Below are 57,671 nucleotides of genomic sequence, written 5' to 3'. Positions count from 1 at the left end.
GGGAGCGTGGATTGAAATTACCCTGGCAGAAATGAGCGATAGGGAGAAGGCATGTCGCTCCCCATGCGGGAGCGTGGATTGAAATGTTCGATTGACTGTCACATGACCGTCGGAATGAGGTCGCTCCCCATGCGGGAGCGTGGATTGAAATAATTTCTTGGGTGTGTCCGCAGCTCATGTGAAACGTCGCTCCCCATGCGGGAGCGTGGATTGAAATACAGAAAACGAAGTAGAGAAATTACAAACAATTCCAGTCGCTCCCCATGCGGGAGCGTGGATTGAAATCCGCGCCCCCCGCCGGAAAATTATATATAATACAGGTCGCTCCCCATGCGGGAGCGTGGATTGAAATTCTGACAGTCAGTCGCCCGTTATTATGTGCCGCGTCGCTCCCCATGCGGGAGCGTGGATTGAAATACAATTGGAACCAATCACTGATGGTATTGGATAGTCGCTCCCCATGCGGGAGCGTGGATTGAAATCTCGATGTAGCAAAGCAGTACGAAGATGGTGCTAAGTCGCTCCCCATGCGGGAGCGTGGATTGAAATGTGAGCAGAACAAATGATGTGGGTGTTCTTAGCGTCGCTCCCCATGCGGGAGCGTGGATTGAAATCTTACCACCATTACTGTATATTCAGTTTCATCCTGTCGCTCCCCATGCGGGAGCGTGGATTGAAATATAATGCTTGCTAGTGCGGAAGGGGATTATATTTGGTCGCTCCCCATGCGGGAGCGTGGATTGAAATTCTGACAGTCAGTCGCCCGTTATTATGTGCCGCGTCGCTCCCCATGCGGGAGCGTGGATTGAAAGTTGAGTTTGAGGGCGACAAAAACGCGATTCGGCACGTCGCTCCCCATGCGGGAGCGTGGATTGAAAGCCCTTTTGGGCATAAAAATTAGTTCAATCTGTTTTGTCGCTCCCCATGCGGGAGCGTGGATTGAAATGCTGACCGGCACATTTGGGACTAAATATAACGAGTCGCTCCCCATGCGGGAGCGTGGATTGAAATGCTGACCTGCGGGCAAACCGCTCGATTTGTTCCCGTCGCTCCCCATGCGGGAGCGTGGATTGAAATACAATTGGAACCAATCACTGATGGTATTGGATAGTCGCTCCCCATGCGGGAGCGTGGATTGAAATCTCGATGTAGCAAAGCAGTACGAAGATGGTGCTAAGTCGCTCCCCATGCGGGAGCGTGGATTGAAATGTGAGCAGAACAAATGATGTGGGTGTTCTTAGCGTCGCTCCCCATGCGGGAGCGTGGATTGAAATCTTACCACCATTACTGTATATTCAGTTTCATCCTGTCGCTCCCCATGCGGGAGCGTGGATTGAAATATAATGCTTGCTAGTGCGGAAGGGGATTATATTTGGTCGCTCCCCATGCGGGAGCGTGGATTGAAATTCTGACAGTCAGTCGCCCGTTATTATGTGCCGCGTCGCTCCCCATGCGGGAGCGTGGATTGAAAGTTGAGTTTGAGGGCGACAAAAACGCGATTCGGCACGTCGCTCCCCATGCGGGAGCGTGGATTGAAAGCCCTTTTGGGCATAAAAATTAGTTCAATCTGTTTTGTCGCTCCCCATGCGGGAGCGTGGATTGAAATGCTGACCGGCACATTTGGGACTAAATATAACGAGTCGCTCCCCATGCGGGAGCGTGGATTGAAATGCTGACCTGCGGGCAAACCGCTCGATTTGTTCCCGTCGCTCCCCATGCGGGAGCGTGGATTGAAATACAATTGGAACCAATCACTGATGGTATTGGATAGTCGCTCCCCATGCGGGAGCGTGGATTGAAATCTCGATGTAGCAAAGCAGTACGAAGATGGTGCTAAGTCGCTCCCCATGCGGGAGCGTGGATTGAAATGTGAGCAGAACAAATGATGTGGGTGTTCTTAGCGTCGCTCCCCATGCGGGAGCGTGGATTGAAATCTTACCACCATTACTGTATATTCAGTTTCATCCTGTCGCTCCCCATGCGGGAGCGTGGATTGAAATATAATGCTTGCTAGTGCGGAAGGGGATTATATTTGGTCGCTCCCCATGCGGGAGCGTGGATTGAAATTTAATAATTACTAATTTTTTATCTCAAAAAAAGTCGCTCCCCATGCGGGAGCGTGGATTGAAATGAGCCCTCTGAAACCGCCTATGCCATCCAGGTGAGCGTCGCTCCCCATGCGGGAGCGTGGATTGAAATATTTGTCTGCCAAAGATGAATGACAATTGCGACAAGTCGCTCCCCATGCGGGAGCGTGGATTGAAATATTTGTCTGCCAAAGATGAATGACAATTGCGACAAGTCGCTCCCCATGCGGGAGCGTGGATTGAAATACTGTTGGGGTTGAATCTTCAAACAGGAATCCGGGTCGCTCCCCATGCGGGAGCGTGGATTGAAATTGCCTTCAATAAGAAAGCATGGCATGTATGCAACCGTCGCTCCCCATGCGGGAGCGTGGATTGAAATTCTGTGGCCCATATCGGCTATAACGACCGCCGCGAAATGTCGCTCCCCATGCGGGAGCGTGGATTGAAATTACTGATGCTCTTAAAAAGAAAGTCAAGAACTGGGAGTCGCTCCCCATGCGGGAGCGTGGATTGAAATCTCTCTGATAACCGCCCGCTAAAAGAGCGGGCGGGTCGCTCCCCATGCGGGAGCGTGGATTGAAATAGAAAAAACAGAGAAAAAGACGCCGAGGAAGAAGGGTCGCTCCCCATGCGGGAGCGTGGATTGAAATTTGATTGTCAATTTTGTGGAAGCGGGCCGATGCCGAGTCGCTCCCCATGCGGGAGCGTGGATTGAAATTCATTAGTCAAGTCCGGGAAATTAAGACGAATTGTGAAAAATAAATTGGTTCCAACGGACAAGACTGGATTAAAGTAGTCTATTTCGATAATTTCAGGAGGTCAGTGGATTTATGATCCTCTGACCTCTTTACTATATATTTTTTAAGTAGTAAAATGAAACAAATAAGGAGAGGTCGGTATGATAAAAGTTCAGCATTCAAGGCCGCATTTAATTTTCTTTATACTGTATTCGCTATGCAATTTTGTACTATGGTATTTATCAGATAATGGCGGCCTTTTTATTATGTTAGTTTGGAATGCCTTTTTATCATTTTTACCTGTGCTTTTTTCACAATTTACTGTTTCTTCTTTAAGTAATCATAAGCGTTTTTGGATATTATGGGCATTACTTTGGATTATTTTCTGGCCCAATACGTTTTATATGGCAACAGATATTGTTCATTTTACAGGAGATGCTTTTTTTCAAGTAGTAAAAGGTATTCCCTATGTTGAACAGCCTCAGATCATATATTCAGATAATCTTCTATTATGGTCAAAAGGAGTCATAATTGTTTTAGGGATTTTATATGGAATTATGAATGGAATTAATTCAGAAATGATTTTTGAAAACATCCTCATAAATAAATATGGGAAAGGTAAAAATCTACTATTACGTTTTATATGCTCAATTTTGGGTGGAATAGCAATTTATATAGGACGATTTTTGCGATTCAACTCGTGGAATATTTTTAATCCGATCAGAATAGTGACCGGTTTCCAGCTTTCTGGGCATGAGTGGAGATTCGTCTGTGGCTTTGTAGGAATATTTGCTGCATTTATACTGTGCATATTGAGTTTTGCAAAAGCCTTTTACCGGCAAAAATACAAAATTGATACATTAAGTTGAGATATTTTCTCATCAAGTATATCTTGACTTTGATTTTTCAATCGTCCTGTTTCAACTCGTCAATAATTCCGCGCTGTTTCAGCAGCCAGCCGATGAAATCCCGTTCCGGTCGCTCCCCATGCGGGAGCGTGGATTGAAATACTTTCTACAAAGGCATTGTCTGCAATGTATAAGGTCGCTCCCCATGCGGGAGCGTGGATTGAAATTTGCTTGCTCTGGGCGTTTTACTTGTTTGTACTGGGGTTATGCTACCTCTTGGAATCGGAATGATAATTGCTGGCGGTGCAGGTCTTGTCTCAACGGTAGCCATCAATTGGAATGAGATTCAGAACAAGGTTGGCGGAGCACTAAAGGGCGTTCAGCAAAAATGGAATGAATTTCAATCTGGTTGGAATTCTTGGGGACCAGTAAAATGGTGGAATAACAACGTGAAACCGTGGTTCACTAAGGAAAAGTGGGATAAGTTAGCGAAAGATGCCATTGAAAGCTTAAAAGCCCCATTCAAAAATATTCAATGGCCTCAGATCAGCCTGCCAAAAATTAAACTGCCACATTTCTCAATTACATATGAAACTCCTAGCTGGGCTGCAGATGCGCTGAGCTGGCTTGGCCTTCCCGGAATTCCAACTCTAAGCGTATCGTGGCACGCAAAAGGTGCTTTGTTCAATTCTCCATCTATTATCGGTATAGGTGAAGCAGGCCCCGAAGCTGCACTTCCTCTAAACGACCAAGTGTTCTCACAGATCGCACAGGGAATTCTGCGTAATTCTAAAAGCAATAACAGCGGAACAGATTATACTGAGCAAATTCTTGCGCGAATAGATAGACTTGAAGAAGCAATCCGTAACATGAGAATTGCTCTCTATACCGATGACCGCATTATTGCCGAGTCTGCTGAGCGCGGAAACACTGAGATTGCAAGGCAATACCATTTAGCCAAATAAAGCAAATGCGGAGTGATCAATTTCACCCCGCATTTTGTTATTTCAGGCCGCCCTGTGACTTTGCTATCACCTTTTGGCTCTTTCCCGTGCAAGTAATAGATGCTGTACTGAATCCGTCTTTCCCATGCCACATATAATTAACTACATAATCATCCGTTCCTTTATCTCCAGACTCATAATATGCTTCTCCTTCGCTTCCCACGATTTTTACGACTTGTGCGTATGTCATTCCAGATTTTATTTTGTCGTATTCGTCTTTCGTAATATATTCTTCGTTTTTGCTCAAATCTTCCTGCTCTGTGTATGCTGTATAATCGTCATTATTTGTAAATTCTGTACTGCTTGATGATGCCATTCTATTCGATATTGCAATACTGCTTGACTGTGCTTTTGTATTTACTGTAACACTCTCTTTACTGGATGGAATGGAAAGTGCGACAATAAATAAAACAAAGCATACTCCAATTCCAATTAAACTGTATCTCTTGCTTCGCTTTTGAGCAACCATAACAATAAGCCAGATTAAGCAAGCAATAAATCCTAAAAACGAACAAATTCCAAGAACAAAACCTATATCCATGGAAATTCCTCCTTTCCTTTATTGTATATATATGGTTCAATTTGTCAACAAAAATATAAATTTACTGCACCATTATTGGTATTGTATTGGTCTTGAACTTTGAAAAAGTCATGCTATTATTTAATATGAACCAAAAAATTTTACATTAATGCTGCTTTTTTATGGAGGGTGATTATTATGAAGTATCCTATCACCATCGAACAACTGAAACAAGAATATCAAAAGATCAATGGTTGTGCTGTTTCTGATTCTCAACAAAAACTATTGATTGAGATAGCTGATCTTTTGAACTGGGCATATCTAGCTGGTTTGTCGGGTCGCTCCCCATGCGGGAGCGTGGATTGAAATCTTGAGACTGACAAGATGCACGCCCTTGCGCTGCATGTCGCTCCCCATGCGGGAGCGTGGATTTTCCCGTAAAGTCTTACAAAACCCCCTGATGCAGTCCTGTGATGCTGCATCAGGGGTGTTTTGTCGATTGCAGGCCTTTCCGTGGTTAGAACGTCCTTCACCTCTCGCTTGGCTACTTCGCTGCTACTTTTACATATAATGGATTACCTGAGTTTATCAGCGAGGTGTGATGAATTGACATCAAGCGAATTTGTTAAGCAGTCGCTTGCACTGCATTTGTTTTTTGGAAGAATCATGAAGGAGCACTCCTTTTTCCTGGAGGTCGCCTTTACGCCCAGAGACGCAAACTACACCAGAAAAGCGGATTCATTCCGCAAAGCATTTGATTCGTTGCTGGAGAAGGCAATTACCCTCTCCAACGGCATTGTGAGCGAGAAGGTGCTGCAATCCGGTGAGGTTGTGACCCCATATACCCTCCAGGCCGAGAAGCTGTCGTCTTTCTATACCGGTGTCCGCATTCCGACCAGACTGACACAAGCTGAGTTCGGATTGTGCGGCGACGACAGAAAAGCCGGTTCAAGGATTGTGGAAAAGGTGAAGGACCTGAATAATGAAGCAATCAAATTGACGAATTCCCTGATTGAGTTTAAGGCGAAAATCCTTTCGAATGTTTTGTCCTGCCGGATGTTTACCCTGAATTATCCGTTGTTAATCGACCATATTATGCGGGAAGCGAAGCTCTATGTCTCACTGCTGCAGAAATTGCAATGCATGGAAGATATGAATCTGGAGAAGGAAGCATATAAACAGGAATCCTTCTGGAACCGAATCATGGCAGAACACTCCAAGTTTATTCGCGGCCTTCTTGACCCGACCGAAAATGAACTCTTCAACGCGGCAAACGATTTCGGCAAAGAATTTGACCAGCTTACAAAAGATGCTCTGCAGGCGATGGACAAAACCATGCCAGCGGACGATGTCACAAATAGAAGTTTGGACGCGACAAAGAGAATTCGGGATTTCAACGCAGCAGGGACAAGAGGACTGCTTGGCTGCAAAGTGAAGTCGATTATTGTTCCGCTGCTGGGCGACCACGTTCTGCGTGAATCGAACCACTACCTGCGCCTTTTGAAGATGTTCAAAAAGGCTCAGTAAATTTCAAGGAAGTTTTCCGTATCATCTGAAAACCGTACAGCCTCGGTATTCACCTTCCCACAGCGATAAAATGCCCCCAGAACAGGATGCTCTGGGGGCTGTTTTTATGATTCCATTAGCTTCTCAAGGTATTCTCTGGATTGTTGCATATCCAGCCGAGGCGGTTCTTTATCCTGAAGGATGTCGGACAATGCCGTTCCGTAAAATTGGGCGACACCGCGGGAGTTTCTGCCGGACCAGTGACGAATCAGATGCGTCGCACGGAGCAGGCGGGCATCAAAAACAGAACACAGGCGGGCAGTGACGGAACCGTCGGGATTGATTCCGAGAAGATAAATTAGATAAACCGACTTCTCCGCTGCTAAGAATTCCAGCAACTTATCAATGTTATAGGCCTTCGGATTTCCGTCCAAAAAACGCACTTTGGTTTTTATATCGGTTTCCGTGTGGAAATTCGGATAGATTTTTTTGTAATCGCCGAGTTTATCTTCCGTCCGAAAGGGCGGGAGAGGAGTATTCTCTTGGAGCGCCTTGATGATTTGGTCTTTGAGGGAAGGGTCAGTCTCCGTAATCAGATATTCAATGATGCGGCCGCGGATGTTGACGTTGTCGATACCGGCGGCAAGTGCGATTTCTTTTTGTACGGAAGCGACGCGCCGGTTCAAATCCTCCTGCAAATCCCGGTATTCCGCGGACTCTAGAAATGCTTTGGCGCGTTCCGGAGCCTCCGCAATCCGTTTCTTTTCCAAATCGCCGATTACGAATTTTCTGGCTCTGCCGGCGATGCCGTTTGTCGCTTCCACCAAGCGCTCCAGATTCTCTTGAAAGGTAAAAGAACTGTGCATGGCGAATAATTCGGGAAAATTTTCGGGCGAATTCTCGATTCCGTCTACAAATTCCAGAATATCGCTGCCGTTGAAGCTGCCTCGGATATTGTCGACCCGCAGGTTCTGGGAAGAATGGCTTATCTTCTGCAAAAACGTCGTATTCGCAAGCATCAGATAATTCGTGGCTTTTGAAACGATGCATACGATTACCGGCCTGTCGTCATATTTTTGCAGCGCCGAGAGTGCCAAAACCGTATTGCTCATTCGTTTCTTTTCGGATTTGCTGAAACGGAGGGCGAAGTCATCGCAATAATACAATTTGCGGTCTTGTTCTAGCCCGAACTCCCGCTGAACAGCGTCGGCAAGCAATTCCTTGTCGCCGATGCCGTTTCGTTCCGTGATGAACGAAATGAGCCGGTCGATTTTCGACTTGTTATACACCTTACTCCTCCTCAATGAGAGAAAACGACGTCATTTCTTCTTTTTCTTTTGAAGTCCGCTTGTGTTTCTCTCCCAGAATACACCGTCAGCATAGCCCTGAATCGAGGAGTCTGTTTCCGCCATTTCAAGCCGCTTTTCCGCCCAGACACAGTATTGTTCGTTCTGCTCAATGCCGACGTAATGCCGCTTTAGTTTTTTTGCCGTCACCGACGTGCTTCCGGAGCCGAGGAACGGATCCAGCACGATATCGCCGGGGTTTGAGCTGGCTAAAATCAGCTTCGCCAGCAATTTCTCCGGCTTTTGCGTCGGATGTGCCGTATTTTCCGGCATGGACCAGTAAGGAATGGAAATGTCATCCCAGAAGTTTGACGGATATGTATTTCGGAAATTGCCTTCTTCTGTTTCTTCCCAATCCTTCGGCTTGCCGTCTACGCGGTACGGCGCGATTACCCTGCGCCGCATCTTCACATCTTCTACGTTGAAAACATAGGAGCGCGACATGGTCGCGAACCAGATGTCTTCCATGCCGTTTTTCCAGTTGTTCAGCGCGCCGCGGCCTTTTTCGCGCTGCCATGTGATGCGGTTCTGGATATGGAAGTATTTTTTCAAGGTCAATCCGATCACCGGCGAGGACTTCCAATCGCAGCAGACGTAAATGGAGGCAGTCTCCTTGAGCGTCGGGAGAACCGCCTGAATCCACTTTTCCGTAAATGCCGCGTAGTCTTCGTCGGTTGTCTTTTTGAACTTGTTTCCGTGAAAATCCTTATCAATATTATACGGCGGGTCGACAATCAGCAGGTCCACAAACTGCTTCGGAAAATGAGACAGCACCTCGAAAGAATCCCCGAGGATTGTTTTATCCGTGATGTCGCTGACGGTAACGTCCTGAGAAATTCTCAGGCATCTGTCCAGATATTGTCTGCCGTCTTCCACGGTAATATCAATTGTTTTGTTGCGTCCGGCTTTCATCGTCACACCACCGCTAAAGATTATCCTTAGAAAGGAATATACCTTTCAACATTATACCATGCGCAAAGTTACAGAGGCAATGCGAAACCTCCTACAAATCCGACTACGCCGATGACAAGCGAGCCGAGGACATAGACAAACGCATTGAGTTTTTTGTTTTCCTCAAAAAGATGGAAGCCTTCGTACATGAACGTGGAAAACGTGGTGTAGGCTCCGAGAAAACCATCTCCGAGCAGCAGGTAAACGCGGTTGTTCACGGGATGGCTGGAGAGAAGCCCGAGCAGAAACGCGCCGGAAATGTTGATGAGAAGGGTGCCCAACGGAAACGACGAGTGCGATTTTCGAGAAACTACTTTTCCAAGCTGAAACCGGCAGAACCCTCCAAGAATTCCGCCGAATCCGACAAGAAGAAAGTTCAATGCGCTTCCTCCTCCGCTTCAACCGGAATCATTTTCTGCTGTTTCTGAAGAAGCCGTGCGGCAAGTTCCCGGGCCAGAACCGTGCCGAAAGAGACGGCTCCGAGGCCGAGAACGGTGCTCACGGTGAGGTAGGAGAGGGCGGAAAAATATTCGCCGCCAAATAAAAGGCTTGAAGTTTCCTTGCACATGGTGGAGAAAGTGGTGTAGGCGCCGAGAAGACCCGTCGTGAGACCAAGGCGGAGGTCGGTGTCAAAATTCCGAAGCTCACCGAAGAGGGTGAGGAGAAATCCCATGAGAAAAGCGCCCGAAATATTAATCAACAGCGTGATGAGGGGAATATTTTCGCGATAACCAGGTATCTCCATTCCTTTGAGAAGATACCTTGCGATTGCGCCGACAAAGCAACCGCACCCAAGAAAAACATATTTGCGCAACGGATGACTGTTCGGGATTTTACTGCGGAACAGAACATCCATGTTGGTTCCCATCAGCGGAATGAAAAGCCAACCAAGCACAGTGCCGAGACACCAGAGCGGCGCACTTCTGCTGACGGCTAAGAAAAAATTCTCCGTACTCATGGAAAACAGCAGAGAGTTCAGAATTACCCGGACGCGGCTTTTCGGCTTGGGAAATGCGGTTGCCAGAATACTTCCCACTAATGTCGACACGCCGGTTGCCGTGTTGACCATGCCCAAGGCGACCGTGCCTCCTTCGGGGCGGGAAAGAACCATTGCAGGCAGCGCGGCTTCAAACATGGAAGCAGTGAAGTTAATGGCGGCCAAAAGCAGAATCAGGTCGAGAATACCGCGGTTGCTTTTCAGGTAGCGCAGGCCGCTTTTGGCAGATTGAAGCACCGTTTCCCGTTCCGTTTCCCCCTTTTTGACAACAGGCGGAATCCGGATAAAGACCAGCAGCGAAACAAAAGCAACGGCAAACGTCGTCAGGTCGAACAGAATGACGGCCTGAAGGCTGGTAAACGAAAGCAGTGCCGTCGCAAACACAGGCGTCAATATGGTTACGAGCGAGTTGGAAAGCGAGCGCAGCCCGCTGACCTTCTGGTAATACTTTTGCGGAGTCAACAGGCTGATTGCTACATCGGAGGCCGGCTGCTGAACCGTGTTCATCAACCCGTTCAGGGTGTTGACGACATACAGATGCCAAATTTGAAGGTTGCCCGTCATCAGCAGCACCAGCACCGAAACGGTACACAGCGCCGCAAGACAGTCGCTAACCAGCATCGTAATGCGTTTGCCCCACCGGTCGGTTAAGGCGCCGGCAAAGATGCTCAGCAACACATACGGTGCATAGGAACAAACGGTCAGAAGCGAGGTGCTGAGCGCGGAACCCTGCTGCTGGTATGACCAGATGACCAAAGCGAAATTGGTCATTGAACTGCCAAGCTGCGAGAACGATTGGGTAATCCATAAGAGCAGAAAGGTGTGAAGTTCGCTGACAAATGTTTTAATGTTTTGAAACATGACTTTGCTCCTCTTTCAATCAATCTTATATGGTTGAAAGTGCAAAGTCGAACGGACGTGTTTCATCCGCTCCATGCAGTCCCGTCCGATTCAGACCTTGCTCGGAGCATTGACAGCGCAGATGGACATGCGAATCTCCCCTTACTATCTTGGATTTATTAGTACCGAATATTCTGTCACAGCCGAAACAGAAAAGCCACTATTCGGGAAAAAATGAAATAAATGACTTGAGGAAACGCAAAAAAAAGGCGCAGATTCGTTGGAAACTGCGCCTAAAGGTTCTTTTGTTTGGATTACAGCTGTGCGTGGCAGGTTCTGGAGATAACGTCGAGCTGCTGCTCTCTCGTCAGGTCGATGAACTTCACCGCGTAGCCGGAAACACGAATCGTAAAGTTTGCGTATTCCGGTTTTTCGGGGTGTTCCATAGCGTCCTTAAGCTTTTCGATGCCGAACACGTTGACGTTCAGGTGATGTGCTCCGCGGTCAAAGTAACCGTCGAGAACATGAACGAGGTTTTCGCTTTGCTCCTCTTCGGTGTGGCCGAGAGCACCCGGGTTGATGGTCTGTGTGTTGGAAATACCGTCGAGTGCATACTCATAGGGCAGCTTGGCGACCGAGTTGAGCGATGCCAGCAGGCCGTTCTTTTCTGCGCCGTAGGACGGGTTCGCGCCCGGTGACAGAGGAGTCCAAGCCTTTCTTCCGTCCGGAAGCGCGCCGGTGTTCTTGCCGTACACGACGTTGGACGTAATGGTGAGGATGGACGTGGTGGGTTCGGAATTGCGGTACGTGTGGAACTTGCGGAGCTTCTTCATGAAGGTCTTGAGGAGCCACACGGCAATTTCGTCCGCACGGTCGTCATCGTTGCCGTAGCGCGGGAAGTCGCCCTCAATCTTGAAGTCGACAGCGATGCCGTTTTCATTGCGTACAGGCGTTACCTTTGCGTATTTGATAGCGGAAAGCGAATCGACTACATGCGAGAAACCTGCAATACCGGTTGCGAAGGTTCTTCTCACGTCGGTGTCAATGAGCGCCATTTCCGCTGCTTCGTAGTAGTACTTGTCGTGCATGTACTGAATGAGATTCAGCGTGTTGACATAGAGCCCTGCGAGCCAATCCATCATGGCGTCGTACTTGGCGATGACCTCGTCGTAGTCAAGCACTTCGGAGGTGATGGGCTTGTAGGCAGGGCCTACCTGCATGCCGTTCTTTTCGTCGACGCCGCCGTTGATGGCGTAGAGCAGGCACTTTGCAAGGTTTGCGCGGGCGCCGAAGAACTGCATTTCCTTGCCGGTCTGGGTTGCGGAAACGCAGCAGCAGATGCTGTAGTCGTCGCCCCAGATCGGACGCATGACGTCGTCGTTTTCATACTGGATGGAGCTGGTCTTTACGGAAATATAGGCCGCGTATTTCTTGAAAGTTTCCGGCAGGCGGGAAGAATACAGAACGGTGAGGTTCGGTTCCGGCGCAGGGCCCATGTTTTCGAGCGTGTGCAGGAAGCGGTAGTCGTTCTTCGTCACCATGTGGCGGCCGTCCATGCCGAGGCCTGCTACTTCGAGAGTTGCCCAGACCGGGTCTCCGGAGAACAGTTGGTTGTAGGAAGGAATACGGGCAAACTTAACCATGCGGAGCTTCAGAACGAACTGGTCAATCAGCTCCTGAGCCTCGGTTTCGGTCAAGGTGCCTTCCTTCAGGTCACGTTCTATGTAGATATCAAGGAACGTGGAAACGCGGCCGACGCTCATTGCGGCGCCGTTCTGACTCTTGATTGCCGCGAGGTAGCCGAAATACAGCCACTGGACAGCTTCTTTGGCATTGGATGCAGGCTTGGAAATATCAAAACCGTAATCCGCAGCCATTTCCTTCATCTGTCCCAGCGCGCGAATCTGGTCTGCGAGCTCTTCTCTCTGGCGGATGACATCGTCCGTCATGATGCCGCAGCCGCAGTTGTCGAAGTCTTCCTTTTTCTTTTCAATCAGGTAATCAATGCCGTAAAGGGCAACGCGGCGGTAGTCGCCGACAATGCGTCCGCGGCCGTAAGTATCCGGAAGACCGGTGATAATCTTGCTGTGACGCGCCAGTTTCATTTCCGGGGTATAGGCGTCAAAAACAGCCTGATTGTGGGTTTTGTGATATTCGGTGAAAATCTTGTGCAGTTCGGGGTCGGGGGTATAGCCGTAAGTTGTGCAGGCTTCCTCCGCCATCCGGATTCCGCCGAACGGCATGAAGGCTCTTTTCAGCGGCTTGTCGGTCTGCAGGCCGACGATTTTCTCGAGGTCCTTGTCGATATAAGCGGCTTTGTAGGCCGTAATTCCGGAGACAACGCGTGTCTCCATATCCAGAACGCCGTTCTTTGCGCGCTCTTCCTTTTGAAGTTCCTGAACCTTGCCCCAAAGCTTATCGGTCGCTTCGGTCGGGCCGGCGAGAAAGCTCTGGTCCCCGTCATACGGGGTGTAGTTATTCTGGATAAAGTCTCTCACGTTGACGTCGTCCGTCCAATGGGAGCCTTTGAATCCTCTCCATTCCTGTTTCATGACATTACTCCTTCTAGAATCTTTTTATGTGAAAATTTTAACGTATTTTCCCTTTTAACTCTTTGACTATAATCAAAAAGTAGAGGGATTTTTCTGTTTTTCCTGCGGATTTTTCAGATTAAGCTCGCCGCGGAGAATCCGCGCGGCTCGATCGACGCTTTCGGCTGAGGGGGACTTCACATCCTCCAGCGTGTAGGAAAGGCCGAGCTCCTTCCATTTGTACGCCCCCATGGAGTGGTAGGGAAGAACCTCGATTTTCTTCACGTTCTTCAGCGTTGCGATGAAGTCCCGCGTTCTCTGCAGGCGTGCGTCACCGTCCGTGAGGCCGGGGACAAGGACATAACGAATCCAAATCGGCTTCTGATGGTCGGAAAGCCAGCGGAACATTTCAAGGATGTTCTCGTTTGACCAGCCGGTAAGCCGGCGGTGTTCTTCCGGATCAATCTGCTTGATGTCCATCAGGAGCAGATCGGTGTACTGCATCAGTTCCTGAAATTTTGAGAAAAACGGCTCTTCTTTGGTAAAAGGCTGTCCGGCGGTATCAAGAACCGTGCTGATGCCGCGTTCCTTAGCTTTGCGGAACAGGTCGAGCAGAAAATCAATCTGCAGAAGCGGTTCGCCTCCGCTGACGGTGATTCCGCCCTCTTTGCCCCAGTAGCTGCGGTAGCGTTCCGCCTGGTCCAGCAGCTCGTCCGCCGTGCGCATATCCTCTGAGCGAGGATCCCATGTGTCTGCATTATGGCAGTAGCGGCAGCGCATTCTGCAGCCCTTTAGAAAAATAATGAAACGTATCCCCGGCCCGTCTACCGAGCCAAAGGATTCCGTGGAATGTATTGCTCCGCGAATCATTCGGATTCCTCCTTTCGGTACTGTTAGCATACTACCGAACGGAGTACTGTTCCTTGATTATAATCAAATTTTCTGCCCGGCGTTGTAAACTTTTTTCAGGCCGTTCCGGTCCGTGACCATGATTTTGCCTTGGCCGAGCCGGGTGATGAGGTGTTCTTTTTCAAATTTGCTCAGGTTTCTGCTCACCGTCTCCGGCCTTAGGCCGATGCTTGCGGCGATGTCTTCGAGCTTCAGCCGGATTTCCGGCCCCACACAGCGGATGTCTCGGTCGAGAAGGAATCCGGCGAGGCGCACCTTCGGATCCTGAATGGAGAGGAGAAGAGCTTTTTCGTTTGCGTCTCTCAGGCGCATCGAAAGCAGAGAAATCAGGTTCAGTGCAATGCTTGGTTGCTCGGCGATAATCCGGATGAAGTCGCTTTTCCGGATTTCGCACAGCTCAACCTTCGTCAGGCATACGGCGGAATACGGAAATACAGCGCTTTCCAGAAAAAGATTTTCCCAGATGGCGTCGCCGTCGTGGAGAATATCGAGAATATATTCGTTTCCTTCCGCATCATATTTGCAGAGCTTGATTCTTCCTTTGCGCACAATCAAAACGGAGTCCACTGTTTCGCCCACCCGGAACAAAAAGCTTCCCTTCGCGCGGGTTGTCAGAACGGAACGTTCGGTGAGCCCTTGGCGCACATCTTCGGGGAGCGCGGAGAACAGCGGAATCATTGCCGTACACAAAGCACAGTTTTTGCAGTCTGCGCACCTTGAAAATGTATTCTTCTCTTTTTTCTCCATTTTGCTCATCCTCTCTGCAAATATTGTTTCATCGTTTCGGTATCCTTATTTTATCATAGGCTAAAACGCCCTGAAATCAGCATAATGAATAACATATCACCCACGATTTCATTTTTTAATGTCTATGGTGGCACTGAAGGAAAACAAATGCATAAAATTATGGCAAATATGCATAACTCTACGGAGCGTTTGTTGTGTTGATCGGCGACGGGCGCTATACTGAATCGGTAGGAGGGAGCGGCATGGATTGCGCAAAAGTAGGAGAGCTGATTTGCAGGCTGAGAAAAGAGCAAGGGCTTACCCAGAAGCAGCTTGCGGACCGTCTGAACATCAGCGACAGGACAATTTCAAAATGGGAGCGCGGCCTCGGGTGCCCGGACGTTTCGCTGCTTCACGAGCTTTCTGAGGCGCTGAATGTCAATATTGAGAAGATACTGGAGGGGGACCTGAGCCCCAACCGCGTGGACGGAGGAAATATGAAAAGATTGAAGTTTTATGTGTGCCCCAGCTGCGGAAATATCCTGACGGCAACAGGCAACGCGGAGATTTCCTGCTGCGGCAGAAAGCTGGCTCCACTCGTTCCCAAGCCGAGTGACGCCGAACACCGTTTGAAGGTGGAAACGGTAGAGGACGATTATTACGTCACCTTTTCCCATGCGATGGAAAAAGACCATTACATCAACTTTGTGGCGTATGTCGCGTGCGACCGCATGCTCCTTGTGCGCCTTTACCCGGAGCAGGGCGGAGAGGTGCGCTTCCCGAAGCTGTACGGAGGAAGGTTCTACTTCGGTTGCAGCCGGCACGGTCTATGGGTCAGCGAATGAACACTGAAAATCTCACAAAAAAAGAAAGCAGCCTTGAGCTTCGGTTCAAGGCTGTTTTTTGTGCACGAGCGGCCGACTTTTCCACAGATTACGCAGAATCTGTGGAAAGTACGCAGGAAAATTTATTTCAGCACTTTTGTTTGCGAATCACAGCGGGCAGAATAGAAGCGGGAGGCTGAATATGGAACTTCATTTTGACGCGGTCTATTATGAACCGCAAGCGCTCGATTACCCGCTGGGAAAAGAACTGCGGAAAAAGTACGAGGATTTGCCATGGATTCCGATTGAATCCCACAACCGAATTCCGGAATTGAGTTCATCGGAAAACAGGGAGTTCGGCAAACTCAAACAGCACCTTGTTCTCGGAATCCGCAAAACGCACAAGTATGTGGAGAACCACAAGGTTTCCGATTGGCTTGTACCGTATACGTCGTCGGGATGCCGAGCGATGTGCCTTTACTGCTATCTTGTGTGCAATTACAATAAATGCTCTTACCTGCGCCTGTTCGTCAACCGCGAGCAGATGATGGAGAAACTCCTGAAAACGGCTGCCGCCGCGCCGAGGCCGCAGACCTTTGAAATCGGCAGCAACAGCGACCTAGTACTCGAAAACGTAGTCACGGGGAACCTGCCTTGGACGATTGAACGCTTCGCCGCGGAAGGGCGCGGAAAAATCACATTTCCCACGAAGTTCGACATGGTGAAGCCGCTGCTGAACCTTGACCACAGGGGCAAGACGATTTTTCGCATGAGTGTGAATCCGCCCGAAATCATCCGGAGGGTGGAGATTGGGACCTCTCCGCTGGAGGCGCGCATCCGTGCCGCCAACGAGATGGCGCAGGCCGGTTATCCGGTGGGGCTTCTGATTGCGCCCGTGATTCTTCTCGAGGGCTGGAAGGAGATGTACGCGGAGCTGATTGAAACGCTTGCCGACAGCCTTTGCGACGAAATCAAGCGAAGCGGATTTCTAGAAATCATCCTGATGACATACAGCTTCGTGCAGAATGCCATCAACACCGAAGCGTTCCCAAATGCGCCGAACATCTTTGACCGTTCGCTGATGACAGGGCGCGGCAGGGGAAAATACTGCTACCGTAATGAAGTCCGCGCGGAAGCGGAAGCGTTTTTGCGGGAGCAGATTGAAAGCAAACTGAAAATGCCGATTCTCTATATTGCGTAAGAAAACGCCGCCGGCAGGGAGACCAAAGCCGGCGACGTTTTTTGCTCGGAAGTTCTTACGGCAGCAGCAGCTCCGGCACTTCGATTTCCGTTATGGGAATAACCGGAGCGGGCGGTGTTGTATGTTCCCCAATCAGCTTTTCCATCCAAATCATGTCGTACCATGTTCCGAATTTATAGCCGCACTGGGTAAAGCGGGCGACTCTCGAATACCCCAGATGTTCGTGGAACGCGGTGCTGGTATTGTCAAGGTGTTCGTCGGGTACGGCAGTGTAGGCGATACAGGCGTTTAGGTTGAGAATGTTCTGCCGTTTGAGGGTGTCCTCAAGGGCTAAGTACAGCTTTTTCCCGAGACCGCGGCCGCGGCAGTCCCGCCGAAGATAGATGGAGGTTTCCACCGCCCAGCCGTAGGCGGCCCGTGGATGGAACGGCGAGGCATACGTATAGCCTGCGATGCGGCCGTTTTCTTGCAGCACAAGATAAGGGTATTTTTTGAGGGTATTGCGTATTCTTTCCGCGAATTCCACAACAGAAGGCACCTCATACTCAAATGTAATTGCCGTATCGGTGACATAGGGTGCATAGATTTGCAGAAGCTCTTCCGCATCCTTTTCCGAGGCCAGTCTTATGGTTGTTGCGTTTTTCATGGCAAGGATACCTTCCCTTCTAACGGTACATATAAGTTTGTAAAATAAAAGAAACGGAGAAATTCCCATCAAATTCTCATTCAAGTGAAACAGAAAGGTAATTTTTGGACACTAACATCATAACACAAAAGCGGCAAAACAACGAAACAAAGGAGGCGCATAAACAGCGTTGAAAGGCAATAAAGAACTTGCGGTGCTCTTTACCGTGTTGACCGTCATGGGGACCGTGAGTGTGGCTTTCGCGCTGAAGACAAAGGACAACGCAATACAATCCGCTAATTTTAACTATAAAATAAATTCTTCTACCTCATCGAAACCCATAACAAAAACTAGAACAAAAGCAAAATCTTCCACAGTCGTTTCCAATAAGGAAGAAAGTACCCCAGTATCATCGGAGCCGAAGGCGATTACTACGCATCACGATGCCCCGGACGGAAAATATTATATCGAAATGAAGAACATCCTGCAAAAGCCGGAACTTCCTACGGGCTGTGAGGCGACGGCGCTGGCCATCGTTCTGAATTATCTCGGGTTTTCCGCAGACAAGTGCGATATTGTTGACAACTATCTGCCAAAGACGAATTCCATGTGCAGCCTCAATAACTTTTTTATCGGTAATCCGTATTCAAAATCTGGTCTTGGCTGCTATGCCCCCGTTATTGTAAAGACGGCGGACAGCTATCTTTCTCGTGCCGGGAGCCAATATCGCGCGCAGCTTCTTACCGGCAGTGACCCGGAAACACTGTACTGGTATGTTTCTCAGAACGTCCCGGTCATGTGCTGGGTGACGATTGGAATGGTTAAACCCAAAGTCGGTGCCGTTTGGACGGCAAAGGACACCGGTGAAAAAATGCAATTTATGGAGAACGAACATTGTACGGTACTGGTGGGATATAACTCAACCAAGGGTACCGTTATGCTGAACGACCCTTGGAAGGGGAAGGTAACGTACTCCATGTCCCTCTTTGAGAAAAGATACCGCGAGCTGGGAAAACAGGCGGTTATCATCCGCTAGCCGGCGCACCGAATATTCAGAGTTAAAAGACGGCAAAACGGGGATCCCTTGCCACAGCAAAACTGCGGCCGAGGGATCCCAGCGTTTATCTTGAAGAAAAGAAGCGCCCGACTAATGTCGGGCGCTTTTGGCTATGTTCTTAGCCGATGATTCGTCTTGCGGTTACGTAAGTGCGGGACCAGTAGCTGTTGCTCAGGCTTGCTTCCTTCACAACGCCTGCACCGGACTGTGCCGAGATGAACTGGCCGTTGCCGATGTAGATGCCGCAGTGCGTAATCTTCCCCGTACTGTCCGTGGCAAAAAAGACAAGGTCGCCCGGCTGCAGCGCGGATTTGCTGACCGCCCAGCCCTTGGTGGACTGCATGGCAGCGTTGTGCGGCAGGGTGATGCCCGCTTGGCCGTAGGCATACATGGTCAGGCCGGAGCAGTCAAGCGCCTTGTAGGGGGTAGCCCCTCCGTACTGATAGGCTACGCCGAGCTGACTCTTTGCGGCAGCTACGACCGTCTGTGCCTTGGAAGCGGTGACGACGTATTTTCCGGAGATCCATGCGGTTCTGCCGTTGTAGGAAATCTTGTACCAGCCGTTGACTGTATCCAGAATCGTGACCTTCGCTCCGTTGTAGAGCTTTCCGATGATGGGCGCACCATCGTTTCCGGCAGTGCGGACATTCAGCGAGGTGCTGACGCGCACGGTTCCGGTCCAAGCGGTGATTGCCGAAGCAAGAGCCGTCGGTGCGCTTGCGAGCATGACGATGGCAGCAAGAACTGCCAGAAGTTTTGTTCTTTTCATAGGATTCACTCCTCCTACTTGCTTTCGTAATTAGACAGCCGGCCTCCTGCCGGGCGTCCGAGTGTTTCTGTATTCGTTTCCTGTAAAGCCGCGTTCTTATCAAGGGCGGCTTTCGGAGGATGATCCAATAGTAACAAAATTGTAACCATTTTTCAAACGAAATTTTTGGAATCGAAACTTCAAGCGGCAAGAAAAAACCGGCAGGCTTCATTGGGAAGCCTGCCGGCATCTGATATTTTACGGGTAAATCTTCCGGCCTTTTTCATCGGGAATACCGGTTTTGCGGTAGAAATAGGTGTTCACGACATCGCGCCATTCGATGGCGTCCTGAACCTGCAGGGTAAGCCGTTTTTCCACTTCATCGAAGATTTGCGGGTCAATGCGGCCGCGAAGGGATTCCCAATCCTTTTTCAGTTCCTCCGCCTCATCGGCTCCGCGGAAATGCGAGTCATAGATATACTGAAGCAGAGTCTGGCCGGATTTCAACCGGTAGGAATACGGGACATGGTGGAAGAACAGCAGAAGTTCTTCCGGGCAGGTTTCCAAGTGTTCATACATCTCGGCGTTCGGCTGACGGTACTGAGCCGCGTAGCCGGTGCCGGTAGCAGCGGTGCGGTCGACGCCGATGCCGTGCAGGTCTGCGTAATGGTAAGTGCCCCAGCATGAATATTCGTAGCCATCAACACTCGGGCCGTAGTGCACCTGCGGGTTTACAAACCAACCGATGCCAAGCGGGCAGGTGTAATGCTCATAGACGTCGCGGGAGCGCAGGAGCATGGAGGTAACGGTTTCAACCACCTTGCTGTCCCGACCGAACGTTAAAACCGCCCAGCTTCGGGCGATCTCTTCCGAAGTGCGTGCGGGATCCCAGGCAAGGCGCCCGAACCCGAATAGGTTCGCCTGCGCGAGCGGATTTCCTGTCCATGCGGGGCTGTCGCCGATGTTGGAAACGCCCGCAGCACCGCCGAGGGGGCTGCCAAACAATTTGCCGGAGACAATGTCGGAAACGCGGGAGCCTTTCCCACGGGCGAAGGTATCGAAATCAAGCGCTTCTTTCCACATCGGGACAAGGTAGCAGAGATCAATTTGGTGGCCGGTGTATTCCTGCGTCACCTGAAACTCAATCATCTGGTTGGTCTTTTCCAGTCCGCCGAACAACGGCGTGACCGGCTCCCGAATCTGGAAGTCCATTGGCCCGTTTTTAATCTGCAAAACCACATTCGAGCGGAATTTTCCGTCAAGCGGCATAAAGTTGTCATAAGCTGCGCGAGCGCGGTCGCGGGTGCGGTCGCGCCAGTCCATGCGGCAGTTGTAGACAAAGCAGCGCCAGAGTACAATACCGCCGTGCGGCGCAACTGCGTCCGCCAGCATATTGGCACCGTCGACGTGGTTGCGGCCGTAGGTGTAGGGGCCCGGACGGCCTTCGGAATCCGCTTTTACGACGAAACCGCCGAAATCGGGAATATACGACCAAATAGTGTCTGCCGTTTCACGCCACCAGTTCTGCACGCTCTCTTCCAGCGGGTCGGCGGTAGAAAGGCCGCCCACCGCAATCGGCGCGGCGAAATTTATGCTCAGCATCACGCGAATGCCGTATTCGGAAAACACGGAAGCGATGGCAGCAATCTGCGGAAGATATTCCGGAGTGATGAATTTTGTTTCCGTCTCGTGTACGTTTACGTTGTTGAGCGAAATGTAGTTGATGCCCACAGAAGCGAGCAGGCGGGCATAATCGCGGATTCGCGAAAAGTCTGAAGTGATTTTGCCGTCTTTATAAAAAATGGAATTGCCGGCGTAGCCGCGTTCAATATCTCCGGATGCGTTGTCCCATTGCTGCATGATGCGGATGCGGTTTGGCGTATGACTGAGCATCTCGATTTTATCGGCGGATTTGCCGCATCCGAGCGCAAAAATAAACTCAAACGCGCCGTAAAGCACGGAATTTTCATTGGCGCCGGTGATGTAGATGCGGGTCTCGTCGACGGAGCGGGAGATGCGGAAGGCATCGCAACCGTCGGGGAAGGAATCCTCGTCAACGGCAAGTACAATGCCGCAGGCGCCGTCATCCCGCTCGGTAATGCGCGGAGAAAAGCGAAATGCACCTTTTACGGCGGCAGAAAGCTCTGCAGCCGCGGATTGCAGAACTTTAAAGCCACTCGGCACGAAAATCGTGCGGCAGTAAGGCTCAAGACTTGTGTCGGCAGTATCATGGAACTGTTCGTAGTTTAGCCAGCAGCGATATTGCGGAAGAGAAGAATACATTTCTGCGATGTTCAATACATAGACCTCCAGAATTTTCTGTTTTTATTCGCGTTCCGTGCGGAACGGTGCGGCCGGAAGGCCTTCCCGGTTATAGAAATTCAGTTTTTCGGGACTGTCGCACCAAGCGTAGCGCACGTTCACAGGCACGTTAATTTGGGGACAGGTCAGCACGACCGTGTTGTTTTCGATGTGGGCCTGCGCCGGGAAATAGACGCCGCCGGGACCGGACATCTCAAAGCCGCGGAGAGGTTCTCCGTCACTGGAGACAAGTCCGGAACCGATTTCTTTGAAATGAAGAACAACGGCCTTTCCATTGAATTCCATGTAATCAAAAATCGGCCCGGAAGCAACAAGGTCTTTTTCACCGTAAGCGACCTTGCGGGCGGCAAGCTCCAGCCGTTCCGCTACGGGGCGCTTGAAAACAGGGTGCAGATCGTTCCATTCGCCGACGTCAATGGCAACCGCCATGGCGGTATTCGGCACGGATAGCGCATCAGCTTGCGCTTCGCGGAGTTCCGCCCACCTGTTTTTGGCGCTCGGGTTTTCGCGCTCAAGATAGTTTGGAAGCTGGACGAAAAGGAACGGCAGTTCGGGGTCGCCGAGCGTTTCACGCCAGTAGGCAATCATCCGCCGGAACAGTTCGGCATAGGGAGCCGGGTTCCCGGTGTTCGACTCGCCCTGATACCACAGTACCCCCTTCACTCTGCAGGGAGAAATCGGCGACAACATGGCGTTGAACAAACCAGTGGGAATCTGATGCAAAAAAACATTTTCCGGTAGCATTTCGCTGAGTTTTCCGATATGGCATTTCCATGTTCCCGCAAGGGAGAAGGTGTGGCCGCCGACGCGAAGCTCATAGGGCTTTTCGGTGATAAAACCGGCCTTGTTGCGGAAACTGACAAGGCGCACGGCAATCGTGTTTTTGCCGGCCTTCAGCACACCTTCCGGAACGCTGTACACGCGCGGCGGGTACTGGTACCCCGTTGTGCCTACGTTGATTCCGTTCACATAGGCCGTGTCTGCGTCCACGATGCGGCCGAGCAGAAGTTCCGCGGGCTTTCCGTCGAGTTCTTCGGGAATTTCTACCGTCTTGCGGAACCAGAAGGAACCGTTCTTCTCCGGAAGTCCGCCGTCCGAAAGATACCGAGGCAGTTCAAACGTGGGCCACTCGGAATCGTCGAAGGTTTCCGAATACCACGTATTCGGCTCCTGTAGACCGGGATCGGCTGCATCGAGCGCCTGCTGCCAGTTTTGTTCCCGCTCAAGTTCGCTTTGGATCAGGCCTTCACGGAAAGAATCATCCTGGAACAGGTCGGCAAGACGGAGCTTTGCAGGACGATCGGCGAGGGCCTTGCGGCTCATCCATGCTTCCACATGGGCACCGCCGACGGCCATGGCGATGATGCCGACCGGTACATGGTAGTCCTCAAATAGACGCTCTGCGAAGAAAAGACCAATTGCCGAAAAAGACATCACGTTTTCCGGGTTGAGAGGTTTCCATTCCGATGGAAGGGTATCTTCGCAGGGGCCATTGTACGCAAAATTGATGGGGACATGAAATTCACGAATGTAGGGATTCTCTGCGTGAGCGACCTCGGGGTATGTGCGGCACACGCGGGAAACCGGCAACTCCATATTGGACTGCCCGGAGCAGAGCCAGACATCGCCTATGTAAACATCTGAAAATGAGACCGTTTCGCTTCCCTCAATTTTCATGGGGAACGGTCCGCCTGCTTCCTGTTTTCCGAGCGAGACGAACCATTTACCGTGCGAATCTGCCTTCCCGCTGAAAAGATGACCGCGGAAATGCACCTGAACACTCTGGCCGGGTTTATCCCAACCCCAAACCACAGCGTTGGAATCGCGTTGAAGAACCATTCCGTCACAAATAATTGCCGGGAGGCGAAACTTTCCGGCTGAGAATGTATCGTTTGCCATATCGTTTTCCTCCAAAAGATGCTCCAGCAAGATTATATGCCAAAACTGACTGAGCGCTGCGGTATCCGCACCAGTGTACGGTTATTATCGGCAAGATTTTCTTCCGTAACAAAGTAATCTGGGTAAAGTTTCAGAAGCTGTTCCGTTTCCTGCTTGACTTTCCCGAGATGATGCTCCAATGCGTCGCACATGGCATCTTTGTCGTGCTTTTGTGCCGCCTGCAGAATTGCTTCATGTTCCACTACAATGTTTTGACTGATTCCTTCCAAGCGTGTGGAAAGAATGCGGAAGCGGTTGTAGTGAGAAACCACGTCGCAGATTGTCTCCCAGCTGAGTAACTGACCGGCTGTTTCAAAAATCAGCCGGTGAAATTCGTTGTCAACGGCAAAAGCGCTCCGGTAATCATCGGCGCGGGTGTTGCGCAGGGCGGAAATCAGATCTTCCATGCGCGACAGGACTTCGCTGTTGCAGTTTTGCAGAAACGGTTCCACGGCACTCAGCTCCAGCGATCTGCGCAGAAAGCGCTCCTGTGCGATGCGCTCAAGACTAATGCGTGAAATAACGGTTCCAGACTGAGGGTAAATGTCAACCAACCCTTTTTTCTGCAGACGGATGACCGCTTCACGAACCGGAGTGCGGCTGACTCCAAAGGCGCTTGCCAGCTTCTGCACACTGACCGTGAGCCCCGGCTCCAGGGTGAGATTCATGATTTCATTGTTCAATCGGCGGTAAACCTCATCATTCAGTTTGGCATCCCGCATAAAGAACCTGCCTCCTTCATGTTGCTTTCGGGTCGGCGTGAGCGCTTTTCCCGAAACCCATTTACATACTGCAAAATTGGTGGAAACTTTTGCAGAGTTTCCTTATAAAGTAGATGGAATCATACTGAGACAATTCACACCGCAGGCAATCTGCCGGAGCGGGTTATCCGAGATGATTTTATACTAACATGTTAACATAGGGGCGTCAACTTGTCAAATTATGTAATGTTTTCGTGAAAATTTTGATACATTTTAATGCAAAACAGCTGGGTAGTTCTACCCAGCTGTTGAAATTTTATTTTCGGATTTACGCAAGAATCAGTCCGACGGGGCAGTGATCGCTGCCGGTGATGTCGGAAAAAATCAGGCTGTCCTGCACGTGCTCTGAAAGGCGGTTGGAGACGAGAAAATAGTCGATGCGCCATCCGGCGTTATGGGCACGCGCATGAAAAAGGTAGGACCACCACGTGTAGGCACCTGTCTTTTCGGGATAGAGAAGGCGAAAGGTGTCGACAAATCCGGTATCCAGAAGCTGCTCGATTTTCTGCTGTTCTTCGTTGGTAAAGCCGGCGTTCCCTACGTTTTGCTTCGGGTTTTTCAGGTCAATTTCGCTGCGGGCGACGTTCATGTCGCCGCAAATCACCACAGGCTTGCGATGGTCCAAAGCAGTTACATATTCGCGGAACGCATCGTCCCACGACATACGGTATTGCAGGCGTGTCAGCTCTCTCTGGGAGTTTGGCGTATAGACGTTCACCAGAAAGAACGAATTGAATTCCAGCGTGATAACGCGGCCTTCTCCGGAAAACTCCGCAGGGCCGAGGTCATAACGGACGGAAAGAGGCTCTATGCGTGTAAAAACAGCGGTTCCGGAATAGCCCTTCTTTTCGGCGCTGTTCCAGAAAGATTGGTATCCGTCAAAAGAAATATCTGCCTGTTCAGGGTGCATCTTTGTCTCCTGAATGCAGAAAATATCTGCTTCGCTTGCGTTAAAAAAGTCGGCGAAGCCTTTGTTCATGCAGGCGCGAAGGCCGTTTACATTCCATGAAATCAGTTTCATTTTGTTCTCCTCTCGGGCAGGTATCAGTCCAGCCGCCTGCCTTGCGTATATCTTACCATATTCGAGCAAAATCTGCACGATTTGCAGCCGGTCGGAAAAGCATGCCAAAAACCCAGTTTGTCGCATAAAAAAGCACCTTCAAACCGTTTTTGGTTTGAAGGCGCTGGATGTTTGAAATAAGCCCCGCCTGGCCGTAAAGTGTCAAATAACCTGCCTACGACAAAGCAGGTGGGTGCCCGCCCAACGGCTTCGTACTCCCTTCGTCCGGCAAAAGCCGGGAGGTCTGAGGTCCACCGCCGGAGCTAAGCTCCCGATGATAGTTTGTAGGGTTATTGATACACTAGTCCGCGCACCAGGCAGGAAGAAAACGGATTAATTTTCCTCGCTGCCGTCGTTGCTTTCGTCATCTTCTTCGTCGTCGCCGAAAAATTCTTCAAAACGAGCCTCAAACTGTTTGGCGAGTTTCTCCAGCAGCTCTTCATCTTCCACTTCGGCAAGCTGCTGCTCTCCGTCTTCCTCGATTGCTTCAAAAATATAGTAGGAGCCCCGTGATTCGACTTCCTTCTGCGGATCGTCATAAGTTGGAAGGAGTGCATAGAAGCACCCGTCCTCGTTGTCAATCACATCGAGAATTTCAAATTCATGCTCTTTGCCCTCGTCATCGACCAGAGTGAGCAGATCCGCTCCGAAATCATCATACATTGGGCTAATTCTCCTTAATCATTAGTGTGGGTAACACTTGGAACGGTATTATTGTATCGTGCCGACAGGATAAAGTCAACAGGAAATTTGTCATGTATAAGTTGTACTAGATTTTTCTTTTTTTATGAAAAATTCTATTGACATTTCCGGAAATTTGGTTTATACTTAAGCCAGAAAAGAGAAAAGGGACGATTTGAGAAGAGGGTGCGGGCCCAGCCCAAAGATGATGGTAAGGTCTCCCCTGAACCGTATGGGCGGGCGGTGTGACGCACCGGCGAGAATCCAACTTTTCGCAGGAGGGAGTGAGTCCAATGGGCACTGAAGAATCATCACAGTTCGCAGCTGGTCTGTTGGACTGTGATTTCACTCATCTGAACGGAAAGGAATGAGTCCAAAACAGAACGCTCCTGTAATTTCCTGAATTTTGAAATAAAGGAGACAGTGAAATCCGTTGCAGATCACCAATTTGAGAAAAGCAATTCTGAGGAATTCAGTATGAGCATCCCACAAAGCTAAACCGCGCTTCGGTTTGAAGCAAAGCGGGAAAACCGCCAAGAAAAAGCGGCAGAGACGGGGTTGCCAACGTGGAAGATTCCTTTGATTACAGCTTGATATGGTGATACCAATGTTTTCGTAATTGCGATTTATTTGGTTCTGCGAAAATAGTTTCCGCAGGATGAAAACCAATAAAACTAGGGCGGCTCCGGCGAACGCTGGAGCCTCTTCTTGTTTCCGAATATTCGGCGCAGTGGATGCTTACCGAATGCTCCGTCAAAAAAGCCTCGGCAATTGCCGAGGCTTCCTTCTTTTTTATAAGGTTAATGCTCCGCCGCTGCCGCAGAGGTGGAGGCAGACTGGGAAGACGTGGACGATTCCGGCTCAGAAGAAGCGAGCGTTGCCTTGTCGCGGCCGGTTGCGCCAACACCCAAAACGGCGTTTTTATAAATCGAGATTTCAACACGGCGGTTCTTTGAACGCCCTTCTTCGGTGCTGTTTGTTGCAATGGGGTCAAAGTGCGCATACCCCTGAATCGAGAGCTTGTGCTGGTCAAGCCCGTTGCTTACCAGCTCGTTCAGCACCGTAACGGCGCGCTGTGTGGAAAGTTCCCAAGAAAGCTTGTCGCTGTTCTTCGGGTCGACGACAACATCCGCCGTATGTCCGCTGATTGTGATGTGGTCAACACGGTCGTAGACCTTTGCGAGCGCCGAGCTTATCTCTTTTATAATTGGTTTGCTGCTTTCCAGCATGGTTGCGCTGTTTGGTTTGAAAAGGACGACATCTTTTAGGTGAATCTGGACGAGCTCGCCGGTGTCTTTTACTTCAATTTCATTTTCAAGGCCATTGGCTTTGATGTAATTCTGCAGGATAACGTAAATTTCCGTAAGTGCGTTGTTCTCAGCGGTTCCGACGCCTCCGAATCCGGTACTGCTGGTGGAAGAAGTCGTCGTAACGCCGGGAATGTAGTAAAATGCGTTTCCAGTTCCGCTGCCTGTTCCGCTGCCGGTACCCATCCCTGTCCCTGTGCCAAAGGCGGTGTGGAAATTCGCAGCTAACTTCCTGTACTTTTCCGCATCAACATTGCTGATGGAGTACATCATGATGAAAAGTGCCAGCAGAAGGGTGATCATATCGGAGTAGGTTAAAAACCACCTGTTGCCATTGGTAGGTTCATCCTTCGGCGCATGTTTCTTTTTCATTCTTTCAATCACTTCCGGTCAGTTTTCAATTCCTGCCTTATACTTGTCTTCACAATTCGGGAAGGCGTGGTAATACAGTGCGAGTTTGTTTTCAATGTTACGCGAACTTTCGCCGCTTGCCAGCATGCACATACCGTCCACAATCATATCGCGGAAGACGAGCTGACGTTTCAGGCAGGTTTTCAGGTGGTTGGCGGCCGGGAGGTAAACGACATTAGCAAAGAAAATACCGTACAAAGTAGCAATGAACGCAGAGGCGATGCCGGTTGTCAATGCTGCGGTGGAAGCGTTGACATCTATGGTCGAAAGCACCTGCACAAGGCCAACGACCGTACCGATGATGCCAAGGGTTGGCGAATAGCCGCCCGCTTCGACGAAAATGTCGATTTCAAGCTGCTTTTTCTGTGTGTAGCTTGCAATATCTGCCTGGAGTGTTTCCTGCATGGTTTCGGTGTTCTTAATATCGGTTGCCAGAATCATGGCTTCTTTCAGCATAAGGTAGTTTTCATGGTTCAGGTCAGAATCGTTCAGTCTGGACTGCAGCTGAAGAAGTCCTTGTGAACGGCAGAGGTCGGCAAGGTCGCAGATTTTTTTAATCAAGGCCTCAGGGTCAGGCTTGTTTTTGGGATTGTAGCTCGCAAACAGAGATTTTACCGCATTTCCTACATCGACCAGACCGAAGGATGTGATAACGACACCGATGGTGCCGACGACAACAACGAGAAACGGCGAAAGTCGAATCAGTGCATTGACTTCACCGCCATCTAACAAATAACCTGCAATGATGCCACCGATGGAAACAAGAAGACCGACTATTGTTGAAATATCCATTTGAAAAAAATCCCTCCCAGCCAAGTTGAACGCATGAAATGACACGAAATCAAACGAAAAAGAGAGGCTTGTGTCAGAATTTATCACTTTAAGGCAATAGTTTTATCATACTGAGGACAGTATGTAGAAATCAAGACGCAGCCGAATTTTCATTCGTGTCAAAGCATTTTTCGATAAATCACATTTAATTTATCGGCAGATTTTCCATAATCCTTAATGCTTTCGGCAAATTTAGCAGGAAAACAACAAATTTCGCCATTCCCATTTTGGAACGAATGGCGCATATTTGTCAACACTGGGGCATATTCCCTGCACGAAAATCATACAGATTTGGGTGAAGGAATTCGGCGGGGGTGGAGCAGTTGAGAGTACTAAGAATCGGTTCCGAAGGGAATGATGTGGCGGAAGTACAGTCCATTTTAAAACGCATTGGCATTGACCCCGGTGCGGTGGACGGCAAGTTCGGCACGCAGACGCAGAAAGCCGTACAGGAGTTTCAGAGGAGATTTGGGCTGGTACCGGACGGAATCATCGGGCCGATGACATGGAGAATCCTCGGAAGATATCTGCTCGGCTATGACATCTATACAGTCCAGAGGGGCGATACCTTCTACAGCATTGCGAGCAGGTTCGGCTCAGACCCCGCGCTTCTGCAGGCGGCAAACCCCGGTGTGCTTCCGGAAAATCTCATGCCCGGCATGCGGCTGAACGTCCCTTATTCATACGATGTTATTGCACAGGATGTCCCGTATTCCTATGATATTCTCAGCCGGAACGTTCAAGGACTGAAAGGACGCTATCCGTTCCTGCGCGTCGCCACCATCGGCGCGAGCGTCTTGGGGAGAACGCTTTATGTGCTGCGCCTTGGTATCGGGGAGCGTCAGGTCTCTTACAATGCCGCCCACCATGCGCTGGAGTGGATTACTTCGCCGGTGCTGATGAAATTTGCGGAGGAATACCTGAAAGCCTACGCCCTTCGGAGGCAGCTTGGAGGGTATGACGTACGCGAACTGTGGAATGAGTGCACCATTTGGATTATACCCATGGTCAACCCGGACGGCGTCGACCTTGTTATCAACGGCCTTTCTCCTTCTAACCCGTACCGCGACCGTTTGATCCGCTGGAACGGCGGAAGCATGAATTTCTCCAATGATTGGCAGGCAAATATCCGCGGCGTAGACCTCAACCACAACTACAACGCCGGGTGGATGGAATCGAAGCAGGCAGAAGCGGAACTTGGCATCACCGGCCCGGGGCCGACGCGCTATTCGGGGCCATACCCTGTTTCCGAACCCGAGACGCGCGCAATGGTTTCCTTTACCAGAAGCCACGACCTGCGCCTTGTGATGGCCTACCATGCGCAGGGCCGCGTCATCTATTGGAATTTCCAGAACCTTGCGCCCGCCGAGGCAAGAACAATCGGCGAGAGCCTGTCGCGCATCAGCGGGTATGCGCTGGATGAGGCGACGGGCGTTGCGTCCTATGCAGGCTACAAGGATTGGTTCATTCAGGATTTCCGGCGCCCAGGCTATACAATCGAAGTCGGCGAAGGGAAGAATCCGCTGCCAATTTCCCAGTTTCCGCAGATTTATGCCGAGAATCAGGGAATGCTTCTCTACGCCGCCACCGTTTGAGCAGACTGGAAGATACCTTACAGGAAACAATAAAGACCCGACGGAAAGGAGGTTTTCCTTCCGCCGGGCCTTTTTTGCTGCCCGTGCGAGTTACAGATTTGAAACTGTTCTTTTGAAGTTAACAATGCTATAATGACTGTGTATATAGAAAGGCCCGGTGCGGGGAAAGGAAGAGGATTGACATGAAGCGAAAAGCAGCACTTTTGGCAATTGTCGTTGCCTTGGCTACGATGCTTTCCGGCTGTTCTTTTGCCGGCCTCGATGCCGGTGCGCTGATGCATGCCCCGAAACCGACCGGCGCCAATGAGGCGGACATTCAAAATCTTCTGGACAAAACTGCGGGCGGCGATTACACCCTGAAGTACCCGGCGGCTGGAGACAACCGCTCTGCCATTCTCGAGCATCCTGTGGGGGCGGCAGATTCCGACGCGGCAGTCGCGTTTTACCAGAAAGATGACGAGCCTACCGTCATTAACGTTGTGTTCATGCAAAAAACCGAAGGCGAATGGAAAATTGTCGGCAGCTTCCACAATCAGGCCTCTGAGGTGGAACGCGTCTGCTTCGGTGATTTGGACGGCGACGGACGGGACGAAACAATTGTCGGCTGGGGAAACAGCCTTAACAACAACAGCACAATCTTTGTTTACTATTATCAGAACGGCAGAATGAACGAGCTAAAACTGAACCAGAACTACTCCGAAATGGAGGTTATGGATTTTGTCGGCGACGGGCGCTGCGAGATTTTCACCGCTTGTGTTACGGTCGGCGCACAGCCTGCGGTGGCGCGCCTTATCCGTGTTACCGACGGCAACATAGAGGTGCTCGGCACTGCGCCGTTGGATTCCGGCGTAACGCGCTATGCTTCGGTAAAGACCGGCCTACTCGATGAAAACCAGAACGGCGTTGTTCTGGATGGCATCAAAGCCTCAAACACCATGGAGACAGAAGTGATTTACTGGGACAAGAAACAAAAGATGCTGGTCGCCCCATTTTATGACATAATCACCAAGACGGCAAAGAGTACCACGCGCAATACCTCCGTTGTTTCCAGAGATGTGAACAACGATAAAATCATAGAGATTCCGTTTGTTACCCTGATGCCGGGCTACACCACTTCAACAACGGATGGGGCGGATTTTATGACAACCTGGCACCGGTATGACACAGAGAACAATACGTTCGTGCGCGTGATGAGTATGGTAATCAACGAGACAGACGGCTACTCGTTTTCCATACCGGATATGTGGCGCGGCAAGGTGACGACGAAGCTTGATCCGTCAACGCGTTCATTTTCGTTTTACAAGTGGAACGCTGCGGGAAACGGGACCGGAGGCACGATTGGAAATGAGCTGCTAAGGATCCGTGCATTCTCCAAAAAGGAATGGAGCAGTATCGGCGAGAAGTCCGGATATTTTTCCTTGTATTCCACGGGAAGTTTGGTTTATGCGGCGCGGAACATTCAGCCGGACGATGAGCTTTCCCTGACGAAAGCAGAAGTAGAGGAAGCATTTCAACCGATTTGGCAAGATTGAGCAAATGGAGGGGGAACACTTGAAAACAATCCTGGTTGCAGAGGATGAACAGACCATCCGAGAATTTGTTGTCATCAATTTGAAGCGCGCAGGGTATGAGACGCTTGAGGCGAGTAACGGCGACGAGGCACTGGAAATCTACGACCGCGAGGGCGATAAAATCGACATTGCGGTGCTAGACATTATGATGCCCGGCCAGAACGACGGCCTTGCCGTATGCAAAGAGCTTCGGCGCCGCAGCAACTCCATCGGCATTATCATGCTCACAGCAAAAACACAAGAGATGGATAAAGTCGGCGGCTTGATGATGGGTGCCGACGACTATGTGACAAAGCCGTTCAGCCCGAGTGAGCTGGTGGCGCGCGTAGACGCCGTTTACCGCCGTGTTGCGCTCGAACAGATGCGCACCCAAAACAATTTCCGCGAGGAAATTCGTTCCGGCGATTTTGTGTTGAATCTTCGCAACCGTACGCTCCTTAAGAACGGCCAGCCTGTGGAACTGACGCAGGTGGAGTTTCAGATTATGGAGTATTTCTTCTCTTCCCCGGGAACTGCGCTTGACCGCACCGATATTCTCCGCCATGTGTGGGGAGAATCCTACTGCGGGGAAGAAAAAATCGTAGATGTGAATATCCGCCGCCTGCGCATGAAGGTGGAGGACGATCCGTCCAGCCCAAAGCACATCGTCACCGTGTGGGGACTCGGCTACAAGTGGGAAAGCTGAGCTTTCCGACGCCTGCGCTTGAAGCATAGAGAAAGGAGGAAACCGCGGTATGGAAACCAAGAACAACGGAGCGGCGAAAACGAGTATTGCCCGCCGGTGGATTACGAACAGCGTGGGAATTCTGCTGCTGATTATCATTATTTTGGTTGCCGCGCTTTCCTTCGCTGTGCAAGGCTATGTTTACAACGGTATTCAGTCTGCGCTCAACGGCCGTTCCGATGAACTGACCAATGTTTTTTCCAGCTTCGGAAGGAAATCCGAGCTGGAGTTTATCACCGCTGCGCGCAGTTATGTTGAAAATTTCCCAAACAAAGAGAGCATGGAACTTATGGTCATCAGCCCGAGCGGGAAAGTTATTGCGACTTCCATCGGCTTTACGCCTGACCAGAACGAGGATATTCCCGATTATCGCGAAGCGCTGCAGAGCGTGAATGACTACGGCTCATGGACAGGAACACTCAAAAGCGGAGAACGCGTCATGGCGGTGACGCGGGTAATCCGCAATGAACTCGGGTCGCCCGTAGGAGCCATCCGTTATGTGGTGTCGCTCACGGAAGCCGACCGGCAGATTTTCACCATTGTTGGCGCACTGATGCTTTCGGGCGCCATTGTGCTTCTCTTTGTGTTCGTTTCCAGCCATTATTTCATCCGTTCCATTCTCACGCCGATTCGCCAGATCGGTGCCACGGCAAAGCTGATTGCGCAGGGCGATTTTAAGACCCGCGTTGTGAAAACAACCAACGACGAGCTCGGCGATTTGTGCGACACCATCAACAACATGGCGGAGGAACTCGGGCAGAACGAGAAAATGAAGAACGATTTCATCTCCTCGGTTTCGCATGAGCTGCGTACGCCGTTGACCGCCATCAAGGGCTGGGCGGAAACAATTCAGTCCGGGGAGACTGACCCCGCTACCTTTCAGCGCGGTATGGGTATCATTGTAAGCGAGACAGAACGCCTTTCCGGCATTGTGGAGGAACTGCTTGACTTTTCCCGTATGCAGAGCGGCCGCATGACGCTGACGATGGACCGCATCGACCTTCTTGCCGAACTTGGGGCCGCAGTCTATATGTTCAGCGAGCGTGCGCGCAACGAAGGAAAATTCCTTGTGTATGACGAACCCGCCATGCTGCCTCCCGTGCTCGGCGACATCAACCGTCTGCGGCAGGTGTTTGTGAACGTGCTTGACAACGCCCTGAAATACACGCAGTCGGGCGGCACCATCAATGTGGACGCCGCGGAAGAGGACGGCTTCATCCGCGTGACCATCGCTGACGACGGCTGCGGAATTCCGACGGAACATCTGCCGAATGTGAAGAAGAAATTCTACAAGGCAAACCAGACAGTGCGAGGCTCCGGCATTGGCCTTGCCCTTGCAGATGAAATTATGACGCTGCATTCCGGCAGCTTGGAAATTGACAGCCACGAAAATGTGGGAACGGTTGTAACCATCCGAATCCCGACGTTCAAAAAACTGGAAGACAATGTGCAGGAAAAGGCTGAACAGAAAGAAAGGAACTCCGAATGAGCAGGGAGAAGACAAAATACATTACGTCAATCGGCGGGCAGGCGCTTGTTGAAGGCATCATGATGCGCGGCCCGAAAAAAACGGAGATTGCCGTGCGCTTGCCGGACGGAAGCATTTCCGTGGAGGAAATGAACATCAATAGCCTTCAGCAAAAAAATAAGCTGTGGCGCCTTCCCGTTTTACGGGGCGTCGCCGCGTTTGTCGATTCGCTTTCCATCGGCTACAAGGCGCTTGCGCTTTCTACGGAAAAAAGCACTCCGGAGGGCGAAGAGGAAGAAGAATCAAAGTTTGACCGCTGGATTGAAGAAAAATTCGGCGATAAGACCATGAGTGTCCTTTCCGCGGTGGGTGCTGTCCTCGGAGTTGTGCTGGCGATTGCACTGTTCTTTGTCCTGCCGACATGGATTTTCAACCTGATTCAGAACGCTGCCGGCCCGTCAATTTCGGGCTGGCGTTCACCCATCGAGGGCCTGATGCGCATTGCGATTTTCCTCGGATACATTGCTCTATGTGCCGCGATTCCCGATGTGCGCCGCGTGTTCCAATATCACGGAGCGGAGCATAAGACCATCTTTTGCTATGAAAACAACGAGGAGCTTACGGTCGAAAACGTGCGCAAACACCAGCGCTTTCACCCGCGCTGCGGCACGAGCTTCCTCGTGCTGATGCTCCTTATCGGCATTATCATCGGCTTTTTCATTCCGTTCACGTCGCCACTGCTTCGCACGTTTGCCAAGCTGCTCTGCATTCCCGTTGTGATGGGCGTCGGATACGAATTGATTCGTTACTGCGGAAGGAACGACAACACGCTTACGCACATTATTTCCGCGCCCGGCCTTTGGATGCAGCGCATTACCACAAAGGAGCCGGACGACAGCATGATTGAGGTTGCCATTGCCGCCATGCGGGAAGTTATTCCCGAGGACGGAAGCGACCGCGCCGTCGTTCCGGAAGACGCGGCATGAATATCGGGGAGGTTTACCGCGAGGGGAAGCGCCTCCTCGTGCAGGCGGGCTGCGATTCCCCGGATTTTGACGCGGGCTGTTTATTTGAAAAGGTATTCGGGTTTGACCGCCAGCAGCGGATTCTGCAGTCCTACGCCGAGGCGGATGCAGAGAAAGCGGAGCGGTATCTTGCGCTTGCGCGCGAACGGGCGGGCGGAAGGCCGCTGCAGTATATTCTGGGCGAATGGCCGTTCCTCGGCATGATGCTCGAAGTGGGGGAGGGTGTTCTGGTCCCCCGGGAGGAAACGGAACTGCTGGTGCGAACCGCAGCGGAGATGCTGAAGGAAAGAGAAAACCCGCAGATTGCGGATTTGTGCGCGGGAACGGGAGCCGTCGCGCTCGGCCTAGCATCGCTGTTGCCCGACGCGCGCGTGAAGGCCGTGGAGAAATTCCCGGCTGCCATGCGTTTTCTGCGGCGTAACATTAAAAAAACGGGCCTTTCCCGTGTGGAAGCCGTTTTGCTGGATGTGCTCGACGCCGCCTCGACGGAAGGGTTTCCCGCACTCGACGCGGTGGTTTCCAACCCGCCGTATGTGCGCCGGGAAGAAATTCCCACGCTTCAGCGTGAAGTGCAGCGCGAGCCGCACGAAGCCCTTGACGGCGGAGAGGACGGGCTCGTGTTTTACCGCGCCATTGCGGAAATCTGGCTGCCGAAGCTCAAACCGGGCGGTGTAGCTGCCGTGGAAATCGGTGAGGGACAAGCCGAGGATGTGGCAAAACTGTTCGCCGGGACATTGGAGAAAATTCATGTGTTTCGCGACCTTAACGGAATCGAGCGGGTGGTTTCAGGCATGCGGCGTGCCTGAAACCTTTTTCGCCTGCCCGCAGGTTGTAAATTTATCGTGAGAATGCGGAAAGGCCCATTCGGCGGGGGTTACGCCGCCTTGCTTTTCACGCGAAAATAACATATAATAAGCTAAACTTTGTTCGAGGGTAGCGACGGGAGGAAGCAATATGTCGGAAAAAGGCGCGGCAAGCAAAAAGCTTACCAAAACGGTTACGGAAGTTTCAAATGCCGATGAAAAGAAAATCGCGCTGGAAACAGCACTGGCGCGAATTGAAAAGCAGTTCGGAAAGGGAGCTGTCATGCGTCTGGGGCAGAACCAGGCCATGCAGGTGGAGGCAATTTCCACAGGTTCCCTGGGACTTGACCTTGCGCTCGGAATCGGCGGACTTCCCCGCGGACGCATCGTCGAAATATACGGACCGGAAAGCTCCGGCAAAACGACTCTGGCGCTGCACTGCGTGGCAGAAGCACAGAAAACCGGCGGCAATGCCGCGTTCATCGACGTGGAGCACGCCCTTGACCCGGTTTATGCCTCTGCCCTTGGGGTAGATGTGGATTCCCTCCTCGTTTCTCAGCCGGATACCGGCGAACAGGCATTGGAAATCACCGAAGCGCTCGTTCGTTCGGGCGCAATCGATATCATCGTCATCGACTCCGTGGCGGCGCTCGTTCCGCGCGCGGAAATCGAGGGCGAAATGGGCGACAACGCCGTCGGCCTGCAGGCGAGGCTGATGTCGCAGGCACTTCGCAAACTGGCAGGTGCCATCTCAAAATCCAACTGCGTGGCAATTTTCATCAACCAGCTGCGTGAAAAAATCGGCGTAATCTACGGCAGCCCCGAAGTGACAACGGGCGGCCGCGCGTTGAAGTTCTACGCCTCCGTGCGCCTTGACGTGCGCAAGGGCGAGGCCATTAAGGTCGGCAACGACCAAGTTGGAGCCCGCACACGTGTGCGTGTCGTGAAGAATAAGATTGCTCCGCCGTTCCGCACCGCAGAGTTTGACATGATGTATGGCCATGGGATTTCGCACACCGGCGAGGTGCTTGACCTCGGTGTGGCACTTGATATCATCCAGAAGGGTGGCTCATGGTTCTCGTACAAGGAGACCCGTCTCGGGCAGGGTCGTGAGAATGCGAAGGCCTTCCTCGATGAGCATCCGGAAATCCGGGACGAAATCGAGGCGGAAATCCGCAAGGATGAAAACGCTTCTAAGCTCTTTACCAAAGTTCCCGGAAATACTGCGAAAACCGCCTCAAGCGGCGTAAAACCCGTGAGCGTGAAAGAGACTGCGCCGGTTGTGGAGGACGATTCCCGCTACGGCGCGGATATTGACATTGAGGTTGACGACACATGATGCTCACCGCCGTCGAGCCGCGGCGAAAGGGCCTTGTGGCGCTTTACATCGACGGTGAAAAAGCGGTTGACCTCGACGCCGAGGTCTATTTGAAGTCCGGCTTAAAGCCGGGGGACGAGCTCGACGACGAGCAGCTCCGAAACTTGATTGCCGCAAGCGATGCCCGCCGCGCGGAACAGAAGGCGATGTATCTGCTCGGTTTTCGTGCGCACTCCGAAAAGGAGCTTGCCCGGAAACTGAGCCGTACGGTTCCGCGGGAGGCTGCGGAGAAAGTCGCTGCCCGCATGGCGGAACTGGGCCTTGTGAACGACGAGGAGTATGCCCGCACGCTCGCTAGGGAGCTTTTTGCACGGAAACACTATGCTGCCGGGCGTGTGCGCATGGAACTGATGCGCCGCGGAATCCCGCCTGAACTTGCACAGGAAGCCGTGGAAGAAGCGCGGACCGACCCGCAGGAAGCAATCCGCGAGTTGGTCGAGAGAAAATACGAAAGGTACCTCGGTGATGAAAAGGGCCGCCGAAAAACGGTAGCTGCCCTACAGCGCCTTGGGTATCAATGGGACGATATTCGCTGCGTCCTGAATGAATTTACAGCTAGTAATGAGGATGAATAAATGGCAAATTCAGTAGGATTGGTCAATCTCGGTTGCGCCAAAAATCAGGTGGACGGCGAGATTATGCTTGGAGCCCTGCAACGTGCAGGCTATGAGATAAAGGACGACGCGGCACTTGCCGATGTGGCGATTGTCAACACCTGCGGCTTTATCACCGCGGCGAAAGAGGAAGCCATCGAGGAAATTTTGGAGCTGGCGCGCCTCAAAAAAGAAGGAAGAATCAAGGCAATCGTCGTGACAGGCTGCCTTGCGGAGCGCTACCGAGAAGAGGTCCGCAAAGAGATTCCGGAAGCAGACGCCGTTGTGGGCATTGGCGCAAACGGGGATATTGTCTCGATCGTGCGCGAGGTGCTCGAAGGCAAAACCAATGAGGTGTTTCCGGAAAAGACGCTTCTCCCGCTCTGCGGCGAGCGCCTTCTCCTGACGCCGAGTTGGTCTGCTTACCTGAAAATCGCGGAAGGGTGCAGCAACCGCTGCTCTTACTGCGCGATTCCGATGATTCGCGGGAAATATCGTTCGCGTACGCTGGAAGATGTGGAAGCGGAAGCCCGCCGTCTTGCGGAGAACGGGGCGAAGGAACTGATTCTGATTGCGCAGGACACCACGCGCTACGGCATGGATCTTTACGGGAAGCCAATGTTGGCGGAACTTCTGCGCCGTCTTGCGAAGATTGACGGCGTCGAGTGGCTGCGTGTGCTTTACGCTTACCCGGACACGGTGACCGACGAACTTCTCCAGACCATTGCGGAGGAGAAGAAAGTTGTGAAATACATCGACCTGCCGATTCAGCACTGCAATGACGAGATTCTGCGCTCCATGCGCCGCAGGGGAACCCGTGCGGAACTGACCGCACTGATTCAGAAGATGCGCGCGATGGTGCCGAACCTCGTGCTTCGCACAACGCTGATTGCCGGGTACCCCGGTGAAACGGAGGAGCAATTTGACGAGCTTTGCACTTTCGTGCGGGAAATGCGCTTTGAGCGCCTCGGCTGCTTTGCCTACTCGCAGGAGGAAGGCACGGTGGCGGCAGAACTTCCAAACCAGATTGAGGAAGACGAGAAGCAGCGCCGCGCGGGAATGATTATGGAAATTCAGATGAACCTCATGCAGGATATGGGAGAAAACATGAAAGGTCGTGTACTCCGCGTCCTCACAGAGGGATTTGACCGTTATGCTGATTGCTGGTTTGGGCGGTCCTATATGGATGCGCCGGACGTCGACGGGAAAATTTATTTCCGTGCGACCGGGAAAAAACCGGTGCCCGGCCATTTTGTCCGGGTAAAAATCACCGACTGCATTGACGGAGACCTGACCGGCGAAATTACGGAAGAGGAGGAAACGGAATGAATCTTCCGAATAAACTCACGGTGTTGCGCGTAGTTTTGGTGCCGGTGTTTGCGGTCTTAGTACTGTATTCCTTTTTGCCGTATCACACCGTTTGGGCCTTGGTAGTTTTCCTCGCGGCTTCGCTGACCGACCATTATGACGGCAAGATTGCACGCGAGCGGAACCTCGTGACTAATTTCGGAAAATTCCTTGATCCGTTAGCGGACAAGCTCCTTGTGATTACGGCGCTTGTCTGTTTCCTGCAGCTTGACCTTGCCGATGTCTGGTGCGTGCTGATTATCATTGCGCGTGAACTGCTTGTAACCTCGATTCGCCTGCTTGCTTTGGATGCGGGCGGAATCGTAATTCCCGCAAACAAATGGGGAAAAGCGAAGACCGTGAGCCAAATGGCCGCGATTCTGTTCATCCTTACTTACAGAAGCGTAAAGGAACTGATGGCCTTTACGGGAAGCGTTCTGCCGGTTGAAATTGTGGGCACGGCGCTCCTTTGGATTGCAGCGGCGCTGACGGTTGTTTCAGGAGTAATTTATATGAAGCAGAATATGCACCTGATTCTCGCTGAAAAATAAGAGACAGGTGTTTACAGAATTTTGGAATTGTACTATACTTGGTAGAAGAATTTTCGGGTAACAGGCGGCAGGGGCCGCGAATATGCTGTTATGAGGAAAACGTGTTGACCGGAAGAAGTAACCGCCATGGAAGGCAACAGAGAAAAAGCGTCATCGGCTGAAAGCGCTTTTTGTCGGACGGGCGGCGAAATGCATCCGCGAGCGGGCGGGGGGAACTTGCAGTATCTCCGCACGGGTGGCCTCGTTATTGGCTGTTATGAGTGATAAAACGGAGTGGAACCGCGGACTTTTACCGCCTCCGTCCCCCAAAAAGGGGACGGAGGCGTTTTTTCTGTGTTCCGGAATTTCATAAGGTTCTTGAAGTTCCGGCAAGAGACCTTTAGGAGGGATGATATGTTCGACCAGCTGAAGCAGGAACTGGATTCCATTATAGAACGTGACCCTGCGGCACGTTCCAGATGGGAAGTCTTTTTCCTGTACTCGGGGTTTAAGGCGGTGCGTTCTTACCGCATTGCGCATTGGTTTTACGAACATGGGCATAAATTTATTGCTAGGTATATTTCGCAGCGTGCACGGCATAAAACAGGAATTGAGATTCACCCCGGTGCAAAAATCGGAAAGGGATTGTTCATCGACCACGGCATGGGCGTCGTTATCGGCGAAACGGCAGAAATCGGTGACTACTGCACGCTTTACCAAGGCGTAACGCTCGGCGGCACCGGCAAAGACCACGGCAAGCGCCACCCCACGCTCGGCAACAATGTGCTTGTGGGCGCGGGCGCGAAGATCCTTGGACCGTTCCGCGTCGGCGACAATGCCCGCATTGCGGCGGGAGCCGTGGTGCTCAACGAAGTCCCGGACAATGCCACGGCGGTGGGTGTTCCGGCGCGCGTTGTGCGCGTGAGCGGCGTTCGCCCTGCAAACCTCGACCAGATTCATTACAGCGACCCGGTTTCGCAGCAGCTTTGCTACTTGGGCTGTGAAATCGAACGCCTTCAGAAAAAGCTTGACGCGCTTTCAGCCCAAGCGGAGAAGAAATCTGCAGAATGAAAATCCCGATTCAAAAAACAGGAGGCAGAAAAACATGAAAATTTACAATACTCTGACCCGCCAAAAAGAAGAATTCGTTCCCCTCGTGCCGGGCGAAGCACATATTTACGCCTGCGGACCGACGGTTTATAACTTCATTCACATCGGCAACGCGCGGCCTATCTGCGTGTTTGACGTACTGCGCCGCTACTTGGAGTACCGCGGCATGAAGGTTACATTTGTACAGAACTTCACCGATATCGACGATAAAATCATCCGCCGCGCGAATGAGGAGAATTCCGATTATCTGACGATTTCGCGCCGGTATATTGAAGAATACAAAACAGACGCAGAGGGCCTCAACGTGCGCCCCGCCACCGTCCATCCGCTGGCAACGGAGAACATAGACGAGATTATTTCGATTGTTTCCACGCTTGTGGAAAAGGGATATGCTTACCCTGCACCGAACGGGGATGTTTATTTCCGTACCAAGAAGGACAAGGAATACGGCAAGCTCTCCCATCAGCCGCTTGACGACCTGATGTCCGGCGCGCGCATCGCCGTAGGCGAGCAGAAGGAAGACCCGCTCGATTTCGCACTCTGGAAGGCTTCCAAGCCCGGCGAACCCAGCTGGGATTCCCCGTGGGGTAAAGGCCGCCCGGGCTGGCACATCGAGTGCTCCGCCATGGCGCGACGCTACCTCGGCAAGACGATTGACATTCACTGCGGCGGTCAGGATTTAATCTTCCCCCACCACGAGAATGAGATTGCGCAAAGCGAGTGCTGCAACGGCGTTCCATTTGCGCGCTACTGGATGCACAACGGCTACATCAACATCAACAACAAGAAAATGTCAAAATCACTCGGCAATTTCCTCACGGTGCGTGAGGTGGCGGCAAAATACGGCTACGAGCCGATTCGCTTCCTGATGGTTTCCGCCCATTACCGCACGCCCATCAATTACAGCGAGGATGTCATGGAGCAGTGCCGTTCCTCGCTGGAGCGCCTTTACAACTGCCGCGACAATCTCCGCTTCCTCATGGAACATGTGCCGTCCGGCGAAAAAGAGGGCGAAAAGGAGATTCGCCGCAGATTCGAAGAATACGAGAATCAGTTCATTGAGGCGATGGAGGACGACCTCAACACCGCCGATGCGCTTGCGGCGCTGTTTGACTTGGCAAAGGACATCAACACCAATCTGAATGCGGAAAAGGCCCCTTCCAAGGAGCTTTGCTCATTCGCGCTCGATTTGTTTGAAAGCCTTGCCGGTGTACTCGGCCTGCTCTACGCAAAACAGGAGAAATCTGCCGACGAGGAGATTGAAGCACTGATTGCGGCGCGCACAAAGGCCCGCAAGGAGAAGAACTGGGCGGAAGCCGACCGCATCCGCGATGAGCTGAAAGCCCGCCATGTTGTGGTCGAAGACACACCTAACGGCGTGAAGTGGAAGATTGTGGAATAAGGTAGCTTTACAAAATTTCATCTTCGGAACAAATTATCCCCCAAGGCATAGACTGCTTTGGGGGTGTTTTCATGCGCAGAAAAAAGCGGCGGCCTCTCTCTTTTTTTCTGCTCCTTGGCCCCGGCGTGCTTGCAGCCATGGCAGACAACGACGCGGGCGGCCTGATTTCCTACACCGTGACGGGTGCGAAATTCGGCTGGGCCGTGTTCATTCCGCTCACCTTGTGCTTGACTGCCGTAACCTACACTGTGCAGGAAATGGCGATGCGCCTCGGTGTCGCCTCGGAGAAAGGCTATACCCAGCTTCTGCGGGAACGCTACGGAACGGGCCTAATGGCCTTTCAGGTTGTGGCGCTGTTCGTGGAAAACCAGCTCACCCTTCTGACGGAGTTCGTCGGCATGTCCGCCGGGCTGGAACTGCTTGGCCTCCCGGTTGCGGCGGCTGTGGCGCTGAGCGTCTGCCTTACACTCTCCATCGCGGTTTTCAGCGGCTATGAAACAAAACAGCGGTTCGGGCTTTTCATCGGCCTGTTCAACCTTCTCTTTCTTGTTTTTGCCTGCTTTGCACGGCCGGCGGTGAGCGCAGCGCAAAGCATTTTCCTCTGTACGGGCAGGCCTTTTCGGTGGTATACCGCTGCGCTGATTGGCAATGCCGTGGCCCCGTGGATGATTTTTTACCAGAACGGCGCGTATTCCGACAGCTGTCAGCGTGCGCAGCAGATACGCAGCGGGCGGCGCGACACGCTTTTCGGGTGTATCTGCCAAGCGGCGATTGCGGCTGCGCTAATTTTCATCGGCTCTTCCGTTTTCGGAACCATTCCGGATGTGGAGAACGCCGGAGCACCGCAGATTGTGGCGGCGCTGAATGAACGGTTCGGCCCGCTGGCGGGTGCGTTGTTTGCCCTAGGATTGTTTGATTCCGGACTGCTTGCGGCGGTAACGGTCTCGCTCTCCTCCTCCTGGAGCGTGGCAGAATCGCTCGGATGGTCGAAAAGCATGAACGACAGCTTCCGGCAGGCGCCGGGCTTTTACGGCGTTTATACATTCAGCGTGCTCCTCGCGGCAGGCATGGCGCTTATTCCCGGCTTGCGGCTGAACGGCATCGCCGTATTTGTGCAGGCGGCGGGCGGTGTGCTGATGACCCCGATTCTGATTTTCCTCACGATGCTGACTTCAAGCGAAAAGGTGATGGGGGATTACGCAAACGGAAAACGGGAGAAAATACGCGCATGGTTCTGTGTGGGAATATTAACCGCCGCGTCGCTTTTTACAATTATGATGATGGCGCTGTAAGGCGGCAGATTAGAAAAGGTGAAATGCAAATGGCAAAGGAATTGAAAACAAACGTAATGAGAATCCTCGAACAGGCGAAGATTCCCTACAAGCCGTGGTTCTATGACAATAAAGACGGCAAGATTGACGGCGTCTCGGTGGCACAAAAGCTCGGCGAAGATGTGCAGCGCGTGTTCAAGACGCTTGTGACACGCGGCTCCGACCATAACTTCTATGTGTTTGTTGTGCCGGTGGCAATGGAACTGAACCTCAAAGCGGCGGCAAAAAGCGTCGGCGTAAAATCGGTTGAGATGATTCACGTCAATGAAATCAATAAAGTGACGGGTTACATTCGCGGCGGCTGCTCGCCAATCGGCATGAAGAAGCAGTTCCGCACGGTGATTGACCGCCGTTGTGAAGGGCTTGAGACAATTTTCGTCAGCGGTGGGCGCATCGGAACGCAGGTCGAACTGAACCCCAAAGACCTGCTTGCGCTTATCGGCGGCACGACAGCGGATATTGCGCAGTAAGCGTGAGTTTTGTGCAAAAAAGGAGCCGCCCCTGCATCTTCCGTTTTCGCGGGAGTTACAGGGGCGGCTTTTTGAAAACCGGATGGTAATATGGAGGAATCTTGTAAGCAAAATTATTGAACTGCGATGACTTCAACCTCGCAGAGTGCGCCCTTCGGAAGGTCTTTCACCGCAACGCAGGAGCGAGCGGGTTTGCCGGTGAAATATTTCTCATAAACGGCGTTAAATGCGGCAAAGTCTTTCATGTCCGCAAGATAGCACGTTGTTTTTACAACATTTGCGTAGGAAACGCCGGCAGCCTTGAGAATCTCGCCGACATTCTTCATCACCTGCTCAGCCTGCACGGTAATATCGCCCTGAACCAGCTCGCCCGTTGCCGGAACAATCGGAATCTGCCCGCTTGCGTAGACCGTGTTGCCGGCGATAATGGCTTGGGAATAGGGGCCGATTGCGGCCGGAGCGTTTTTGGTGGATATAGTCAGCATAACAACTCATCCTTTCGATGTTTTTCTTTAGGCAACGATGCGGTAACCGGCTTTGATGATTGCGTCACGAATCTCATTCAGATGAGCACGGTTTCTCGTTTCCACGCCGATTGACAAGGTGCAGGCGGTGATGTCGCTTTCCTCGCCGCTGCGGTCGTGGCGGACGCTGATGACGTTTCCGCCGAGTTTTGCGATGATGGAGGAAACCTCCCTCAGCTCGCCGGGGCGGTCGATCAGCTCGATTGTCAGCCGCCCTTGGCGGCCCTCTTTGATTAAGCCGCGGTTGATAACGCGCGAGAGAATCGTTACGTCAATGTTGCCGCCGGAGACGAGGCAGACGGTCTTTTTGCCCTTGATGTCTGCCTTGTTGAACATGGCAGCCGCAACAGAGACCGCGCCAGCACCCTCGGCAATCATCTTGTGCTGTTCAATCAGCGCGAGAATTGCGGTAGCAATTTCGTCATCGGTTACCGTTACCATCTTGTCAACGTATTTGCTGCAAAGGTCATAGGTCAGTTTGCCCGGGCATTTCACGGCAATGCCGTCGGCAAACGTGTTTACACCGCTGAGGGTCTCGATTTTCTTGTCGCGCAGAGATCGCACCATGCTCGGCGCGCCTGCCGCCTGGACGCCGTAGACTTTGCATTCCGGCCGCAGCGCCTTGATGGCGTAAGCTACGCCGGAAATCAGTCCGCCGCCGCCGACCGGCACAAAAACCGCGTCTGCGTCGGGAAGCTGCTCAAGAATTTCAAGCCCGATGGTGCCCTGCCCGGCAATGACGTCTTCATCGTCGAACGGATGAATGAATACCGCGCCGCTTTCTTTTTGCAGGCGGCAGGCTTCGCGGTAAGCGTCGTCGTAAACGCCCGGAACAAGCCGAACTTCGGCGCCGTAACTGCGCGTCGCTTCCACCTTGGAAATCGGTGCGCCGTCGGGAATACAGATGAGCGCGCGGATTCCGTTCTTCGCTGCGGCAAGAGCCACGCCCTGCGCGTGGTTTCCGGCGGAGCAGGCAATCACGCCGCGTTCCCGCTCCTCGGGGGTGAGGCGGCTGATTTTGTTGTAGGCGCCGCGCAGCTTAAAGGAGCCGGTCACCTGAAGATTTTCGGCTTTTAGGTAGACGTCGCTTTCCGGGTTGATGAGAGGTGCCTTAATGAGGTCGGTTTTGCGTGCAGCGTCCTTTAGAGTGAAGGCCGCCTGATAGATTTTATCTAGGGTCATGACTGGTTTCTCCTTTTTTCCTGCGAACGGAACTTGCATAGCTCGGAAAGCGGAATCAATCCGTCGCAAGGGCCATGGAACCGGTGCGCAGAATCTTCTGGATATGGTACGGAGTGTAAAGTTCAATAAACGAGTTGAGCGTGGATGCGCTGCCCGTGAGTTCAACAATCATGGAATGCGGCGACACATTGAGAATATTGGCGTGGAACACATCGGCAATGGCCACGAGCTTATCGCTGTTTTCCGGGGTGCGTTCCACCTTGAGAAGCAGATGCTCGCGGATGACCGCGTGCTCTTTGTCAAGGACATGAACTTCTTCAATGTCTTCCAGCTTGCTGAGCTGTTTATCAACTTGGCGCACGATGCGGTCGTCGCCGGAAACAACAATTAAAATTCGGGAATATTCGGTGTTCTCCGTCTGTGCTGCCACGATGCTGAGGATGTTGTAGCACCGCCTGCTGAACAGCCCCGAAATGCGCAGTAGCACACCCGGATTGTTCTTTGCGAGAACCGAAACAAGGTATTCCTTTTCGCCGGCTTCCTGCATATCCGTTTCCTCCTTCAAAACTACATTTCAAGAATCGGGTCTTCTACCGACTTGCCCGCCGGAACCATTGGCAGGACGTTTTCGTCTTTGCTTATGACGCAGTCCACAAGCACCGGCGCGTTCTGTGCCAGCGCCTCGCGCAGAACCGGTTCAATTTCATCCTTCGACGCGATGCGGTAAGACTTGACTCCGAACGCTTCCGCGAGCTTTGCGTAGTCGATATCCGGGTCTACATCGGACTGCGAGAAGCGGCCACCGTAGAAGAGTTTCTGCCACTGGCGCACCATGCCGAGCGTTTGGTTGTCAAAAATCAGCTCCACAACCGGAACCTTGTAGTGAGCGAGGGTGGAAAGCTCGGCGCAGTTCATGCGGAAGCTGCCGTCGCCGGCAACGTTGACGACCGTTGCATCCGGCCGCGCCGTTTTTGCGCCCAGCGCCGCGCCGAGTCCGTAACCCATGGTTCCAAGGCCGCCGGAAGTGAGGAAATGACGCGGTTCGCGGAACGTGTAGTACTGCGCAGCCCACATCTGGTGCTGCCCGACTTCCGTGGTGAGAATGGCGTTGCCGTCCGTGAGGCGGCAGAGGGTTTCCAGAACGTCCTGCGGAAGCACGTCGTTTGGGCCGCCCGTTTGCTTGAGCGGGAATGCCTGCCTGCTCACTTCCATCTGGTCCATCCATTCGGGGTGCTTCTGCTGCGGAAGCATCTCATTGAGCTTTGCGAGGATTTTCTTCACGTCACCGCGCAGCTTGAGGTCAACGTCGATATTTTTGCCGAACTCCGCCGCGTCAATGTCGATTTGGATGATTTTGCAGTTGCGTGCGAAAAGGTTGGCGTTGCAGATGACGCGGTCGGAAAAGCGTGTGCCGGCAGCCACAAGCAGGTCGCAATCTCTGATGGCTTCTGCCGAGGCTTTCGTTCCGTGCATGCCGAGCATGCCGAGGTAGCGCTTGCTGGTTTGGTCAAAACCGCCCTGGCACATCAGCGAGCAGGAAACAGGTGCATCGAGCTTTTCGGCAAATTCCGCCGCCTCTTTGGAAGCGTCTGCGGAAACGACGCCGCCGCCGCAGTAGAAGAACGGCCGCTTGCTGTTCTGCAGCATCTCCAGAGCCTCTGTAAAACACTTATCCGGCGGGAAATCGGAGCACTCCGGCACGAGCGGTTTTTTCGGTGTGAATTCCGTTTTCTGCGCGGTAATGTCTTTCGGAATATCGACGAGCACCGGCCCTTTACGGCCTGTGTTGGCGATTCGGAACGCGTTGCGGAGGGTGTCCGCAAGGTGCTTCACGTCTTTTACAAGAAAATTGTGCTTTGTTACCGGCATGGTGATGCCGGTGATATCAACCTCCTGAAAGCTGTCAAGACCCAGAAGGTCGCGGGTTACATTACCCGTGATGGCTACCATCGGAATGGAGTCCATGTAAGCGGTGGCGATGCCGGTCACAAGATTCGTCGCGCCGGGGCCGGAGGTCGCAATGCAGACCCCTGTTTTTCCGGAGGCGCGCGCATAACCGTCTGCCGCATGGGCTGCCGCCTGCTCGTGGCAGGTGCGGATGTGCCGGATTCGGCCGCGGTATTCGTAGAGCGCGTCGTAAATATTCAGCACGGCCCCGCCCGGGTAGCCGAACACCGTATCCACTCCCTGTTCCAGCAGACACTCCATCACGATTTGTGCTCCTGTTAACTGCATAACGGTTCCTCCTTCAGGTTCGTAACGAATATGTGGAATAAAAAACAGCCTTCACCTCTGTTGCCAGAGGCGAAGGCTGTAAAGCTTCCGCGGTACCACTCTGCTTACCGTTTTTTAAGCGGCATCTCTGCGTGCATCCAACAATGCACTTCCCGGTAACGGGGGAACCCCGGGGACACTTACTCACTTGCGTTTTCGGCGCCCTGCTCATGGGTGATTTCGTGTGGGATACGCGCCGCCTCACACCGGCCGGCGGCTCTCTGGATGCGTATGGACCCACATTCCTTCCCAATCAACGCATTTGAAATTGTTGGCTTCAAGGGTAAAACATTTTCTTTTGTTTGTCAAGGGCTTTTTTTGCTTATTTGGACAGATTTGTCAATTTTAACAATTCAACTTGGTAAAATGGTAAATCATTTGCACGGATTCGTACAATTTTTCAAAAGGTGTTGACAAAGTTATTTTGGAGCATTAAGATTATGCTCAAAGAAAAATATCGCAAATGCGAGGAACGGGCAATGCCACGAGACCACTCCTCACAGAGAGCCGCCGGTTGGTGGAAGGCGGCAGGATGTTTCGCAGGCGAATCTCCCGCGAGCAGCGTGCTGAACGGGGAACAAGTAAGCATCGCCGGAACCGGACCGTTATAACCGGGCATATTAAGGCCGCGTGGCGGCCCGATATGGCTGAGTTGGTCGCAGAAATGCGGCAAGCAGAGTGGTAACGCGGAGGTTAAGCCTTCGTCTCTGAGAAATCGGAGACGAAGGCTTTTTTGTTGCCAGCAGATGCGGTATTACCCGAAAATCTACATGGAGAAAGGAAAGAAGCACTATGAACGGATTGGCCATCATTCTCATCGCCATTGCCGTGCTGTTAGGCGGCTACGTCTTCTACGGCAGATGGCTGGTCAAGAAGTGGGGAATCGATCCTCAGGAAAAGACACCTGCCTATGCCCATGAGGATGGGCAGGACTACGCTCCGGCCCCAAAGCAGATTGTCTTCGCGCACCAGTTTTCCACCATTGCGGGTGCCGGACCTGTAACGGGACCGATTCTCGCGGCAATGTTCGGCTGGGTGCCGGCGCTGCTGTGGATTCTAATCGGCGGCGTGTTCTTCGGCGCGGTTCAGGACTTCGGTGCCCTCTACGCGTCGGTGAAAAACGAGGGCAAATCCATTGGGCTTATCATTGAACAGTACATCGGGAAGACCGGCAAGCGCCTGTTCCTGATGTTCTGCTGGCTGTTCTCTCTGCTTGTAATTGCTGCGTTCGGCGACATGGTAGCTTCCACCTTCAGCGCAGCGGTGGCAGACAAGAGCTATTCCCTCGGCGCCGCTGTAACCGTGAGTGCAGCCACGGCTCCCAACGCAGCGGCTGGCTCCATTTCTCTGTTTTACATTCTCGGTGCAGTTTTGTTTGGCCTGTTCCTGAAATATGTAAAACCGAACCAAATTGTTACTTTCCTTGTCGGAATCGCCTTGTTCGTTGCCATGATGGCTGCCGGCATGGTTTGGCCGGTTTACTTAAACAAGATTCAGTGGCTTTTGGTTGTGTTCGCGTATATCTTCTTTGCAGCCGTCGTCCCGATGTGGATTCTGATGCAGCCGCGTGATTATTTAAGCGCGTTTTTGCTAATTTTTATGATTCTCGGCGCGGTCGTCGGCATTTTCGTGACGCAGCCGGATATGAATATCCAGGCGTTCACCAGCTTTAACGTGAAAGGCTCAACGCTGTTCCCGATGCTGTTCGTCACCATCGCCTGCGGTGCGGTTTCCGGCTTCCACAGCCTTGTTTCTTCCGGAACTTCATCGAAGCAGATTCAGAACGAAAAGGATATGCTTCCGGTCGGCTACGGCGCCATGGTTGTGGAGTCACTGCTGGCGGTTGCGGCGCTTGTGGTAGCCGGCGCTGCCGCGAAAAACGGCAAACTGCCAGACGGAACTCCGTTCCAGATTTTCTCCGCTGGTGTTGCGGGCTTCTTCCAGAAGTTTGGGATGTCCGAATATGTTGCAAAGTGCAGCATGACGATGTGCGTTTCCGCGCTTTGCCTGACAACGCTTGACTCGGTTGCACGCATCGGCCGCATGTCCATGCAGGAACTACTGTATGACGAAGACGGTAAGGCACATACTCCGTTGACGAAATTCCTCACCAACAAATATGTTGCTACGGTGATTACGCTGGCCCTTGGCTTTGTTCTCGCCTTCGGCGGCTATAACAACATCTGGGCGCTGTTTGGCTCCACGAACCAGCTGCTCGCCGCGCTTGTCCTCATCGCGCTTGCGGTGTTCCTCAAGACGACGGGCCGCGAAGGTTGGATGCTGTATGTCCCGATGACCGTAATGCTTGTCGTCACAATGACGGCGTTGGTTATGGCTGTCGTCAATATTTTCGTGAAAATGGGCGCCGGCAAATTTGAATTTCTTACAGACGGCTTGCAGCTGATTGTTGCCGTTCTGCTGATGGCGCTCGCCGTCATGGTCGCTTACCACTGCCTGCGCAAGCTGGTAGAAAAACCGGAGGTTCAGAAAACAACGGTCGTAACTGGTGAAACCCAGACAGAATAACTCAAAAACCTTTCTAGCCAAAAAAGCTCCCGAAGGCGGCTTGGTGCCGCTTTCGGGAGCTTTGCTTTTTCGTCTAAATTCTTCGGATCAGCGCCCAAATTCCCATCATCAATTCGCTGGGAATGAACTTTGCCACAATGCGGTGAAGCGTGCAGATAATGCCGGGCGTGGAGACCGCAAACCCGAGGCGACTGTCGGTAAGCGCCATGCGGGCAACAATTTTCTGCCGAGAAGCAAGCGGAAAATGGCGGATATAGGAACTGTCTGCCGTTTTCTTTGCCGTGCCGATGAATTCCGTGTCTTTAATCCAGTAGGGGCAGACAGCGGTGACCTTAATCCCCCGGCCGAACAATTCCACCCTCAGGGCGCGGCTGTAACGGTAAAGAAACGCTTTGGAGGCCGCGTATAGGTTCAGATACTGAAACGGCTGGAATGCCGCCGTGGAGCAGATTTGCAGGATGCGCGCCCCTCTGTGCATATACGGCAGAACGGTTTGCGTCATGTCAACTGCCGCGCGGCAGTTGAGGTCAATCATGGAGTCACAGACTTCGCGCGGGATGGTGCGGTAGCTTCCGATTTTGCCGAAGCCGGCGGCATTGATGAGCACGCGCACGTCGGGCTTTTCGCTTTGGAGCAGATCGTCAAGGATGCGAAAGCTTTCCCGCTCCGTGAGGTCGAGGGGGAGAACACGCAGTTTTGTTTTGACCTGCTTTTCAAGCGCGGTCAGCCTGTCTTTTCTCCGAGCTATGACCCAGATTTCATCGAGATGTTCCGTGCGGTCAAGCAAAATGACGAATTCGCGCCCGAGGCCGCTGGAGGCGCCTGTTACAATTGCTGTTTTCATAATCTTTCCGCCCTCAGTCCTTTTTTATCCGAGACGAAATTGCCGATGGGACTTTTTCGGAGACTTTGTCTGAAACATAATGGACCCCGTCAACGATGCGGCTGCGAACACGCTGTAAAGATTCGTTGCTGCGCAGCGAGCGCATGTGCGGGAAAGCGCGGATAATCCGGCGCTGTGCGGAAGCGAGAAGCCCACCGATTTTGGTGCGGGAATCGTAAAAGCGCTGGATGGCGCTTTTCGTTGCTTCGTCCAGCTTATCGAGGATAGGCGCAGATTGAAGCAGGCTCTTTGTTTCTGCCGTTGCGGCGCGTGCGTGCTCGGTGATGTCGTCCAATACCCTTTGCAGCTCGTCGAGCTTTCCGTTCAGGCTGTACATCGCGTTGATCGAGAGCGCGGTGTCCAGTGCGTAGATCAGTAAGAGAACGACGGCGGTAATCCCTAAGCCTACCGGTGAAAAAAGTGACACCAGCTTCAGAATTGCCGGGTGGATCAGCGCAACGGCAATTACGCTCATCCCGCCGAACAGCAGCGAGTTTTCGAGGCACACCCGTCCCTTAATGTTGAAGGGCTTGTCCGAATAGTCCCAGTAACGGGTGTTGAAGGCTTTTTCCAACAAGAATCCCGTTAGGTACTCCAAGGTGCTGGTGAGCAGGACAGCCGCAAAAAACAGCAGGACAAGATGGTCATGCTCCTTTAAGGGCGAAAGAATCCAGATGACAAGCATCGCGCCAAAGCCGTAGACCGGGCAGACGGGTCCGTTCAGAAAGCCTCGGTTGATGAAATGCCCTGCCGCCACGGAACAATAGATGCTTTCGCACAGCCAGCCGATAAAGCTATATGCCGTAAATATAAGCACAAGTGCAAAAAAATGCAGCATGCGAATTTCCCCTATAACGTCATTCTACGGTTTAATGTTTTCCATATCATTAAAAGTGTATCTTTTCACGGAAGCTTTGTCAATTTCAAAATAATTGTTTGAAAAGAGCAAGGACATAAAACGTAAGCGCGCCGCAGACGGCAGGGTAGATGATCCATGTGAGAATATCAACCTTGAGTTTCGCGAATTTCAGCAGCCTTCCGATGCTCAGTGATGCATTGAAAATCTCGCTTGCGAATAGAATTACAAGGTATGCCTGAATTCCGAACCGGGGAATGAGGAAATAAATGAGGATAACCCGTGAAACAGAGTCAATCGTGTTGACCTTGAGTGAGAACATCTGCTGGTCGAGTCCCTTGAGCAGGTTATCCACGACATTGTCAATGTACATCAGAGGTGCAAGCGGAGCCATGATGCGGAGAATCACAGCCGCCTGAGCGTTGCCGAAAAACACGGTGCCGAGTTCTTCCGCAAACACGATGAAAACAGCAGCCATGGGGAAACCGAACAAAAGGGTATAGCGGAACGCATATTCCGCCTGTCTGGAAATGGAGCGGCGGTCGTTCCCGGCGTTCGCTTCCGCAATTTCAGGAATCAGCAACATGGCGGCGGAGCTGATGAGCGACATGGGGAAGGTGAGAATCGGCATCACCATGCCCTGCACAACACCGTACTGGGCAAGCGAGGCGACGCTGTCCGCCCCGTTTTTGCGCAGCCCGGCGGGAATCAGCAGGTTTTCCGCACCGGAAAGGCTGCTCCGCACAAGGGACCCTGCGAGCATCGGCCCGGCAATATGTACGATTTGCCGTGTTATGCCGCTGCTTTCCTTTGCAAGCCCGTGCCTGCCCACATACGCGAGAAAAACAGGAACAATGTAAAGAACAGCGGCGACTTCACCGAGCGTGGAACCAATCATGAGGCTTTCCAACGGGGGGAGGCTTGAGTGACGCAGCAGGAAAAGCGAAATCCCGATGGTGGCGCCCTGTTCCCAGAAATCGCCGAGAACGGGAATGACGGTGTTCCTCTGCGCGAAGAAGCAGCCCTTGAGCGATGCGCAGCAGGCGATGAACGGAAGACCAAGCGCCAGAATCCGCAGCGGGCGGGCCGCAAGCCGGCTGTGAATGAAATTCTCGGCGATGAAATCCGACGCCAGAAAGAGCACCGAGAGGGCGATTCCGCTGAGCACAAGCGCAAGCCCGAGGCAGCGCCGCACGCATCCGGCAGAGGCTTTTCCTTCCGCCGCAAGGCGCGTCATGGCAAGGCCAAAACCGGAGGTGCACGCCGTGACACCTAAGAAAAAGACGGAGAAAATGAGTTGGTAAAGTCCCATGCCGTCTGCGTCGACATAAGACGTGATTACGGTTCGGAACCAGAGTCCCAGCATTCTTAAAAAGAACCCGCTCAGCGTGAGCACGGCAGTATTCAGCAAAAATCTGCGCTTTTTGTTCATCTGACAAACCACCTGAAGTTTTGTTCGTGAAAAAGTTTTGTTAGTCAAATGTATTCGCGCAGAGAACGAATTAAGTCTATATTTTCAGCGCATAGTCGGGTATAATGAAAACTGACCGGCTGTGCCTGCGAAGATCGGAGGAATCGCAGTGCTGCATGATATGCTTGTGAAGCTGTATTCATTGGAGGAAAAACCGGAGCTTTGCAGGAAATTGAAGGAAATCGGCATTTCCGTAAAACGCGCGATGCCGGTGGATAAAGGACACATTGTTCTGTTTGTGCGCAACAATTTCGGGGACGGCCCGGCGAACGAATGCTCCTATTCCTTTACAAGCCACCCGGTAAACTGTTTTATTGCCGTGCGTGAGAAGCGGATTATCGGCTTTGCGTGCTACAACACGGCGGCAAAGGACTTTTTCGGGCCGATTGGGGTATATGAAAAATACCGCGGAATGGGTGTCGGCGAAGCACTGCTGCGGGCGGGCCTGCTGGCTTTGAAGAACAGCGGCTTTGCCTATGCGATTGTAAGCTGCACCGAAGAGACCGAGGGGTTTTACCGAAAAACCGTCGGCGCGACGATAATTGAGGATTCGTTCCCCGGAGTTTACCAAAATATGATTTCAGTCGATTGAACGGCGAAAAGCGCGGCGCCAAAAACCGGAAGGAGAAAAGAAATGGATTGGACGGAAGTCAAAATTACGGTTGATGCAGAGAAAGTCGACCTTGCGGGAGACATTGCCCAGATGACGGTTCCCTACGGAATCTATATTGAGGACTACTCCCACCTCGACGAGGAAGTCGAGGAGATTGCCCACATTGACTTAATCGACGAAGAGCTGAAGAAAAAGGACCGCACGAAGGCGGTCGTTCATGTCTACATCAGCCCCGACGACAACCCGGCGGAGGCGGTGGCTTTCCTCACGGAACGCTATGCGGCCGCGGGAATCCAAAGTACCATCGAGACCTCGGCGTGTGTGCAGGAGGACTGGATTAATAATTGGAAAAAGTATTTTCACCCGATTCCGGTCGGCAAGAAGCTGCTTATTCGGCCTGACTGGGAGCAGACGGAGAATCCGGAAAACCGCATTGTCCTCAATCTGGAGCCGGGCGTTGCATTCGGCACAGGAACGCACGAGACGACGCGCCTGTGCATGGAGTTCCTCGAGGAATATGTAAAACCGGGGAGCACAATACTCGACGTCGGGTGCGGCAGCGGAATTCTCTCCGTTGCGGGACTTCTGCTCGGCGCAAAGAGCGCGGTGGGCGTCGATATTGACCCGCTTGCCGTGAAAACCGCCGTACAGAACGCGGAGCGCAACCATGTTGGGGACCGCTTCACGGGCATCTGCGGAAACCTGACGGAGCAGGTGCACGGAACCTTTGATGTGGTGGCGGCCAACATTGTAGCCGACGTCGTCATTGAACTGACGCAGAACATCGGGCAGTACCTCGCTCCCGACGCGGTTTATCTGATGAGCGGCATCATCGACGAGCGCGAGCAGGATGTGCTCGACGCGCTCAAAGGAAAATTCGAAGTCATCGCCCGCCGCGAGGAAAAAGGCTGGGTGGCCCTGGCGGCGAAAGCTGTTCCGCAGAAGGGATAACAGAACAAAACAGCCCTCGGTTGAAAAGCCGAGGGCCGTTTTTTATATGCGTGATTCATCATTCGATTTCATGGTAGTTGCCGAGGAACGTGAAGCGGGGAAGCTCATCGTGCAGCACGCAGAGAAGGCCGAGCGTGCGTTCCTCTCGTGCGCTGCCCGTGAAGTCAAGGTAGAAATCATACTCGAAGTTTTTTCCGGGAATCGGGCGCGATTCGATTTTCGTCAAATTCAGCCCCGCGGCGGCAAAGCGCGTTAGCACTCCGGAAAGCGAACCTATGGTGTGGGGCAGCGAAAAGCACAGACTGATTTTATCCGCATCGGCGGGGATGACTATTTCTCGGCCGATGACAAGAAAGCGCGTGCGGTTGCCGGAAACATCTTGAATATCTTCCGCAAGAATGTTTAAGCCCCGCTCCTTTGCGGCGCACAGCGAGCAGACTGCCGCTACACCGGGTTTTTCCGCTTCCTCCGCAGCAGCCGCCGTGCTGGAGCAAGGTTTGGTCTCCCAGCCATGTGCACGGAGAAATCCCGTGCATTGGCGCAGGGCTTGCGGGTGCGAATAAACGGTATGAATTTTATGGATATCGGTTTCCGCAGAAGCAAGGCAGTGGCGAATTGGAAGGCTCAGTGCACCCAGAATGGAAAAACGGTATTTCAGAATCAGGTCGTAGACTTCGCCCACGGAACCCGCGGAGGAGTTTTCCACGGGTACGATCCCGAGCGACGCGGAGCCGTCTGCCACCGCCTCGAATACGGCGGAAAAGTCGTCAAGCAGCAGCGGCTTTGCGTTTGGGTACAGGCGAAGCATGGCTTCGTGGGAAAAGGAGCCGCTCTGCCCGAGACAGGCGACGGCCTTGGGGGAAGGCAGTACCGACGAAGCGCGTTCCACAGCATCCCGCAGTTCTTTTCCCGCACCGAGGATTCGGTGCTGGGCGGCGCGGCTCATCGTCATCATGGTGGAGTACACGATTCTTGCTTCTCCGCCGTAACTGCCGGCCTTTGCCGCAACGTCGTCTAAAATCTTCTTTTCACGCACCGGGTCGAAAACAGCACGGCCGGTGCCTTTTTTGATTTCCGCAACCTTCTCCGCGCATTTCATGCGGCGCAGGAACAGCGGAAGAAGCTGCGCGTCGATTTCATCAATTTCGCTTCGGATTTCCTCAAGCGTCATGGCTTTCTCTCCATTCACGGCAGATTAAAGCAAAAGGTCCAGTATGGCAACGGCCGCGGCAGATTCCACAGCAACGGCGGCGCGCGGCACGATGCACGGGTCATGGCGGCCATGCACCGTGAGCGTGGTGTTCTTTTTGGCGGCAAGGTCAACGCTTTCCTGCTCACGGGCAATGGAGGGCGTCGGCTTGAACGCGGCGCGGAAAATCATCGGCATTCCGTCCGTGATGCCGCCTAGGATTCCGCCGGAATTGTTCGTCCGCGTCTTTACGGTATCTCCGTCATAATAAAACGGGTCGTTGTTTTCGCTCCCGAACATTTCGGCACAGCGAAAGCCCGCGCCGAACTCAATCCCTTTGCAGGCGGGGATTCCGAACACCAAAGAAGCGATGGAAGATTCCACACCTTCGGAAAGCGGCCCGCCGAAGCCGCCGGGAACCCCCACAGCGGCACATTCCACAACGCCGCCTACGCTGTCGAGCGAAAGCCGAGCCGCTTCGATTTCCTCGCGCATGGCGGATTCGGCAAGCGGGTCGACGGTGGGAAAATATTTGGAGGAAAGCGAGTCAAGAAGCTCTGCCGATACGTTTACCGGGTCAAACGGGGTGTCGGTTTTGCCGTGAACGGAAAGCACATGGCTTCCCACGGTTACGCCGCGCCGCTTTAGAATCTGGCGGCAGACCGCCCCGGCAAAGACGAGCGGTGCGGTCAGGCGGCCCGAGAAATGCCCTCCACCGCGCACGTCCTGAAAACCGCGGTAGCGAAGGAACGCGGTGTAGTCGGCATGGCCGGGGCGCGGAATGTTTTGAAGATTGTCGTAATCCGAAGAATGGGTGTTCGTGTTGGCAATGACGGCGCAAAGCGGAGCGCCGGTTGTCTTGTTTCCGAGCATTCCGCTCAGAATCTTCGGCTCGTCGCTTTCCTTGCGCGAGGTAGCGGAACGATCGTGCCCCGGCGCGCGGCGGGCCATCTGCGCAAGAATACCCTCCATGTCGATTTCTTCGCCGGCGGGAAGCCCCTCCAGAACCACGCCGATAGCCGGCCCGTGGCTTTCACCGAAGATTGTCAGATTCAGCCGAGTTCCCCATGACATACGCTTTTCCTCC

General features: G+C 52.4%; 51 protein-coding genes, 1 other RNA gene, 1 CRISPR repeat array and 3 other annotated features (2 of these 56 only partly in view). Of the genes, 24 read left to right on the top strand and 28 right to left on the bottom strand.

The features are described 5' to 3' along the window. Positions 1-2,805: a CRISPR direct-repeat array (repeat unit 32 nt; unit sequence GTCGCTCCCCATGCGGGAGCGTGGATTGAAAT); it reaches 1,740 nt to the left of the window's first position. A gap of 180 nt (positions 2,806-2,985) precedes the next feature. Together NOG13_RS07505 and NOG13_RS07500 are read left to right on the top strand one after the other, a co-directional pair. Then, entirely contained in the window at positions 2,986-3,693 is a 708-nt protein-coding gene (locus tag NOG13_RS07505; protein ID WP_283109952.1) for a DUF1361 domain-containing protein, read from the top strand. Between the two features lie 206 nt (positions 3,694-3,899). Further along, positions 3,900-4,637, top strand: a complete 738-nt coding sequence (locus NOG13_RS07500; protein ID WP_283109951.1) for a hypothetical protein — start codon at positions 3,900-3,902, stop codon at positions 4,635-4,637. 37 nt (positions 4,638-4,674) lie between these two features. Here the strand turns inward: NOG13_RS07500 and NOG13_RS07495 are convergent, their stop codons facing one another. Further along, complete coding sequence (locus tag NOG13_RS07495) at positions 4,675-5,217, bottom strand: hypothetical protein (protein ID WP_283109950.1); 543 nt, start codon at positions 5,215-5,217, stop codon at positions 4,675-4,677. Positions 5,218-5,394: 177 nt separating this feature from the next. Here NOG13_RS07495 and NOG13_RS07490 point away from each other — a divergent pair, with 177 nt between their 5' ends. Both NOG13_RS07490 and NOG13_RS07485 read left to right on the top strand, forming a co-directional pair. Continuing rightward, positions 5,395-5,562 carry a hypothetical protein gene (locus tag NOG13_RS07490; protein ID WP_283109949.1) on the top strand — a complete coding sequence of 56 codons (168 nt, stop codon included), beginning with the start codon at positions 5,395-5,397 and terminating at the stop codon, positions 5,560-5,562. Between the two features lie 204 nt (positions 5,563-5,766). Continuing rightward, positions 5,767-6,723 (top strand): DUF2935 domain-containing protein, encoded by a 957-nt coding sequence (locus NOG13_RS07485; protein WP_283111175.1) that lies wholly within the window; start codon positions 5,767-5,769, stop codon positions 6,721-6,723. Positions 6,724-6,827: 104 nt separating this feature from the next. On the opposite strand, the gene NOG13_RS07480 is transcribed toward NOG13_RS07485, so the two are convergent. The 7 genes from NOG13_RS07480 to NOG13_RS07450 all read right to left on the bottom strand — a co-directional run bounded on the left by NOG13_RS07480 (position 6,828) and on the right by NOG13_RS07450 (position 15,023). Next, a complete protein-coding gene (locus NOG13_RS07480) occupies positions 6,828-7,991 on the bottom strand; it encodes a hypothetical protein (RefSeq protein ID WP_283109948.1) in 1,164 nt (387 codons plus the stop codon). A gap of 30 nt (positions 7,992-8,021) precedes the next feature. Next, entirely contained in the window at positions 8,022-8,960 is a 939-nt protein-coding gene (locus NOG13_RS07475; protein WP_283109947.1) for a DNA-methyltransferase, read from the bottom strand. Positions 8,961-9,028: 68 nt separating this feature from the next. Next, positions 9,029-9,379: a fluoride efflux transporter CrcB gene (gene crcB, locus NOG13_RS07470; RefSeq protein WP_283109946.1), complete on the bottom strand. Its 351-nt coding sequence runs from the start codon at positions 9,377-9,379 to the stop codon at positions 9,029-9,031. Continuing rightward, positions 9,376-10,857 carry a fluoride efflux transporter CrcB gene (gene crcB / locus NOG13_RS07465; protein ID WP_283109945.1) on the bottom strand — a complete coding sequence of 494 codons (1,482 nt, stop codon included), beginning with the start codon at positions 10,855-10,857 and terminating at the stop codon, positions 9,376-9,378. Before crcB (NOG13_RS07465) ends, crcB (NOG13_RS07470) begins: the two co-directional genes overlap by 4 nt. Positions 10,858-11,150: 293 nt before the next feature. Further along, a complete protein-coding gene (gene pflB / locus NOG13_RS07460) occupies positions 11,151-13,388 on the bottom strand; it encodes a formate C-acetyltransferase (RefSeq protein WP_283109944.1) in 2,238 nt (745 codons plus the stop codon). A gap of 72 nt (positions 13,389-13,460) precedes the next feature. Further along, the gene (pflA, locus tag NOG13_RS07455) at positions 13,461-14,237 is read right to left on the bottom strand and encodes a pyruvate formate-lyase-activating protein (RefSeq protein WP_283109943.1); all 777 of its coding nucleotides are present in this window, start codon (positions 14,235-14,237) and stop codon (positions 13,461-13,463) included. Positions 14,238-14,300: 63 nt separating this feature from the next. Next, complete coding sequence (locus NOG13_RS07450; RefSeq protein ID WP_283109942.1) at positions 14,301-15,023, bottom strand: Crp/Fnr family transcriptional regulator; 723 nt, start codon at positions 15,021-15,023, stop codon at positions 14,301-14,303. Between the two features lie 242 nt (positions 15,024-15,265). Between NOG13_RS07450 and NOG13_RS07445 the strand changes: the two genes are divergently transcribed. After that, positions 15,266-15,847: a helix-turn-helix domain-containing protein gene (locus NOG13_RS07445; protein ID WP_283109941.1), complete on the top strand. Its 582-nt coding sequence runs from the start codon at positions 15,266-15,268 to the stop codon at positions 15,845-15,847. Positions 15,848-16,028: 181 nt separating this feature from the next. Continuing rightward, positions 16,029-17,027 carry an SPL family radical SAM protein gene (locus tag NOG13_RS07440; protein ID WP_283109940.1) on the top strand — a complete coding sequence of 333 codons (999 nt, stop codon included), beginning with the start codon at positions 16,029-16,031 and terminating at the stop codon, positions 17,025-17,027. A gap of 55 nt (positions 17,028-17,082) precedes the next feature. Here the strand turns inward: NOG13_RS07440 and NOG13_RS07435 are convergent, their stop codons facing one another. Next, a complete protein-coding gene (locus tag NOG13_RS07435) occupies positions 17,083-17,673 on the bottom strand; it encodes a GNAT family N-acetyltransferase (protein WP_283109939.1) in 591 nt (196 codons plus the stop codon). Between the two features lie 169 nt (positions 17,674-17,842). On the opposite strand from NOG13_RS07435, the gene NOG13_RS07430 reads away from it, so the two are divergent. Then, the gene (locus tag NOG13_RS07430) at positions 17,843-18,688 is read left to right on the top strand and encodes a C39 family peptidase (protein WP_283109938.1); all 846 of its coding nucleotides are present in this window, start codon (positions 17,843-17,845) and stop codon (positions 18,686-18,688) included. A gap of 139 nt (positions 18,689-18,827) precedes the next feature. Here the strand turns inward: NOG13_RS07430 and NOG13_RS07425 are convergent, their stop codons facing one another. The 9 genes from NOG13_RS07425 to NOG13_RS07385 form a co-directional block, all read right to left on the bottom strand. After that, entirely contained in the window at positions 18,828-19,478 is a 651-nt protein-coding gene (locus NOG13_RS07425; RefSeq protein WP_283109937.1) for a C40 family peptidase, read from the bottom strand. 237 nt (positions 19,479-19,715) lie between these two features. Beyond that, entirely contained in the window at positions 19,716-21,755 is a 2,040-nt protein-coding gene (locus tag NOG13_RS07420; protein ID WP_346347650.1) for an alpha-glucuronidase family glycosyl hydrolase, read from the bottom strand. 27 nt (positions 21,756-21,782) lie between these two features. Continuing rightward, complete coding sequence (locus NOG13_RS07415) at positions 21,783-23,678, bottom strand: sialate O-acetylesterase (RefSeq protein WP_283109936.1); 1,896 nt, start codon at positions 23,676-23,678, stop codon at positions 21,783-21,785. Positions 23,679-23,710: 32 nt separating this feature from the next. Continuing rightward, positions 23,711-24,439 (bottom strand): GntR family transcriptional regulator, encoded by a 729-nt coding sequence (locus tag NOG13_RS07410; protein WP_283109935.1) that lies wholly within the window; start codon positions 24,437-24,439, stop codon positions 23,711-23,713. Positions 24,440-24,746: 307 nt separating this feature from the next. Next, positions 24,747-25,499, bottom strand: a complete 753-nt coding sequence (locus tag NOG13_RS07405; RefSeq protein ID WP_283109934.1) for an exodeoxyribonuclease III — start codon at positions 25,497-25,499, stop codon at positions 24,747-24,749. 176 nt (positions 25,500-25,675) lie between these two features. Further along, positions 25,676-25,865, bottom strand: a non-coding RNA gene (gene ssrS, locus NOG13_RS07400) — 6S RNA. A gap of 6 nt (positions 25,866-25,871) precedes the next feature. Continuing rightward, positions 25,872-26,201 (bottom strand): DUF1292 domain-containing protein, encoded by a 330-nt coding sequence (locus NOG13_RS07395; protein ID WP_283109933.1) that lies wholly within the window; start codon positions 26,199-26,201, stop codon positions 25,872-25,874. Between the two features lie 818 nt (positions 26,202-27,019). Continuing rightward, positions 27,020-27,898, bottom strand: a complete 879-nt coding sequence (locus NOG13_RS07390) for an OmpA/MotB family protein (protein WP_283109932.1) — start codon at positions 27,896-27,898, stop codon at positions 27,020-27,022. Positions 27,899-27,916: 18 nt separating this feature from the next. Further along, on the bottom strand, positions 27,917-28,729 hold the full coding sequence (locus NOG13_RS07385; protein ID WP_283109931.1) for a motility protein A: 813 nt from the start codon (positions 28,727-28,729) through the stop codon (positions 27,917-27,919). Positions 28,730-29,091: 362 nt separating this feature from the next. Here NOG13_RS07385 and NOG13_RS07380 point away from each other — a divergent pair, with 362 nt between their 5' ends. From NOG13_RS07380 to ybaK, 14 genes are all read left to right on the top strand, one after another. Further along, the gene (locus tag NOG13_RS07380) at positions 29,092-30,363 is read left to right on the top strand and encodes a M14 family metallopeptidase (RefSeq protein ID WP_283109930.1); all 1,272 of its coding nucleotides are present in this window, start codon (positions 29,092-29,094) and stop codon (positions 30,361-30,363) included. Positions 30,364-30,545: 182 nt separating this feature from the next. Further along, a complete protein-coding gene (locus NOG13_RS07375; RefSeq protein WP_283109929.1) occupies positions 30,546-31,895 on the top strand; it encodes an FG-GAP repeat protein in 1,350 nt (449 codons plus the stop codon). Positions 31,896-31,914: 19 nt separating this feature from the next. Beyond that, the gene (locus NOG13_RS07370) at positions 31,915-32,619 is read left to right on the top strand and encodes a response regulator transcription factor (RefSeq protein WP_283109928.1); all 705 of its coding nucleotides are present in this window, start codon (positions 31,915-31,917) and stop codon (positions 32,617-32,619) included. A gap of 49 nt (positions 32,620-32,668) precedes the next feature. Continuing rightward, entirely contained in the window at positions 32,669-34,147 is a 1,479-nt protein-coding gene (locus NOG13_RS07365) for a sensor histidine kinase (protein WP_283109927.1), read from the top strand. Next, complete coding sequence (locus NOG13_RS07360; RefSeq protein WP_283109926.1) at positions 34,144-35,112, top strand: DUF1385 domain-containing protein; 969 nt, start codon at positions 34,144-34,146, stop codon at positions 35,110-35,112. Before NOG13_RS07365 ends, NOG13_RS07360 begins: the two co-directional genes overlap by 4 nt. Then, complete coding sequence (gene prmC / locus NOG13_RS07355) at positions 35,109-35,957, top strand: peptide chain release factor N(5)-glutamine methyltransferase (protein WP_283109925.1); 849 nt, start codon at positions 35,109-35,111, stop codon at positions 35,955-35,957. Before NOG13_RS07360 ends, prmC begins: the two co-directional genes overlap by 4 nt. 148 nt (positions 35,958-36,105) lie before the next feature. Beyond that, positions 36,106-37,293 carry a recombinase RecA gene (gene recA / locus NOG13_RS07350; RefSeq protein WP_283109924.1) on the top strand — a complete coding sequence of 396 codons (1,188 nt, stop codon included), beginning with the start codon at positions 36,106-36,108 and terminating at the stop codon, positions 37,291-37,293. Further along, positions 37,290-37,907 carry a regulatory protein RecX gene (locus tag NOG13_RS07345; protein ID WP_283109923.1) on the top strand — a complete coding sequence of 206 codons (618 nt, stop codon included), beginning with the start codon at positions 37,290-37,292 and terminating at the stop codon, positions 37,905-37,907. Before recA ends, NOG13_RS07345 begins: the two co-directional genes overlap by 4 nt. Next, on the top strand, positions 37,908-39,254 hold the full coding sequence (rimO, locus tag NOG13_RS07340) for a 30S ribosomal protein S12 methylthiotransferase RimO (RefSeq protein WP_283109922.1): 1,347 nt from the start codon (positions 37,908-37,910) through the stop codon (positions 39,252-39,254). It begins immediately after the preceding gene. Next, the gene (gene pgsA / locus NOG13_RS07335) at positions 39,251-39,823 is read left to right on the top strand and encodes a CDP-diacylglycerol--glycerol-3-phosphate 3-phosphatidyltransferase (RefSeq protein ID WP_283109921.1); all 573 of its coding nucleotides are present in this window, start codon (positions 39,251-39,253) and stop codon (positions 39,821-39,823) included. Before rimO ends, pgsA begins: the two co-directional genes overlap by 4 nt. A 95-nt stretch (positions 39,824-39,918) precedes the next feature. Further along, positions 39,919-40,126 (top strand) — a binding site (T-box leader). Positions 40,127-40,216: 90 nt separating this feature from the next. Then, positions 40,217-40,873: a serine O-acetyltransferase gene (gene cysE / locus NOG13_RS07330; protein ID WP_283109920.1), complete on the top strand. Its 657-nt coding sequence runs from the start codon at positions 40,217-40,219 to the stop codon at positions 40,871-40,873. A gap of 34 nt (positions 40,874-40,907) precedes the next feature. Continuing rightward, positions 40,908-42,314: a cysteine--tRNA ligase gene (cysS, locus tag NOG13_RS07325; RefSeq protein WP_283109919.1), complete on the top strand. Its 1,407-nt coding sequence runs from the start codon at positions 40,908-40,910 to the stop codon at positions 42,312-42,314. A 71-nt stretch (positions 42,315-42,385) separates the two neighbouring features. Beyond that, positions 42,386-43,606 carry an NRAMP family divalent metal transporter gene (locus NOG13_RS07320; protein ID WP_283109918.1) on the top strand — a complete coding sequence of 407 codons (1,221 nt, stop codon included), beginning with the start codon at positions 42,386-42,388 and terminating at the stop codon, positions 43,604-43,606. A 29-nt stretch (positions 43,607-43,635) separates the two neighbouring features. Then, entirely contained in the window at positions 43,636-44,115 is a 480-nt protein-coding gene (ybaK, locus tag NOG13_RS07315) for a Cys-tRNA(Pro) deacylase (protein ID WP_283109917.1), read from the top strand. 113 nt (positions 44,116-44,228) lie between these two features. Here ybaK and NOG13_RS07310 read toward each other — a convergent pair whose 3' ends face one another. The 4 genes from NOG13_RS07310 to ilvB are packed head-to-tail and all read right to left on the bottom strand — an operon-like array spanning position 44,229 to position 48,056. Then, positions 44,229-44,600 (bottom strand): RidA family protein, encoded by a 372-nt coding sequence (locus tag NOG13_RS07310; protein WP_283109916.1) that lies wholly within the window; start codon positions 44,598-44,600, stop codon positions 44,229-44,231. Between the two features lie 27 nt (positions 44,601-44,627). After that, entirely contained in the window at positions 44,628-45,821 is a 1,194-nt protein-coding gene (ilvA, locus tag NOG13_RS07305; protein ID WP_283109915.1) for a threonine ammonia-lyase, read from the bottom strand. 55 nt (positions 45,822-45,876) lie between these two features. After that, positions 45,877-46,368 carry an acetolactate synthase small subunit gene (gene ilvN, locus NOG13_RS07300; protein ID WP_283109914.1) on the bottom strand — a complete coding sequence of 164 codons (492 nt, stop codon included), beginning with the start codon at positions 46,366-46,368 and terminating at the stop codon, positions 45,877-45,879. A 20-nt stretch (positions 46,369-46,388) separates the two neighbouring features. After that, positions 46,389-48,056, bottom strand: a complete 1,668-nt coding sequence (ilvB, locus tag NOG13_RS07295; protein WP_283109913.1) for a biosynthetic-type acetolactate synthase large subunit — start codon at positions 48,054-48,056, stop codon at positions 46,389-46,391. 62 nt (positions 48,057-48,118) lie between these two features. Continuing rightward, positions 48,119-48,361: a binding site (T-box leader), on the bottom strand. A 193-nt stretch (positions 48,362-48,554) separates the two neighbouring features. After that, positions 48,555-48,807 (top strand) — a binding site (T-box leader). A gap of 80 nt (positions 48,808-48,887) precedes the next feature. Between ilvB and NOG13_RS07290 the strand changes: the two genes are divergently transcribed. Continuing rightward, positions 48,888-50,621, top strand: a complete 1,734-nt coding sequence (locus NOG13_RS07290; protein WP_283109912.1) for a carbon starvation CstA family protein — start codon at positions 48,888-48,890, stop codon at positions 50,619-50,621. Between the two features lie 73 nt (positions 50,622-50,694). Here the strand turns inward: NOG13_RS07290 and NOG13_RS07285 are convergent, their stop codons facing one another. From NOG13_RS07285 to NOG13_RS07275, 3 genes are all read right to left on the bottom strand, one after another. Next, positions 50,695-51,465: an SDR family NAD(P)-dependent oxidoreductase gene (locus NOG13_RS07285; protein ID WP_283109911.1), complete on the bottom strand. Its 771-nt coding sequence runs from the start codon at positions 51,463-51,465 to the stop codon at positions 50,695-50,697. A gap of 13 nt (positions 51,466-51,478) precedes the next feature. Further along, entirely contained in the window at positions 51,479-52,342 is an 864-nt protein-coding gene (locus tag NOG13_RS07280) for a putative ABC transporter permease (RefSeq protein ID WP_283109910.1), read from the bottom strand. Between the two features lie 85 nt (positions 52,343-52,427). Continuing rightward, on the bottom strand, positions 52,428-53,792 hold the full coding sequence (locus NOG13_RS07275) for an oligosaccharide flippase family protein (protein ID WP_283109909.1): 1,365 nt from the start codon (positions 53,790-53,792) through the stop codon (positions 52,428-52,430). A 148-nt stretch (positions 53,793-53,940) separates the two neighbouring features. On the opposite strand from NOG13_RS07275, the gene NOG13_RS07270 reads away from it, so the two are divergent. Continuing rightward, a complete protein-coding gene (locus tag NOG13_RS07270; RefSeq protein ID WP_283109908.1) occupies positions 53,941-54,423 on the top strand; it encodes a GNAT family N-acetyltransferase in 483 nt (160 codons plus the stop codon). 42 nt (positions 54,424-54,465) lie between these two features. Then, the gene (gene prmA / locus NOG13_RS07265; RefSeq protein WP_283109907.1) at positions 54,466-55,395 is read left to right on the top strand and encodes a 50S ribosomal protein L11 methyltransferase; all 930 of its coding nucleotides are present in this window, start codon (positions 54,466-54,468) and stop codon (positions 55,393-55,395) included. Positions 55,396-55,453: 58 nt separating this feature from the next. On the opposite strand, the gene NOG13_RS07260 is transcribed toward prmA, so the two are convergent. The 3 genes in view from NOG13_RS07260 to aroA are tightly spaced (at most 24 nt apart) and all read right to left on the bottom strand, a layout consistent with a single transcriptional unit that may run on beyond the window. Then, complete coding sequence (locus NOG13_RS07260; RefSeq protein WP_283109906.1) at positions 55,454-56,566, bottom strand: bifunctional chorismate mutase/prephenate dehydratase; 1,113 nt, start codon at positions 56,564-56,566, stop codon at positions 55,454-55,456. Positions 56,567-56,590: 24 nt separating this feature from the next. Then, a complete protein-coding gene (gene aroC, locus NOG13_RS07255; RefSeq protein ID WP_283109905.1) occupies positions 56,591-57,658 on the bottom strand; it encodes a chorismate synthase in 1,068 nt (355 codons plus the stop codon). Further along, positions 57,618-57,671: the 3' portion of a 3-phosphoshikimate 1-carboxyvinyltransferase gene (gene aroA, locus NOG13_RS07250; RefSeq protein WP_283109904.1), read on the bottom strand. 1,206 nt of this gene lie beyond the right edge of the window; only the last 54 of its 1,260 coding nucleotides appear in the window; the start codon falls outside the window, past its right edge; its stop codon occupies positions 57,618-57,620. Before aroA ends, aroC begins: the two co-directional genes overlap by 41 nt.

This window comes from Thermocaproicibacter melissae (genome assembly GCF_024498295.1).
GTDB classification, from domain to species: Bacteria; Bacillota; Clostridia; order Oscillospirales; family Acutalibacteraceae; genus Thermocaproicibacter; species Thermocaproicibacter melissae.
Note: the sequence above shows the minus strand (reverse complement) of the source record. Positions and strands in the feature narration are given on the sequence as shown.

Bases quoted from the DNA above. Each gene is read 5' to 3' on its own strand.
- NOG13_RS07445 (WP_283109941.1), top strand. From the start codon at position 15,266: ATGGATTGCGCAAAAGTAGGAGAGCTGATTTGCAGGCTGAGAAAAGAG.
- pflA (WP_283109943.1), bottom strand. From the start codon at position 14,237: ATGATTCGCGGAGCAATACATTCCACGGAATCCTTTGGCTCGGTAGAC.
- cysE (WP_283109920.1), top strand. From the start codon at position 40,217: ATGTTCGACCAGCTGAAGCAGGAACTGGATTCCATTATAGAACGTGAC.
- NOG13_RS07285 (WP_283109911.1), bottom strand. From the start codon at position 51,465: ATGAAAACAGCAATTGTAACAGGCGCCTCCAGCGGCCTCGGGCGCGAA.
- NOG13_RS07360 (WP_283109926.1), top strand. From the start codon at position 34,144: ATGAGCAGGGAGAAGACAAAATACATTACGTCAATCGGCGGGCAGGCG.
- NOG13_RS07375 (WP_283109929.1), top strand. From the start codon at position 30,546: ATGAAGCGAAAAGCAGCACTTTTGGCAATTGTCGTTGCCTTGGCTACG.
- NOG13_RS07440 (WP_283109940.1), top strand. From the start codon at position 16,029: ATGGAACTTCATTTTGACGCGGTCTATTATGAACCGCAAGCGCTCGAT.
- NOG13_RS07505 (WP_283109952.1), top strand. From the start codon at position 2,986: ATGATAAAAGTTCAGCATTCAAGGCCGCATTTAATTTTCTTTATACTG.
- rimO (WP_283109922.1), top strand. From the start codon at position 37,908: ATGGCAAATTCAGTAGGATTGGTCAATCTCGGTTGCGCCAAAAATCAG.
- aroC (WP_283109905.1), bottom strand. From the start codon at position 57,658: ATGTCATGGGGAACTCGGCTGAATCTGACAATCTTCGGTGAAAGCCAC.
- ilvN (WP_283109914.1), bottom strand. From the start codon at position 46,368: ATGCAGGAAGCCGGCGAAAAGGAATACCTTGTTTCGGTTCTCGCAAAG.
- NOG13_RS07290 (WP_283109912.1), top strand. From the start codon at position 48,888: ATGAACGGATTGGCCATCATTCTCATCGCCATTGCCGTGCTGTTAGGC.
- prmC (WP_283109925.1), top strand. From the start codon at position 35,109: ATGAATATCGGGGAGGTTTACCGCGAGGGGAAGCGCCTCCTCGTGCAG.
- NOG13_RS07310 (WP_283109916.1), bottom strand. From the start codon at position 44,600: ATGCTGACTATATCCACCAAAAACGCTCCGGCCGCAATCGGCCCCTAT.
- NOG13_RS07490 (WP_283109949.1), top strand. From the start codon at position 5,395: ATGAAGTATCCTATCACCATCGAACAACTGAAACAAGAATATCAAAAG.
- NOG13_RS07485 (WP_283111175.1), top strand. From the start codon at position 5,767: ATGGATTACCTGAGTTTATCAGCGAGGTGTGATGAATTGACATCAAGC.
- ybaK (WP_283109917.1), top strand. From the start codon at position 43,636: ATGGCAAAGGAATTGAAAACAAACGTAATGAGAATCCTCGAACAGGCG.
- NOG13_RS07395 (WP_283109933.1), bottom strand. From the start codon at position 26,201: ATGTATGATGATTTCGGAGCGGATCTGCTCACTCTGGTCGATGACGAG.
- NOG13_RS07275 (WP_283109909.1), bottom strand. From the start codon at position 53,792: ATGAACAAAAAGCGCAGATTTTTGCTGAATACTGCCGTGCTCACGCTG.
- NOG13_RS07410 (WP_283109935.1), bottom strand. From the start codon at position 24,439: ATGCGGGATGCCAAACTGAATGATGAGGTTTACCGCCGATTGAACAAT.
- cysS (WP_283109919.1), top strand. From the start codon at position 40,908: ATGAAAATTTACAATACTCTGACCCGCCAAAAAGAAGAATTCGTTCCC.
- NOG13_RS07475 (WP_283109947.1), bottom strand. From the start codon at position 8,960: ATGAAAGCCGGACGCAACAAAACAATTGATATTACCGTGGAAGACGGC.
- NOG13_RS07320 (WP_283109918.1), top strand. From the start codon at position 42,386: ATGCGCAGAAAAAAGCGGCGGCCTCTCTCTTTTTTTCTGCTCCTTGGC.
- NOG13_RS07385 (WP_283109931.1), bottom strand. From the start codon at position 28,729: ATGGATATTTCAACAATAGTCGGTCTTCTTGTTTCCATCGGTGGCATC.
- ilvA (WP_283109915.1), bottom strand. From the start codon at position 45,821: ATGACCCTAGATAAAATCTATCAGGCGGCCTTCACTCTAAAGGACGCT.
- NOG13_RS07390 (WP_283109932.1), bottom strand. From the start codon at position 27,898: ATGAAAAAGAAACATGCGCCGAAGGATGAACCTACCAATGGCAACAGG.
- pgsA (WP_283109921.1), top strand. From the start codon at position 39,251: ATGAATCTTCCGAATAAACTCACGGTGTTGCGCGTAGTTTTGGTGCCG.
- recA (WP_283109924.1), top strand. From the start codon at position 36,106: ATGTCGGAAAAAGGCGCGGCAAGCAAAAAGCTTACCAAAACGGTTACG.
- NOG13_RS07435 (WP_283109939.1), bottom strand. From the start codon at position 17,673: ATGAAAAACGCAACAACCATAAGACTGGCCTCGGAAAAGGATGCGGAA.
- NOG13_RS07495 (WP_283109950.1), bottom strand. From the start codon at position 5,217: ATGGATATAGGTTTTGTTCTTGGAATTTGTTCGTTTTTAGGATTTATT.
- NOG13_RS07260 (WP_283109906.1), bottom strand. From the start codon at position 56,566: ATGACGCTTGAGGAAATCCGAAGCGAAATTGATGAAATCGACGCGCAG.
- NOG13_RS07450 (WP_283109942.1), bottom strand. From the start codon at position 15,023: ATGGAGAAAAAAGAGAAGAATACATTTTCAAGGTGCGCAGACTGCAAA.
- NOG13_RS07415 (WP_283109936.1), bottom strand. From the start codon at position 23,678: ATGGCAAACGATACATTCTCAGCCGGAAAGTTTCGCCTCCCGGCAATT.
- NOG13_RS07280 (WP_283109910.1), bottom strand. From the start codon at position 52,342: ATGCTGCATTTTTTTGCACTTGTGCTTATATTTACGGCATATAGCTTT.
- pflB (WP_283109944.1), bottom strand. From the start codon at position 13,388: ATGAAACAGGAATGGAGAGGATTCAAAGGCTCCCATTGGACGGACGAC.
- NOG13_RS07345 (WP_283109923.1), top strand. From the start codon at position 37,290: ATGATGCTCACCGCCGTCGAGCCGCGGCGAAAGGGCCTTGTGGCGCTT.
- NOG13_RS07425 (WP_283109937.1), bottom strand. From the start codon at position 19,478: ATGAAAAGAACAAAACTTCTGGCAGTTCTTGCTGCCATCGTCATGCTC.
- crcB (WP_283109945.1), bottom strand. From the start codon at position 10,857: ATGTTTCAAAACATTAAAACATTTGTCAGCGAACTTCACACCTTTCTG.
- ilvB (WP_283109913.1), bottom strand. From the start codon at position 48,056: ATGCAGTTAACAGGAGCACAAATCGTGATGGAGTGTCTGCTGGAACAG.
- NOG13_RS07405 (WP_283109934.1), bottom strand. From the start codon at position 25,499: ATGAAACTGATTTCATGGAATGTAAACGGCCTTCGCGCCTGCATGAAC.
- prmA (WP_283109907.1), top strand. From the start codon at position 54,466: ATGGATTGGACGGAAGTCAAAATTACGGTTGATGCAGAGAAAGTCGAC.
- NOG13_RS07365 (WP_283109927.1), top strand. From the start codon at position 32,669: ATGGAAACCAAGAACAACGGAGCGGCGAAAACGAGTATTGCCCGCCGG.